Below are 55,301 nucleotides of genomic sequence, written 5' to 3'. Positions count from 1 at the left end.
ACATTGCGGCCCAGCGGTGTTTCAAATGATCCCGGCGCGCGGCGGTCCAGCTCCTGCGTTTGGGGCCAGTCCAGCCGGGCGTGCAGGGCGGGCAGCAGGTCGAATTTTTTCCAGTCGTCTGCACTGCGCTGACCTGACAGCATGGGTAGCAGCCAGTCGTCCAGAGCGGCCATCAGCCCGTCCAATGAAAAGTCCGGCAGGTCGATTCCTTCGGCGCGTACCAGTTCGACTCGCGCCGCCAATCGCGCCGCGGCCCCGTCCAGCCGCAATCCCAGATCACGCACTCCGTCCAGCATGGCGCGGGCGATGGCCTCGTCCGGCGCGTCCTTCCAGATACGGTCATCCAGAGTGATCGCGCCAAGGCGTTCCTGCGTGCGCGCAATGACCCGGCGTTCGCGTTTCGACCACGCGCAGCTGTCGACCCATTCGATCTGATCCGCAAACAGGTCCCGGATTTCACGTTCCGAGATTTGTGCGGCCATGCGCACCTTGGCCTCGCGCGGGTTTCCGTCCGTATCTGTCACAACAAGATACGGCGCGGCCGCCAATGTATCACCGCTGTCCAGCACGACGCCCTTGCCGCCGGACAGAACGTAACGCGGCACATCGCCTTTGCGGCGTTGTCCAATTCGGTCGGGATAGGCCAAGGCGGCCATCGCGGCAGGGCTCAGGTCTGTCTTGCTGCTTCGTGTCTTCAGCCGCTTGCTCTCGGCTTTGATCCGTTCCAACGCGCCCATGTTGATCTGCCAAACCCGGTTGCGTTGAAAGGCGCGGGCATCACGCAATGCTTTGAGCCGCAGCAACAGATCTACCGGGGCGCCCTTTAGCGGATCACGTTCCGCCATCAGCGCTGCCAGCGGAGCGGCGCTGGTCCCGGCAGTCACCAGCATATGCCCCAGCCGAGGATGCAGGGGCAGCGCAGCCAAGGCCCGTCCGTGGTCGGTGATCCGCCCTTTAGCATCCAATGCACCCAGCATGTTCAGCAATGTGCGGGCCTCGGCCATCGTTCCTTCGGGTGGTGGTGTCAAAAAGGCCAGGTCATCCGGTTCGGCCCCCCAAAGCGCCAGTTCCAGCGCAAGGCCCGTCAGGTCGGCGGCTTCGATTTCGGCAGGGGGGTAGGCGGCCAGCGCACCTTCTTCACCTTTGGACCAAAGCCGGTAACACACGCCCTCGGCCACGCGCCCCGCACGACCTGCGCGTTGGGTTGCTTCGGCCCGCGTCACCCGTTCCGTGACCAGCCGCGACATGCCAGAGCCCGGATCGAACCGCGCCCGGCGCGCTTGACCCATATCCACAACCACGCGGATGTCGGGAATGGTCAGCGAGGTCTCGGCGATTGACGTCGCGAGCACGACCTTGCGCCCTGTCTCGGCTGGCGAGATTGCTGCGCGCTGAGCGGCAAAGGGCATTGCGCCGAACAAAGGTTTAATTGCGCAATTGCCGGGCAACCGTTTGGATAGCGCGGCCTCGGCCCTGCGGATTTCGCCCTCGCCGGGCAGAAACATGAGCATGCCGCCCTCGGTTTCACGCTCGGCCTTGGCGACCAGATCTATTAGTGCATCCAGGCGTCGTGCCTGCGCACCCAATGGCCGGTCCAGCCAACGTGTTTCAACCGGGTAACTGCGCCCTTCGGATGTCACCACCGGCGCGTCCATCAGTTGGCCGACGGGTTCGGCGTCCAGGGTTGCGGACATTGCCAGCAGGATCAGGTCGTCGCGTAGTGCGCCCGTAACCTCAAGGCACAGGGCAAGCCCGAGGTCAGCGTTCAAAGATCGTTCGTGGAACTCGTCAAAAATCACCGCGCCGACGCCGGGCAGATCCGGTTCAGATTGCAGCATTCGGGTCAGAATGCCCTCGGTCACCACTTCGATGCGGGTCGTTTTTGAGGTTCTCGCATCGCCCCGCACGCGGTAACCGACGGTTTCACCCGCACGTTGTCCCAGTGTTTCAGCCATCCGCTCTGCCGCGGCACGCGCGGCAAGCCTACGGGGTTCGAGCATTATGATCTTGCCGTCGCACAACCCGGCCTCGAGCATCGCAAGAGGCACCCGCGTTGTCTTGCCTGCGCCCGGAGGGGCTTGCAAAACGGCCCGGCCATTGGCCTTCAGGGCGTCAAGCAATTCGGAGATGGCGTCATCGATGGGCAGGCGTGTTGTCATTGACGCTTTATCCGCCAACCAAGGCGCAACGTCCAGTTCTGCTGTTTCCCAATGACGATGATCGCGCCGCTGCAGTATAGAACCAGCGGCGGTCCGGTCAAAGAGGATCAACAGCAACACATAGGTGCGAAATGCAGGTATCGGGCAGGTTTCCCTCGCGGTCCGGTCTGGACAAATCACCCGTCGCAGCGGCAAGTAGTCATGCCGCAAAAGATCGGGGTCGGAATGGATATGGACAGCCTAGGTGATAAGATTTTGAACGGAGACCGGCGTGCGCTGGCCCGGGCAATCACTCTGGTCGAAAGTGGCCGCGCCGATCATCGGGCGCAGGCGTCAGAGTTGCTGGCGCATTTGGCCAAAGCTGGGCGGCAATCCTTGCGTGTTGGATTGTCCGGTACTCCGGGGGTGGGCAAATCCACCTTTATCGAAAGCTTTGGCATGATGCTGATCGAGCAGGGCCTCCGCGTTGCGGTCCTGGCCGTCGACCCCAGCTCAACCCGTTCCGGTGGTTCTATTCTGGGCGACAAAACCCGGATGGAGCGGCTAAGCCGCGAGAAAAACGCCTTTATCCGCCCATCGCCCAGCCAATCCCATCTGGGTGGCGTGGCCCGTCGCACACGCGAAGCAATTGCATTGTGTGAGGCAGCAGCATTCGACGTGGTGCTGATTGAAACTGTGGGGGTCGGGCAATCCGAGACCGTCGTTTCCGAAATGTCGGATCTGTTCCTTCTGTTGCTCGCTCCTGCGGGCGGGGATGAGTTGCAGGGGGTCAAACGCGGCATCATGGAAATGGCCGACATGATCCTCGTGAACAAGGCGGATGGAGATCTGAAAGCCACGGCCACCCGCACCTGTGCCGATTACGCGGGGGCTTTGCGCCTGCTGCGAAAGCGCCCGCAGGACCCAGAAGGTTTTCCCAAAGCGATGACCGTTTCCGCGGTCGAGGAACATGGACTTGACCAAGCCTGGGACGAAATGACCACCCTGTCAGGCTGGCGGCGTGAAAACGGCCATTGGGATGGCAACCGCGCGGCGCAAGCGCGGTTCTGGTTCGATCAGGAGGTGCGTTACGCGCTGCTATCGCGGTTGGATACGCCGACCGCCCGCGCAGAAATGGATCGCCTTGGGGCCGCCGTTGGCGCAGGCAATCTCAGCCCGACGGCAGCTGCGGATCGAATGCTTAGTATCCTGGCAACACACTAGACGCGTGTTGGCGTCAGTGGTGGAGGGTGCGCCGAAATCATGTATTATGGGCAAGGATGCAATTTCTGATTGTGCAATTTCGAGGGCAAGGCGGTAGTCTCGATGGTGCGCAAGTCAACAAATGAACGCGTCGGAGAAAGCCGTATATGCCCAATATCCGTGGGACAAATGGTGACGACGATATCGAAGTCACCCGCGACGAAGGTACGCTGAACGGTACGCCTCAGGGCACACCCATTGATGATATTCGCGCCCGTGGCGGCGACGATGAGATCACGATTGTAAGCAGTACTATTTCCGGAAGTGTACGCGGCAACGCCGGAAACGATGAAATCACAGTGTCCAACGCCCAGATCGATGGGCAGATCAATGCGGGCCGCGATGCGGATACCGTCTCGGTTTTCGACGTTGGCGTCGGCAATATCCGTTTGGGGCAGGGTAATGATACCCTGAACTTTATCCGAACCCAAGTCGCCGGGGATGTACGGGGCGGCGGCGGGCAGGACGCGCTGAACCTTCCGGTTGGCACCACTGTAACAGACGACAATTTCGGTACGTTCACCGTTGTTGTCGGACAATCCTATTCGCTGTCCAGCGGCAGTTTCGAATTACCCTCGGGGATCGTGGTCAACTATAGCGGGTTTGCATCCGGCACAGGTTTTTTGTGCTTTACCCGCGATACAGTAATTCAGGCACAACGTGGTCCGGTCCTTATTCAGGATCTTCGGCAGGGGGATATGATCCCAACGCAGGGCAACGGGATGCAACCGATCCGCTGGATCGGGCGTCGTAACTTTGACACGGTGGCATTGGCGGGCGATCCGAAACGTCGCCCCGTCCGCATATTGGCAGGCGCGCTGGGCAATGGGTTGCCCAAACGAGACCTGCTGGTGTCACGGCAGCACAGAATGCTGGTGCAGTCAAAAATCGCTGAACGGATGTTTGGCGAAACCGAAGTTCTGATTCCAGCGATAAAACTGACAACGCTGCCAGGCATATTCGTCGATGACACGGTGGACAGTGTCGAGTATTACCACCTGCTTTTTGACCGGCATGAGGTTATTTTTGCTGAAAACGCCCCAAGCGAAAGCCTGTTTACCGGGCCTGAGGCGCTCAAGGCCCTTAGCCTTGAAGCTCGGCGCGAGATATTCGATATCTTTCCGGAATTGGCGGATATGAACCACAATCCCAACCCAGCCCGGTACATCCCCAAAGGCCCCCAACAGGCGCGTCTCGTGGCGCGGCATCTGAAGAATGAAAAACCACTGCTGTAGGATACGACGCCTAGGGGACGCCCCTCGGATGTTTAAATCCCCAAAAAGCAGCCATGTTGAATCCGCCCTGAACACGTGACTGAATGAGATTACCCGATCAGGCAGGCGACTCCGGTCAAAAAGGGCAGTTGAAGAATGCAGCAATGTCGGATTTTTGATGGAAATCGACTGCGTGCCACGCTTTTCAATCCAGGTCAGCCTCGCTTGTATGTCACCTTTCGTCACCGGGTTTCTGATCCGGGGCGGTTTTCGGAACCCCGGCCGGCTGCAACTTTCATACAGGCGGGGTATCCGCATTTGCATCGTGCAGCACGACTGAAAAGCCCCCGCTACTGGGCGCGTCTGGCGGCCGCAGCGGCAAAAACAGGTCGTCCTGAATTGGAAAATCACGCCCTGAAACGGCTGGGAGAATTAAATGAAAACTTGGTGCTGTGAATCCTTGGCATATGGCTTGACCCCGTCTGTGATTCCCACTACATGCATCCAACCAGTTTTCGGGCGCGACTTCGGGTTGTGCCCCTTGTGATTTGGCCGAGGGTGTAATGCCTGGCCTCCAGAAACAAAGGAAGAAACCATGTCGCGCCGTTGCGAACTGACCGGAAAAGGCCCGATGACTGGCAACAATGTCAGTCATGCCAAAAACAGAACTCGTCGTCGTTTTCTGCCAAACCTGAACGATGTTACGTTGCAGTCGGAAACGCTGGGACGTGGCGTCAAGCTGCGCATCTCGGCGGCTGCCCTGCGTTCGGTGGACCACCGCGGTGGTCTGGACGCGTTCCTGGCGAAAGCCAAGGACGATGAGCTGTCCAACAACGCATTGAAAGTGAAAAAGGAAATCGCCAAGGCGCAAGCTTCGGCCTAAGACCTTTTTCCTACAAGAATTTTGGCCCTGTACCTTTTGGTGCAGGGCTTTTTTGTTTTGCGCAGAGCGCTGTTCTCAAAATGGAGATAAATTTCCGCATTGGGTGAAATTGTTCACATACAGTTTGCTCTACCCGTATTATGTTTAAGCATATTCATCTGGCGGAGTTTAACCTCATGTCGTTCAAATCATTACCTTCTTTCTCCCTCCTGGCCGGATTTTTCGGCAAAACGTTTGGGGCATGTCTGCGGATGCAGCGTCGGGTGAATCGGCTGCATACAAGCCTGACAAAAGGGCCCGTCAAGCGTCCGGAACTGGACCGCTGACATTGTCCTCCCGGCCCTGGGCTTCAGGCGTGTCTGATTGCGCTTGAAGCCCGTTTTGTCTCTGGCCTATATCGGGGACAGGATGAAACCCGTTCTGAACAAAATTCTGCCGTTTGTGCTGTCGCTGCTGGTCGTTTTGACCGGGCAGGGCATTGCTGCATCGCGCGGTGTGGACCGGGCGGTCGGACATATGGTGTTGTGCACCGGCTCGGGACCGGTTGTGGTCTATATGGATGCCGAAGGGCAGCCGACAAAGGCCCCGCATTTCTGTCCGGATTATGCGTTGAACCTGTTGGGCGCGGTGAGCATTGCGGAACCGTCCCTGCCAGTGGCCCCGGACATCGATCAACCCATGCCATCGCGTATCGCGGAGAATCTGATCGCTCTGCCTATACCGTCTCAGCCAGCCCGGGCACCTCCTGCAAGTGTTTGATTCATTATCAATTCTTATCAAACACCAAACTACAGGAGAGGCGCTATGTCACTCACATCCAGACTGCTGACCACCCTTGCCGCCGCAACTATTGCTACCGCTGCTTTTGCGCAGGACACGATCACCGTCGATGACGCTTATGCTCGGTCGTCGGGTAAATCGGCCAAAGCTGGCGCGGCCTTCATGATGATCCAGAACACCGGCGCGACCGATGACCGTTTGATCGGCGTGGAATCGGACGCCGCAGCTCGGGTCGAGCTGCACACCCATATTGTCGACGAAAATGGCGTTGCCAAAATGACCCATGTCGAAGAGGGCATTGCCATCCCGGCGGGTGAAACGCACATGCTGAAGCGCGGTGGCGACCACGTGATGTTCATGGGCCTGACAGCCCCGTTTGAGCAGGATGCAATGGTTCCCGTTACGCTGATCTTCGAGACAGCAGGCGAAGTCGAGATCGAAATTCCGGTGGATTTGGAGCGTAAGGACACCGGCGGTCCCGGTTCGCATTTGAACTAGAGCCGCGCCTGAATTCGGGCCGCGCTGCGACCGTCATCTATGCGTCAGGCCGGGATATTCCCGGCCTGTTGTCGTTGTGGAAAAGGTTCAGCGGTTGACCACCCGCATCGCCACGCGGTCATGGGCGCGTTTGAAGCGCATGGCCAGCCAGAGCATCACTGCAGCAACAGCCAGCGCCGAGAAGGCAATCGCCCAGCCAAGTGCCACCATGCCGCTGCCCGGCCAGAACAACAGAACGAGGCCGATCAACAGCGCGACAATGCCGGAGTTGCGCATTGTGGATGCATCAGGATGAGCATCGGGCAATTGTCGCCAGGCCATCAGCGAGCCTATCCCGACAATCAAAGCCCAGGCTCCCAGCAGGAAGAACGCGAGGCGCGCGACGCCTTCCGGCCAGATCAGCAGGATCAGTCCGATCAAAAGCGCCCCAATGCCGAAACCGCCGATCAGGCCACGCCGGCCAAACCCCAGCAGCGTCAGGCCGCCATCGAGGACCAACAGCAAGCCCACCAGACGGATCAGCAACGAGATACTGCCCGTCGGCCAGAATAGCGCTGCGATTCCGAGCGCACCGGCCAGGATTCCGCGCAGCAAGAATGTCCACCACAGGTCCGTTAGCTGATCACCAAGTGCACCACGCGTATCGAGCCTGTCATCGTCAAAGATTTCACCTTGTTGGTTTTTTGGGTCTGTCATGGGGACCTCTCGGGTTGTTAGGGCACTAGTATAGCAAGGAAATTCGCGGCTTGTCTGCGGGTATCGCCCTACTGCGAGCTCAGGATCTGATCAACCCAGCGCGGAACGGCTTCTGTTCCGGGGCCCAGTATGACTTCGTCGAAACTGGATGCGCCGGTCGACGGCTCGAGGTTCAGTTCGACAGTTCTTGCCCCGGACATCATGGCCTCGTGCACGAAAGCCGCGGCGGGATAGACCTGACCCGAAGTCCCAATGGCGGCGAAGATGCTTGCGCCTGCCAGATGATCATAGATGGCGTCCATGTGATAAGGCATCTCACCAAACCACACCACATCCGGACGCGCAGTGGGGGCTACGCAGGCGGGGCAGGGCTCGCCCACGGCCATCTCGGGCGGTGCCGTCCAGCGGTGGCCGCAGGCCGCGCAAAGCGCCCCGGCCAGCGTTCCGTGCATGTGGATCACGCCTTGCGCGCCACCGGCCTCGTGCAGGCTGTCGACGTTTTGTGTGATGATCACAACCTCGCCGGGCCAGTCCCGCTGTAGTCGGGCAAGTGCATCGTGTGCCGCGTTAGGTTGCGCTTCGGCGGCCTGTACGCGGCGGGCATTGTAAAACCCGTGCACCAGCGCGGGATCACGCGCGAACCCTTCGGGCGTGGCAACGTCTTCGATCCGGTGTTGGGCCCACAAACCGCCCTCGTCGCGGAACGTGCCCAGCCCGCTTTCGGCGGAAATCCCGGCCCCTGTCAGAATGACGATCTTTTCCATCTTGGCCCTTCGCGTTACACCGTGGTTCATGACCCACCGTATCTTGTTCGTCTGTCTGGGCAATATCTGCCGTTCTCCCGCCGCCGAGGGCGCCTTTCGCGCCCGTGCGCCGCATCACGCTACCGATAGTGCCGGGACTTCTGGCTGGCACATTGGTGCCCCACCTTATGGGCCGATGCAAATGGCAGCTCTGTCGCGCGGCATTCAACTGGAGGATTTACGAGCGCGCCAATTTGTGCCCGCGGATTTCGACAGGTTCGATTTGATTATCGGAATGGATGCCGACAACATCGCGGATATTGAGGCATTGAGGCCAGCCGGGAACGAAACCCCAGTGCGTCCGCTGACGGATTTTGCACCACATATCGGCGCAGACCACGTCCCGGACCCATACTATACCCGTGACTTCGATGGGGCATTGGATCTAATCGAGGCAGCGGTCGAAGGTCTCGACGCGCATCTACGCAACTAGCTCATCAGCTTTAGGCGGTTGTTCAGCCATGGCAGTTGCGCAAGGGCCGGATCGACGATCTGGCTGCCCATGAGGCGTCGCATCATGCCTGCGACTTTTTGCGGAACCTGACCAGACCAGTCGGTGCGAGTGAACAAGGATATCGTCCTCGAGACATCTCCGATTGGGGCAGGGTGCGCCTCAAGCCCGTCATGGAACCGCGCAGCCCGCATATAACCCAGTGGCGTGGTGATCGCCCAGCCGAGGCCGCGCGCGACCATTGCCATCAGCGCCAGATGCGAACCGATTTCGAACCGTTCTTCAAATTCCAGCTGCTGGCGCGCCAGATGGGCCTCAATCTGGCGGCTGATCAACTGCTCGCGGGCATAGCGTAGGAAGGGCAGATCCTGCATGGCGTTTTCGACCCCTTTGGGCGTCACCAGAATGAAGGGATCGCGCACCAGCGGGTATTCAACAACGCCTTCCAGCACCTCGCCGCTATGGGCTGACACCACAAGCTGAAGGCGCTGCGCCTCAAGTTCTTCGAACAGGTCAAGACTGGGCAGTGTGATCAGTTTGAACTTTGACCGCGTCAGACTTTCGGCCAACAGAGTGGCCAGCCGCGGGGTCAGGTCATTGTCGAAATCGTCAATCAGGCCGACAGACAGGGTTGCAAGGTGACCCAGGTCCATCACAGTCAGCTCGCTTTGGGCCAACTGCAGTTCGGCCAGAACCGCCTGTGCGCGGGCCAGAAAGCTGCGCCCAGCCTGGGTTAGGCGCATCGGGCGCCGTGCGTGATCCACCAAATCGGTGCCCACTGCCTTTTCCAGGTTGCGCAACTGCTGGGACACTGACGGCTGGCTAAGCCCCGTGATCTCGGCGGCCTGCGCCACCGATCCGGTCCGCGCCAATGCCTCGAACACTTCGAGGCCGCGCAGGGTCAGCCCTTTCTTAACCATCAGATATCCCTTTCGCTGCGCCTTTCTGGGGCGCAGTTCGGGTCAGGTCAAGGATTGATCAGCCTAGTTGCAGATCGCCTTCGCCATCTGACCAAAGTTCCGATACCGATCCCACAGCGCATCGTCGCGCTGGGTCTTCGACATCTTGAGTTCTTGCGCCTGATGCGGGTCGCGGAACCACTTGGCAACGGTCTTCTGATCGCTGCGGGTCAACGCCTGATTGGCCACTCGCTGAATGCAGCTGCACCGATCCCGCGTTGCCGCCGAGCGGTCAGAAGCCAGACACGCCCGTTTGATCTGCGCCGCGTCTGCGACCGGAGCTACCGCCACAATCGACGTGGCACAGAATGCGATTAAGAGGAACTTTTTCATGCTCATGCCTCGTATTTGCCTGCCCGGACGGGTCTGATGCCCCTCTCGGTCTGCGGCGGAGTATGAATCAAACTGGATTTGTGATCAATGGCCAAGATGTTTCGCAGCAACAGCGCCGCCTCGGTTCGGGTCAAAGCCGGTCGGGCAGTTTCCATTGGGCCTGCCGCGCACCCTGCGAGGTCACGAAAGAACAATCTGTCGGGGTCATCACATTGGGTCGTTGGCGTTGACAGAAGGCTCTCGGATGCGGCGCCATTGGCGCGGATAATACTGTGGTTGTCCAGCAGTACGTGGTGATAACAGGCAGTTTTCTCGTTGGACAGGGTCGCAACGCCTGCATCTACGAAACTGATCGCTGGCACAAACACCTCGGGTGCTGCGAACAAGAGTTCCGCTACTGGATGCGCGATTACCAGCCTATGCTGTTGCGAAATCTTTAGTGGCGAGAAGTTAAATATTATTCCGGTCGGAACCTCGACCAACCTGAAACGTCCTGCCGCTATGACATCCTGCGATCCGACCCATTTCACCGATTGATAGCCATTGTCCTGCGTCCAAACCTTGTCGCCCGGGCGCAATGTCTCGACACGGGCATAGCCATTTTGGGTTTCTATCAATGTGCCACTGCCATAACAGATCGGCGTGACGTAGTCTGCAACGGCAAAGCTTGGACCTTCCTGGGTGTCAACAACCGTCAGTGTAACGCCTGCTGGGGGAAACTCCCCCGGGCCACCGATGAAGGCGATCCCTTCCACCGTCGCATAGGATGGGGACGAGTTGTTCACGTTGAACGCGATGGCCTGCCACGTGTTTGTACCATCCGTCAGCGTGATACCGTATTCGGCCTCAACCCGAGTACCGTCGTTGAAGTTGACGCCGTCGATAGTTTGATCACCGTCAAGGAGCTGATTGGTGTCATTGTCGGCAAAATTCGTGTCGCTACCGCCATCGCTGATGAAGACCTCGGTAGCGGTTCGCGTGTCAATCGTGATGGTCTGTCCGATAAGGTGTATACCTGTGCCCTGGTCCAAACCATCCAACCCCTGCGAAACAGAGATGGAAAGCTGGCTTTCACCCAGCACGAATATCGAATAATTGGCCAAAGACTACTCTGCTTTCTTGTTGGTGCGCCGGCCATTCAGCGCCACTATCCTACCCACCGGCTGATTTTGGGTAAATGCGTCAGAGCAGAAAGACACCATAGCAGCCTTTTCTGCAACGCTTCACGGCTTGACGAGGCCCCAATCTCCGGACATATCCCAACCCATGACAGACCTCGCTCATATCCGCAATTTCTCCATCGTCGCGCATATCGACCATGGCAAATCCACCCTTGCTGACCGGCTCATCCAAGAGACCGGGACAGTCAAGGATCGTGACATGAAGGAACAGCTGCTCGACAGCATGGATATCGAGCGTGAGCGTGGCATCACCATCAAGGCCAACACGGTCCGCATCGACTATACCGCTGACAACGGCGAGCAGTACGTGCTGAACCTGATCGACACCCCGGGCCACGTGGACTTTGCCTATGAGGTCTCGCGGTCGATGCGCGCGGTCGAAGGATCGCTGCTGGTTGTGGACTCGACGCAGGGCGTCGAGGCGCAGACGCTGGCGAATGTCTACCAAGCCATCGACGCCGATCATGAGATCGTTCCGGTGCTCAACAAGATCGACCTGCCGGCGTCTGACTGTGACCGGGTCGCCGAACAGATCGAGGATGTGATCGGCATCGACGCGTCCGAGGCGATTCAGGTTTCGGCCAAAACCGGGCAGGGCATCCACGAGACACTGGAGTCCATCGTCACCCATCTGCCTGCGCCTAAAGGCACGCTCGACGCGCCGCTCAAGGCGATGCTGGTCGACAGTTGGTACGACGCCTATCTCGGCGTCATCGTGCTGGTCCGCATCATGGACGGCACGCTGAAAAAGGGCATGCGGGTCAAGTTCATGTCGAACAACACCCTGCACCATGTCGACCGCGTCGGCGTATTCCGGCCTGAGATGGAGATGGTCGACAGCCTCGGCCCCGGTGAGATCGGTTTTCTCACCGCGTCCATCAAACAAGTCCGCGACACCCGCGTCGGTGACACCATCACCAATGACCGCAACGGCACCGAAGAGGCTTTGACAGGCTTCAAACCCGCGCAGCCGGTGGTGTTTTGTGGCCTGTTCCCCGTCGACAGTTCCGAATTCGAAGACCTGCGCGATGCGATCGACAAGCTGGCCCTGAACGACGCCAGCTTTAGCTTTGAAATGGAAACCTCGGCCGCACTTGGCTTTGGCTTCCGCTGCGGCTTCCTCGGGCTTCTGCACCTTGAGGTCATCCGCGACCGCATCGAACGCGAATATGACATCGAGCTCATCACCACCGCGCCCTCGGTGATCTATCACGTCTACATGAAAGACGGCGAGATGATCGAGCTGCACAACCCCGCCGACATGCCCGACCCGTCCAAGGTCGACCATATCGAGGAGCCGCGCATCAAGGCGACCATTCTGGTGCCGGATGAATTCCTCGGCGACGTGCTGAAACTGTGTCAGGACCGCCGCGGCATCCAGCTGGACCTGACCTATGCGGGCAGCCGCGCCATGGTCGTCTATGACCTGCCGCTGAACGAGGTCGTCTTCGATTTCTACGACCGCCTGAAATCGGTGACCAAGGGCTATGCCTCATTCGACTACCAGATGACCGGCTATACCGAGGACAATCTCGTCAAGATGTCAGTGCTGGTGAACGACGAGCCGGTCGACGCGCTGTCGACCATGGTTCACCGCGACCGGGCCGAGATGCGGGGCCGGGCGATGTGCGAAAAGCTCAAGGACCTGATCCCGCGCCACATGTTCAAAATCCCGATCCAGGCCGCCATCGGAGGCAAGGTCATCGCCCGCGAAACCCTCTCGGCCCTGCGCAAGGACGTGACCGCGAAGTGCTACGGAGGCGACGCCACGCGGAAACGCAAACTGCTGGACAAGCAGAAGGCTGGTAAGAAAAAGATGCGCCAGTTCGGGAAGGTGGATATCCCGCAGGAGGCGTTTATTTCAGCATTGAAGATGGATAGTTGAGGCGATGCCTAGCCTCAGACTTTGGGGTACTTCAGTTTCATAGTCGTGCTGCGTTTGATTGAGTTTTTTTCCCAAGGCCTAACCAGTACAAGACTCACGCTATCAGGATGATCATCCACAATTTTTATTTTCATTATTCGCTTTGAAGAGCCGCCAAATGAGCGGGTGTTTCGTTTGACGCGTGATGATAAAATTTTGAACTTCGGTTGATTGTTAGCTAGTTTCCATTGATACCCTGAGGCACTGGGTTCTTTAACGGAAACCATGAACTCCCCTTTTGCATCTACTTCGACCAATGGTTCAATGCTCTGGTTACTCATGATATCGCGTCCATATCGTCGCTTTGGGTGATCGAGGGTGAAGCCTCATAAAATGGATACTCGGAATCGATACCACAAGTCCCAAATCCTATCTTCAAAAACCCTTCGTCGCCCCAGCTTATTCCCCAACTGTTTTTGACTAACCAATAACCCTCTGGATCATTGTAGCCAACAACGCAAACTGCATGAAGTCCGACGACTTCGCTCGTAGCAGGTCGATACACACCTTTTGCGTAGTATCCAAGGTCGGAAAAAACCTTCATACCGGCAATCACAGGGCCGCGAAAAGCTATTGCCCTTTTCCGTTCATCTGAATCCCATAAATCACTATAGGCGTCCACTTTAAACCTTCGGTGGACTCGCCTGCAGTGCATCTGGCGATCTTCGTAGGGGAAGTCAGCCTCATACCCAATACCTGTGTCTCTACATCGTTTTATTGCATCTCCGGGAGTCCATCCATCCTCACAACAAGTTGGGTTTTTTGTGCCGCAGAAAAACAGCTCTGCTTCCGAGAGGTCAATGCTCTTCGTCGCGTCGTTTTCGTAGATTCGTGCCCTGGCTTCCAAAGCTGCGCAAACAGCAAAAGCCACGCAAGCGCCACATTCGCCTTGATCTTTGATCTCAGTTAGCCAGTTTTTTCCTTGCTTTTGAGTCCAATCAACTTCTTTTGGGGTGCCCCCTCCTTTTTTGAAGCCGGTATCTCGAAGCCTATTGCGGGATTTTTAGGGTTGTTTTGTTCTTGGAGAAAAGCCAAAACCACCAAAGTTGCCATCCGAAATGAGTTCTCCCAACGAATGTTCCTTCGCGGTCCAATTTAGTTTTTGACTCTCAATTAGGTCCTCAACGTCTTCAAGCTTCATTGCGTCAACCTCTTATTCAATAGAAATAGAGTGCATTAATTTTTGGGCAGCACGCAACAAGTAGTTGCTGGGTAGCAATTGATGGGTGCGTGAGTAACACAGTCTTTAGTAACAACTGGTTGCGTGTGAATAGTTTTCGTGTCTCCCTTTTCAGTTGATCCAATCTACTTGAAGTACAGAGCGTTTGCGGCCGGAGTTTCGCCAGTTCGCACCATATTTTGCCAGTTTAACAGTTTGGAGGAAGCGAGCGTGGCGCGGAGTTCAGCACGCCATCCGTTCTGCCAAAACCCAATGCGCTTGCATCGGGCGCACCGAGAAAACCCACCCTACTTAGGATAGGTATTCAACCCATCCCCCCACTGTGACCCACCTCACTGTTCCAACCCCTCCCACCTGCTGCACTTGACCTAGCGGAATCCTCAGTAGGAGGCCCAGATGTCCACATCCATGATCCCCATCATCGCCCTCGGGTCGGCGGGTCTCTATTCCGTGGCCATGATCGCGATGAAGTTCTGGTGGAAACTCCCCGGTGTGGGTCTTGGCCTGCTGATCGTCGCAACCCTGCTGGCCAGGGCGACACTGGAACTCGCCGCGCTGCGCGAGGAACGGCTAGGGATCATCTATACCGGCATTCTGGGGGCCGAGGTTGTTCTGATCGCCATCGCCTCGTTCTTTCTGTTCGGTGAGAACTTCTCGTATCGCGAGGCGGCTGGCATCGGTCTGGTGATCCTTGGCACCGCGCTGGCCTGGGCATAAGGCAAACATTACCGGTTTGTGAAGTTTCCCTCAGGTAAGTTGCAACCCGCGCCCTCCCTTCCAATCTGTTCAACAGGCCAGCAACGGCCCTGAACTTTGGAGGAGAGCCCATGACCAGATATATGACTGCCGGAGCAGCCGCTCTGGCAACTAGCCTCAGCCTTGCCACGGCCTCGATGGCCGAGACCACGCCCGATCTGCGCGGTGCCTGGACTGGCACTTATACCAAGGTTTCGCCATCCCGGGTGACCACCGGCGATGCGCCGCGTTTTCATCAGGGAGAGTGGGTGTTGGATATCCAGCAGCAGCAGGACAACCTGTTCTGGGGGCCCAGCATGTGGCGACCGGATGCTGGCACAGATTGGCGTGTGTTTGACGCCACCGGCACCATCAGTCTGGATGGGTCAGGCACCATCGGCATCGTCGAAAGCTCGGCCGATCCGCAGGTGGGTGTGAATGCGCTGGTGGATGCGCGCTATCAGGACGGCAAAATTTACGCGGATTTCCGTAGCCTGCGCCGCGGGACAACGTACAGCGTTGTGCTCGAACGTCAGGTGAACTGAAGCGTTTCCGGCCCGATCGGCTTTAGGGGGTACAGGGAGCACTGAGGTGCCGCGCGTAATAGGTAAACTCGGTCGGGTCGGAACGCTTCTCATAAAAGGACACAGCGTCTCCTCAGGGGGGACGGGTCGGGCGGCATCTTGGCTGCAAGTGACAGGGTCCTGAACACACGGTGCCGGATTTCGGCGTTCCCTGGCACCTGTGGCTTAGGCTCTCGCGAACCTTCAGCGCGGCTTTGCTTGTGGTCTGAGGGCCGTTCGGCCCTGGATTCTCTGGTCATCTCTGGCTGGGCAATCACAAGATACGCCTGATTCGATGCTCTGAGGCTGTGAATATCCACAATTGGAAGCAAAATGGCTTTTGCAGGTGCAGAAAACGGGGAAAATCGGGTCATTTCGTCGAATTCAGCGTTTTCCATTGCCAAGACCGCACGGCGTTTCAATTTCCGGAGTTATCCACAATTTTCTCCCAGCGGATATCAACACTTTATCCCCTGCTAATTTTCATGCTGCAGTGCTATTTCCTTGTCGGAACATGGCCCGAATGTAACAGTTCTATTACCGCAACGGTTCTTAGGAACCAGGGTGGGACGCAAAGGCCAAAGGGGGTCGAGGCAATAAAGGCAAGTCTTAGGATTGGCTTTTATATGCAAAGGCTTACCGGTGGATGGTCAGCTGAATTGGGTGTCAGACCCGGGTCAGATGATCAGACTCTCAGAAGGTCGATGCGTGCTGTAAAGCATCTTAGGGTGCCGAGCAGCGGCCGTGGCCTGTAACAGGGTCGGGGCAACTGGATCGGGGCGTCCCTCGGGCGCATCGACCCGGCAAGGCGTCAGGAGTATCCGTGAGGGTACATGCATGGACCGCGTCTGCGCACCTGACGCCTTTTCCTTTTCTCAGGTCTATCCAGGCTACCACTCTGTCACCCCCCCGCAAAACGGGAACGGGGTTCTTGTGGATGCACAAGAACCCCAAAGTGTCAGATATGCAATGCCGCGTCTATGCACCTGTGCCAAGGATTGTACCTTGGTTGGCTGCATTCTTCAACCATATCTTGTATGCGGAAGTTGCACCTTCACAACATCCTGAATTGCGTCAGATATTTTGCTGAACGTCAGTCGCGGCTTCTTGGATGGCATCGCCTGCTTTTTCGATATCTTTGCCTGCACCCTTGGTCGTCTCGCACGCTGCAAGGGTAAACACCGCCAGCCCTACTAGAATTGCTCGGATCATCAGTACCTCCATTTGATTTTCTATACATGGCGTAGCAGCTTTTATTTGCTGGAACCAGTATTTTACCGTGCTTGCAACGGGCGTAGAAACACGAAGCTGCCGAGCCAATTGACCGCATGGATTGTGAAGGTGGGGGGTGGCCGCACCGACGACGGATCGTTCCGATCGAAAAGATTGGACTTACGCGTCGGGTGCGGTGGAAAGATGAACGAAATCAGTCCTTATCGCCCGCGCAGAACAGCTCGTACACCACTTCAAGCATACGGCGCGGTCTGTCATCAGCAAGACGGTAGTAAATTGCTTTGCCTTCGCGTCGGGGAATCACAAGGCCTTCCAGACGAAGGCGGGACAGCTGCTGCGAAACAGCAGCCTGTCGTGCGGACAGTAGATCCTCAAGCTCGGTCACGGATTTTTCGCCAGAGACTAGATGGCACAAGATCATCAATCGGCCTTCGTGACTGATCGCCTTGAGGAAATTCGATGCGCGGGTCGCATTTCCCGCCATCCGGTCGAAATCGTCAGACGTCATATTCTGTGAAATCTGAGGCAATGCCATTGGTGTTTTCCTTTTGGGCCCTGGTGTGGGGGCACTTTTGTGAGTGGTTCGCTAAAGCGGTTCGCATTGCTACACGTTCTGTGCATGAATTTCCATATGCATGGATCAAAATGCCGTGATGGGAAAAGGGGAACTTATTGTTTAGAGCATCAAACCGCGCATTGACATCGGCGGCCTCGGTGCGTTCGACATCAGACTATCCACCTATTTTGGACGGTTGGAGTGCGATCTGTTGAGCCCCCCTTGCAGCCCCCCCGTGGCGACACTAAGACTCGGGTAACGTTTCTTCGGGTAATGTCCCGATCCATAGCAAAACAGGCAGGTTCTCATGTTCGATCCCGTTGACACCTATATGAATACGCTCGTTCCCATGGTCGTCGAGCAGACCAGCCGGGGTGAACGCGCGTATGATATTTTCTCGCGCCTTCTGAAAGAGCGGATCATTTTCATCAACGGTCCGATCCACGACGGGATGAGCCACCTGATCGTCGCGCAATTGCTGCACCTCGAGGCCGAAAATCCAAACAAAGAAATCTCGATCTACATCAATTCGCCTGGCGGCGTGGTTACCAGCGGTTTGTCGATTTACGATACAATGCAGTATATCAAGCCCAAATGTTCGACATTGGTAATCGGTCAGGCAGCCTCGATGGGGTCGGTTTTGCTGGCCGGTGGCGAGAAGGGAATGCGTTTCTCGCTGCCCAACAGCCGGATCATGGTGCACCAGCCCAGCGGTGGCTATCAGGGCCAGGCCAGCGACATCATGATTCACGCGGCCGAGACGCAAAAGCTGAAGGATCGCCTTTATGACATATACGTGCGTCATACAGGTCAGACCAAAAAGGCGGTTGAAAAAGCGCTGGACCGTGACAATTTCATGAGCCCGGAAGAGGCGAAAGACTGGGGTCACATCGACGAAATCGTCGAAAATCGCGCCAAAATGGACGGTGACGAGGCCTAAGAATATCTCCCCACGTCCCAGGCGTGGGGGCCATTTTTGAGATTGTAGCCGCCCCGGTGGTGGCCTAAGCTGCACCAACATGTGGCATGCGCGGTCCGACACGGACTGCAGGGACGAAGCCCGAAAGGTAGAACATGGCGACGAATTCAGGCGGTGACGGCAAAAACACGCTCTACTGCAGCTTCTGCGGCAAGAGCCAGCATGAGGTGCGCAAGTTGATTGCCGGCCCGACCGTTTTCATCTGCGATGAATGCGTCGAACTGTGTATGGACATCATCCGCGAAGAGACGAAGGCCAGCGGCCTGAAGTCCAGCGATGGCGTTCCGACGCCCAAAGACATTTGTGAGGTGCTGGACGATTACGTTATCGGTCAGGCCACCGCCAAGCGGGTTCTGTCGGTTGCTGTGCACAACCACTACAAGCGTCTGAACCACGCCCAAAAGGCCGGCAGCGATATTGAGCTGGCCAAGTCGAACATTCTGCTGATCGGCCCAACCGGCTGCGGTAAGACGCTGCTGGCGCAGACGCTGGCGCGTATTCTGGACGTGCCGTTCACCATGGCAGACGCAACTACACTGACCGAAGCCGGGTATGTGGGTGAGGATGTTGAAAACATCATTCTCAAGCTGCTGCAGTCCAGCGAATACAATGTTGAACGCGCGCAGCGCGGCATCGTCTATATCGACGAGGTCGATAAAATCACGCGCAAATCCGAAAACCCATCCATCACGCGCGATGTATCGGGTGAAGGTGTGCAGCAGGCGCTGCTTAAGCTGATGGAAGGCACCGTGGCCAGTGTGCCGCCGCAGGGCGGGCGCAAGCATCCGCAGCAGGAATTCCTGCAAGTGGACACCACGAACATTCTGTTCATCTGCGGTGGTGCTTTTGCAGGTCTGGATAAGATCATCGCGCAACGCGGCAAAGGCTCGGCCATGGGCTTTGGTGCGGATGTGCGAGACAATGATGAACGCGGCGTAGGTGAGATTTTCAAGGATCTCGAGCCCGAGGATCTGCTGCGGTTTGGCCTGATTCCGGAATTCGTTGGACGTCTGCCGGTTTTGGCGACGCTGGAAGATCTGGACGAAGATGCACTGGTGACCATCCTGACCAAACCCAAGAATGCTCTGGTCAAGCAGTATCAGCGTCTGTTCGAACTGGAAGACGCCGAGCTGGCTTTTACTGATGATGCGCTCAAGTCGATCGCCAAGAAGGCCATTGAACGCAAAACCGGCGCACGCGGGTTGCGCTCGATTTTGGAAGATATCCTTCTGGACACCATGTTCGAACTTCCGGGCATGAAGAACGTAACCGAAGTGGTGGTGAACGAAGAGGCGGTGTCGTCTGACAAGCAGCCCCTGATCATTTACGCGGATGCCGCGGAATCAGCTTCGGCAGGGTAAGGCACAAAAAGAATTACCAAGACGGCGCGGCATTGACCGCGCCGTTTTCTATTGGAGGGAAGCATGAAAATCAGACGCATTTCATCTGGCGGCGAATTCGAAGCCAAAGTTGGCTATTGTCGCGCCGTGGTTGCAAATGGCTTCGTCTTCGTGGCCGGAACCTGCGCCCAGGGTGATAACGTGCCCGATGATATCGTATCACAGTGCAAATCGTCCCTGGAGGCTATTGAAAAAGCGTTGGCCGAGGCAGGAGCCGGTTTTGCAGACGTGGTTCGGGTGAACTACTATTTGCCGGACATGAATGAGTTCGAACTTTGCTGGCCGTTGTTGGTGGACGCATTTGGTGACAACCCGCCTGCAGCGACAGTTGTCGAATGCAATCTCATAACGCCAAAAGACCGTATCGAGATTGAAGTGACCGCGGTTCTGCCGAAATAAAGTCTGCGGTCCTTGTGACACTGGACCTTGGGACGCCTTTAGTCCATATCTGCGGGTACAGAAATGCCGGAGGCAACTGATGGGAATCCTGAACAGTCTTTTGCGGGCCGTGACCTGGTGGAACGGATCCACATTGAACACGCAGATTTACACATCGCGTAAGGGTATCAAGGTCGGTGAAGACGACGAAGGCAACGTGTTTTACCACAATGCTGACGACAGCAGACGCTGGGTGATTTTCAATGGTGAGGCCGAGGCAAGCCGGGTTGATCCGGATTGGCATGGCTGGCTGCACCGCACCTGGGATGAGCCGCCGACGGACAAACCGCTGAAACACAAATCCTGGGAAAAACCGCATCAGGAAAACCTGACAGGCTCTGCTTTGGCTTATGCGCCAGCAGGTTCTTTGCGCCGCCCGGACCCGGTCGAGCGTAAGGACTATGAGGCCTGGAGCCCGGAATAAAACGAGGCGAGCAATGTCGAGCTATAATGCAACCGAAGTTCTGGTCGGTGGAGCCGTTCTGGCCTGTGCCATCGCCTTTGGCGTTTACGCCAGTCAGTCCACGGGGCTGTCCCAAAGCAGTGGCGGATACGAACTGGGGGCTTCTTTTCGGTCCTTGGAAGGGGTGGGCGTCGGCACTGACGTGCGCCTTGCAGGTGTCAAGATTGGCACTGTAACCGGTGTTGACCTGAATCCCGAAACCTATCGCGCCGACACCACCTTTTCGATCTCTGACGGAATTCTGGTGCCGGACGACAGCGCGATTGTCATCTCATCCGAAGGGCTGCTGGGCGGCAACTTTGTCGAGGTTATGCCGGGTGGTTCGCCGTTCTACTTTGAAGCGGGCGATCAGGTCGAAGATACGCAAGGTGCCGTCAGTCTGATTTCCCTGCTGGTCAAGTTTGTCGCCGGGAACGGAAGCGAATGAAGCGATTTGCCCTGATTGCAGCGTTGCTGGTCGCGACGGGGGCCACGGCCCAGCAAAAAGCCCAATCCGGTCCTGGCGCAATGCTGCGTGGTCTGGACAAGGTCAGCGGTCAGACCGTCGATGTCGAAATGCGGAATGGTCAGACACTGCCGGTTTTTGGGTTGGATGTGGCCTTGGGCGATTGTCGCTATCCAGCGGACAACCCGACCGGTGATGCGTTTGCCTATCTGACGATCTGGGAAAAAGGCAGGACAGATCAACTGTTTGACGGCTGGATGATTGCCACGTCGCCAGCATTGAACGCGCTGGACCATGCGCGTTATGACGTCTGGGTGATGCGCTGTATCACTGCATCGGGCGACTGAGGCACTGCTGCCACGAAATCTGCACTGGCATTGATCGCCTCTTCAAGCGTGTTCCGATATTGCGTGCGCGGAATCTCGATCGCTCCCAGAGACGCCAGATGAGCGGTCAGAAACTGGGTGTCAAACAAGCGAAACCCGGTTTGGCGCAAGCGATCCACGAGATAGGCCAGCGCTATTTTCGAGGCATCCTTTCGGCGGGAAAACATGCTTTCGCCGAAAAACGCCGCACCCAGTGTAACGCCATAAACGCCGCCGACCAGTGCGTCCTCATCCCAGACCTCCAGCGAATGGGCTCGGCCCGCGAGGTGGAGTTGTTGATAAAGGTGGCGCAATTCTGCATTGATCCAGGTGTCTGCCCGATCAGCGCAGCCATCGACCACTCCGGCAAAATCGCGGTTGATGCTGATGGAAAAGCCGGACTTTCGAATGCGGCGTGCGAGGCTGCGCGAGATATGAAAGCCATCTAACGGAAAAACGCCACGAAACTTGGGATCGACCCAGAACAGTTCCGGGTCATCGCGGTGTTCGGCCATCGGGAAAATTCCAATGGAATAGCCGTGTAGCAAAAGTTCAGGGGTCAGGCTCATGCGCGATACCCGGGGACCAGAGCGCAAGCGCCCTGTGGTCCTGTGGTTTTATTGGGCCATATTCGCCGCAAGCCAGTGTTCCAGCCAGTGAATGTTGTAATCACCGTTGTGGATTTCCGGCTCTTGCAGCAACGCATGGAACAGCGGCACGGTTGTATCGATACCGTCCACGATCAGTTCGCCCAATGCGCGATCTAGTCGTGCCAACGCCTCGGCCCGGTCGCGGCCATGTACGATCAACTTGGCAATCAGCGAGTCGTAATATGGTGGAATCGAATACCCATCATACAGCGCCGAATCCATCCGCACACCCAGACCGCCGGGGGCATGAAAGGCCGAGATCCTACCCGGGCAGGGTGAGAAGTTCGGCAGCTTTTCTGCATTGATCCGGACCTCGATGGCGTGGCCGTTGATCACAAGATCGTCCTGACCAAACGACATCGGTTCGCCAGCTGCGACGAGAATTTGTTCGCGCACCAGATCGACGCCAAAGATGCCTTCGGTCACCGGGTGTTCTACCTGCAGGCGGGTGTTCATCTCGATGAAGTAGAACTCGCCGTTCTCATACAAGAACTCGATGGTTCCGGCGCCAATATAGTTGATCTTGGCCACGGCGTCCGCGCAGACTTTACCGATCTTGGCGCGCTCTTCCGGGCTGATGCTGGGGCCGGGTGCCTCTTCAAACACCTTCTGGTGGCGGCGCTGCAGCGAGCAGTCGCGTTCGCCCAGATGCACAGCCTTGCCCTTGCCGTCTCCAAAGACCTGGATCTCGATATGGCGGGGCGTGGTCAAGTATTTCTCGATATAGACCTCGTCATTGCCAAAGGCGGCTTTGCCCTCGGCACGTGCGGTCATAAATGCGCTTTCCATCTCATCCGCGTTCATCGCGACTTTCATACCGCGACCGCCGCCGCCAGCGGTGGCTTTGATGATGACGGGATAACCAAATTCCTCGCCGATTTTCTTAGCGGTTTCCAGATCTGGCACGCCGCCGTCCGAACCCGGAACGCAAGGCACACCCAGCGCTTTCATCGTGTCCTTGGCGGTGATCTTGTCGCCCATGACGCGGATGTGCTCGGCGGTGGGGCCGATAAAGGTGATGTCGTGATCTTCGACGATCTGCACGAATTCGGCATTCTCGGACAGGAAACCATAGCCGGGGTGGATCGCCTGCGCGCCAGTGATTTCACAGGCCGAGATGATCGCGGGCACCGACAAGTAGCTTTGCGGGCTGGGCGGAGGGCCGATGCAGACGGATTCGTCCGCCATGCGCACATGCATCGCGTCGCTATCGGCGGTGGAGTGGACGGCGACCGTCTTAATCCCCATCTCGCGGGCAGCGCGGATGACCCGCAGGGCGATCTCGCCTCGGTTGGCAATCAGGATCTTGTCGAACATGGGACCGCCTTACTCAACGATGACCAGAGGGGTGCCGAATTCCACCGCATCACCGTCACCGACCAGAATGCGTTTGATGGTTCCGGATTTGGGCGCGTGAATGTGGTTCATGGTTTTCATCGCTTCGACGATCAGCAGAGTATCGCCTTCGGACACCGATGCGCCGACACTGATGAAGGAAGGTGCGCCCGGTTCGGGCTGCATATAAACGGTCCCTACCATGGGCGAGGTGACAGCGCCCGGGTGGCTGGCCGGATCTTCCTGTGCCGCGGGGGCTTCGACAGATGCAGCGGCTGCTGCTACGGGTGCTGGTGCCGCTGCCGGTACGGCCATCTGAACAGGGGCGGGCGCGACCTGCGACATACGGCTGACGCGGACATTCAAACTGTCGTCATCACCATATTCGCGCATGACTTCCAGTTCGGTCAGGTCATTTTCGCGCAGCAGTTCGGCCAGTGCCTTGATGAATGCCACGTCCGCTTCGTGTTTGGTATCTGTCATGAGTGTCCTCGACGGTTCCCCTTTGGCCCGTCTGTTCTCGCGGGCTTTGGTCTGATTACGCAGCGTTATAAGCTATGCGGACGGTCATGAAAAGCGCAGTCTCGGCATGTCAGATGGGGGTTTTGCCCAATATTTCGAGGGGAAACGGATTAAAGTGGCATGCCAGAGAGTTTTGCCACAAGTTCCGGTAGTTTGCGCGCGCCGAACTTCTCTAGCAAACGGGCGCGGTAAGCCTCGATTGTGCGATAGCTCAGCCCCAACTCGACGCCGATTTCCTTGGCGGACAGACCACGGCAGGACATGATTGCAACTTCGCGTTCGCGGGTTGTCAGTTCGACCAGCGGGCGGTCTTCGGAGATATCAGAAAAGCTCCAGATGCCATGGCGAAACGGGTCGTCCGGCGTCAGGGATCGTCCGCGTGCACGGCACCAAAATAGGTCACCGTCGCGACGGCGCATAACCCGTTCGTCGGTATAATATCCTGTGTCCTGCATCGCTTTCAGGCCGCGCAGTCCGATCCTCTCCCAGTCCGCGACCGACGGGTAGAGGTGCAGCAGAGGCATATTACGATACTCTGCCTCCTCGCCGCCAAAGGTGCGGGCAAATTGCAGATTGCAACGTCGGATGATGCGGTTTTCCAACTCGACCAATCCGATGGGGGCATATTCGAAAGCTGGATCGCTCATCCGGCTATCGTGCAAGGAATTCGGGGAAATTAGAAGAGGGTGGATGCAGATTTGGCAGATTGGGCACCGATTGCTGGGGTGGAATGTAAGGGCCATCCGCAATCGCAGTTGTGAATGCTGTAAATGGGCTATGAAAATCGGCCTTTAAGCTTTAGAAATTTAATGGGAGTTTTGAAAAGAATGGATCGAATTGGGTGATGTAACATGCGCGACACGCTGACGGGTAGCCGCATTCGCGAGCGACGCCAAATCTCAGGTCTGCGGCAGGCCGAGCTTGCGCGTCAAGTTGGGATCTCGGCGTCTTACTTGAATTTGATCGAACACAATCGCCGCCGGATCGGGGGCAAGCTGCTGGTGGATATCGCCAACGCGCTGTCTGTTGAGCCTTCGCTGCTCACCCAAGGGATTGAGGCTACGCTGATTTCGGCGCTGCGCGAGGCTGCTGCAGATGCGGTTGGACAGCAGGCCGAAGTGGACGCGCTTGAAGAGTTCGCAGGCCGGTTTCCCGGGTGGGCCGGAGTTCTGGCGCAGATGCATCGCCGGGTCGTCTCGCTTGAGCGCACGGTTGAAACCCTGTCCGATCGGCTGACGCATGATCCACATCTTGCCGCGTCGATGCACGAGGTGCTGTCCACGGCCGCTGCCATTCGTTCAACGGCAGGGATTCTGGCCGACACGCAGGAAATCGAACCCGAGTGGCGCGATCGGTTCCACCGCAACCTGCACCAGGATGCTGAACGGCTGGCCGACAGTTCCAAGTCTCTGGTGGCATATTTGGATGATTCTGACGCGGCCGACGACCGTCGCGGTGTGCCCTCGGAGGATGCTGAGGCTTTTTTTCAAGCCAACAGCCACCATTTCCCGCAAATCGAAGCAGGCGGAAGCGGCGCGGACATTGACCTGAGCGCGATTGAATCGGCGGCAGCGCGGACTGTGACCAAGGGATATCTGGAGACCTACGCCGCAGATGTCAGAGCCATGCCCCTGGACGACGTGCAGAAGGCTCTGACCGAGGCCGAGCCTGATCCGCTGGCTCTGGCGGCACGGTTTTCAGTAGATATCCCGACAGTCCTGCGGCGGCTGGCTACATTGCCCGAAGGATATCTGGGGCGGCCCACCGGGCTGGTGGTCTGTGACGCGTCCGGCAGTATCCTGTTCAGTAAATCCGTGCCGGGTTTCGCCATGCCACGCTTTGGCGAAGCCTGTCCGTTCTGGCCCATCTTTCAGGCGCTGAACAGACCATTGGTTCCGATCCGCAAACGTGTTGTGCAATTGGGGCGAACGGCGGCCGAGTTCGACTGCTATGCCTACGCGTGGCCGCAGGCGGTTTCAGGATATGACGATGCGCCGGCCTATCATTCAGTCATGCTTGTCCGAGCGGTGGAAGAGGGGGCTCCGAGCGCGCAATCCGTGACCCGGGTCGGCCCAAGCTGCCGGGTTTGCCCGAATGACGCCTGTGCATCGCGCCGCGAGCCGTCGATTTTGAGCGAAGGTTTTTGACAGTTTCCTGACAGAAGGCTTAAGCTGACGCCGACAGGTTCACGGACAGAACCTGTCATGGGGAGGAATGGAACATATGAGCCGTAAGGTTCTGTTAATTGAGGATGAGCCCAACATCGCTGAGGCCATTCGATTTTTGCTGACCCGCGAGGGATGGCAGGTTGAAACGCACGCAGAAGGGTCGGATGCGATAGAAGTCATTCAGGGCGCAAACCCTGATCTGGTCATTCTGGACGTTATGCTGCCCGGCAAAAGCGGGATGGAGATTTTGCGCAACCTGCGCGAGCTTGAGGGCATGCAGCATTTGCCCGTTTTGATGCTGACCGCGCGCGGGCAATCGCGCGACCGGGAAATGGCTGAAAATGCCGGGGTCAGCCGCTTTATGACCAAACCGTTTTCCAACGCCGAAGTGCTGACAGCGGTGCGAGACCTGCACGCGCAGGCAACACGGTCATGAACTCGGGCGAAGATCGTAAATCCCAAGGGGTCCGGCCTTCGCTATTTCTCGAGCGTCAGAGTTATCGCCGCCGCAGGTTGATGGATGCCGCGCGTCTTTTGCCCATTCTGGGGGCGGCTCTTGTTGCCATTCCGCTGCTCTGGCCCAGCAAGGGCGCATCGGAAGATGGTGTGCCGCTATCTTCGGCAATTCTGTATATCTTCACGTGCTGGGCTTTGCTGATCCTAATCAGTCTGATCTTTGGATTTGCAGCTAGACGAATGGTTGTAAGTGATGATGCCGAGGCAGAGTCGGATTGATGGCCACACTAAACGTTCTGATCCTGGTTTGCCTCGGCTATGTCGTTCTGTTGTTCGGGGTGGCTTTTGCCGCTGACCGGATGGCGGCCGCTGGCCGAGGGGCGTGGTTGCGGTCTCCGCTAGTCTATACCTTGTCGCTGTCGATCTATTGCACGGCCTGGACCTTTTATGGCGCGGTCGGAAATGCTGCGCGGTCCGGGTTGGAGTTTGTCACGATCTACATTGGGCCGACGCTGGTGATGCTCAGCTGGTGGTGGGGGTTGCGCAAGCTCGTGCGGGTCGGACGCACTCAGCGGGTAACATCCATCGCAGACCTGATTTCGTCGCGATACGGTAAATCCAACACGCTGGCTATTTGCGTGACCATTCTGGCCGTTTTGGGTGGAACGCCTTACATCGCGTTGCAGCTGCAATCCATTACACTGTCTTTTTCCATATTTGCCGAGGCTGATCCCTCGGGCCTCTACCGAGAAGGTTCCAGTGTGTTTTGGGTAGCTGCGGGCCTGGCGGTGTTTGCAATCCTGTTCGGCACCCGAAATCTGGACGCGAATGAGCGTCATCACGGCGTGGTCACCGCCATTGCGTTGGAATCGGTCGTCAAACTGTTCGCTTTGCTTGCGGTTGGTGTCTTCGTTGTTTGGGGCGTTGCGGGTGGGATTGGCCCGATGATGGATCGCATCGACGCCTCGGAGATCGGGCAATGGAATGTGGATGCCGGGCGCTGGACGACCTTCATTTTCCTCTCGGCCGCCGCTTTCATCTGCTTGCCACGGATGTTTCAGGTGATGGTGGTAGAGAACGCGGACGAGGGGCACCTAAGAACCGCTGCCTGGGCTTTCCCGTTATATCTGCTGTTGATGAGCCTATTTGTCGTGCCCATCGCCGTCGTGGGTCTGGATTTGATGCCCGAAGGCTCGAACCCCGACCTGTTCGTGCTGACAGTGCCCTTGTCGCAGGGCAACGACTGGCTGGCGATGCTGTCGTTTATTGGCGGCTTTTCCTCGGCCACGTCCATGGTCATCGTGACGGCAATGGCGCTGTCGACCATGGTGTCGAACCATCTGGTCATGCCGATCTGGCTGAGCACGCAAGGGGGCGCGGGTTCGGTCTCAGGCGACGTGCGTAACGTGGTGCTGATGGCGCGGCGCGTGTCCATCGCGGTCATCATGGCGCTGGGTTACTATTACTACCGCTTGTCGGGCGGTGGGGCTGCACTGGCGTCGATCGGGCTGGTGGCCTTCGCGGGCATTTCCCAGATCCTGCCAGCGCTGGTTGGAGGGTTGTTCTGGCGCGGGGCCACGCGAACCGGGGCGTTGGTTGGTCTGACGGTTGGGTTCGTGTTGTGGATTTATACTTTGTTATTGCCGGGGATGGGGGGGGCAATAATGCCCGACTCGGTGTTGCAGAACGGCCCCTTCGGATGGGGCTGGCTGCGTCCACGGGCCCTGTTCGGGATCGAAGGAATGGACCCCATGGTCCACTCGGTCATGTGGTCTTTGGCATTGAATACGGTAGCGTTCTGCGCTGCGTCCTTGCTGAGTTTCCCAAGCCCGTTGGAGCGTCTGCAGGGCGCGCAGTTCGTCAATGTTTTTGACCACTCGGTCTCACCGGCTGGCTGGACTGGCTCGGTGGCGCAAAGCGAAGACCTGATGATCATGACACAGCGCATTTTGGGCTCTGGCCCGGCGCAGGAGTTCTTTCAGCACGAGGCCGAAGCACAGGGTGGACGGACAAGCCTGCCGGAACCCACGCCGGGATTTTTGGAAAGACTGGAACGTGAACTGAGCGGCTCGGTCGGCGCGGCCACCGCCCATGCGATGATCGGGCAGATTGTCGGTGGATCGTCCGTTTCGGTTGAGGACTTGCTTGCGGTGGCTGACGAGTCGGCGGAACTGTTGGAGTATTCCAGCCAGCTTGAGGCCAAATCCGCCGAGCTCAGCCGAACCGCGCGCCAACTGCGTGAGGCGAATACCAAGCTGACGCAGATCTCCGAACAAAAAGACGGTTTCCTCAGTCAGGTCAGCCATGAACTTCGGACGCCGATGACCTCAATCCGGGCCTTTTCCGAGATCATGCGCGATACGGATGGTCTGAGTGCCGAAGAGCAAACGCGCTATGCCGCGATCATCCATGATGAGGCCTTGCGGCTGACGCGCCTGCTGGACGATTTGCTGGACCTGAGCGTTCTGGAAAGCGGTCGTGTGAGCCTGAATATGGGTGGGGATACCCTTGGTTCGATCCTGGATCGGGCGGTCTCAAGCGCATTGGCGGGGTCGCATCCAAAACTAAGGATTCGCCGCGCGCGACCGTCCGAGCGTATTCCGCTGAACACTGATCTTGATCGGTTGGGGCAGGTTTTTATCAATCTGATTTCGAACGCGCAGAAATACTGCGACGCGGATGAACCCGTTCTGACCATTTCGGCCCATGATGTCGGGGGCCAGCTCGTCATTGATTTCACCGATAACGGCAGTGGCATCCCACCCGAAGCGCAGTCGATGGTGTTCGAAAAGTTTGCCCGTGTCGGTGGGGACAAGGCGGGTGGCGCTGGGCTGGGGCTGGCGATCTGTCGCGAGATCATGCAGCGTCTGGGCGGCGAGATCAGTTATCTTCCCGGCCAGGGCGGTGCGGCCTTTCGCGTCCGCCTTCCGCTGGCGCACCGGCAAGCTGCGCAATGATACGAGCATAAAGACATTGGTAACCCGCCTCGGGTTAGACCGGATACCAGGTTCAGAAACTCAAATCGGTATCGGGCATGACGCAGTCTGTCAGCACAGCTTTGGCGCGCAAACTTTCAGCAGGACAAGAGGAGCAAGGTGAAAAGCCGCGTTCCATTCTTCGTGCCCTGCGATTGGCCTTTGCGCGAACGGCAGGGGATCGGTTCCAGCTGCCGTTATCGGTGATCGGGGCAAAGCAGTCTCTCAAAGCTCAGGACACGCTGGCCGAGGTGGTTGACGCGGACTGGATGCTGCTGCGCCTGGGCAACGCGGACGGGATGTCCGCTGCGATTTGCGCGGATATGGGGGTCGTGTCAGCGATCGTGCAAGTGCAGACAATTGGTGAAGTTATGCCGAACCCGCCAACCGCACGAGAATACACAGATACGGATGCAGCAATGGTGGCTCTGCTGGTCGAAGACGCTTTGACCAGGGCCGTCGCGCTGGTCGATACAGCCGCCGATCAATCCAGTCTTACCGGTTATGAATTCCGGGCGCGGATGGCGGATCTGCGTTCATTGTCGCTGGCTATGGTCGAAGACGCATATCGCGTGTTTGACCTGACGGTAGAACTTGGCGGTGGGCTGCGACAGGGCCAGATCACAGTTCTGTTGCCCGATACACCGTCAGAGCAGGGGGCCGATGATGAAATTCAAGTTGCTGCCGGCCCGAAGCTTGAGCAAGCGTCGGGGGTTGTCCGGGCCGAATTGAATACGGTGATCGGCAGGATGTCAGTGCCATTGGCAACCCTGTCCGGGCTGTCAGTTGGGGACGTTCTACCGTTGACCGGATCACGGCTAGATCGTGCGGAAATCCTGACAATTGGTCGAACGCGGGCTGCAATTGGACGTTTGGGACAATGCGGAGGGATGCGCGCAGTACGGTTGAACGAATGTGCTTCGGCTGCGGCGTTGGAGCAAGCTGAAATGCCCGAGTTTCTGGAAGCGCAAAGCAACGCGCCAGGGCCGGAGGCTCTGAAGGATCCGATGCCAATCGATCCCACACATGAGATCGTGCCTATAGATGCTGTGGCATTGAACGAATTGGAGGGCGATCTAGGCTTTGGCAGCCCGGATCAGATGGCGGCCGAAATTTCGCAACTGGCAGGTCTGACGGGATTGGACGACATTGCTGACCCAACCTAACCTAATTGCCAAAGGTCCTTAGCCGTCAGAACCGCGCATATGCTCAAGCGCGGGGCGCAGGTTGTCCAGCATATAACCGGCTTTGGTTGTGGCCTCGAGGATCTCATCCGCGCTCATGTGGTCGCACTGACCCAAAGCCCAAACCACCGAGCAGCGGGTACCCGATGCGCAATAGGCCAAAACGGGGCCAGAGCAGCTTTCAGCCAATTCTCGTTGCAGGGCAACATTGCCGGGCGTCATGGTCTGGTGGGTCAGTTCCAGAACCTCATATTCCATCCCGGCTGCCCGGACGGCCTGTCCGATTGCATCTGACTGCATGGTTGGTGGAACTTCCGTATTGGGACGGTTGCAGATGACCTTAACGAAACCTGCTGCGGCGATGGCTGGGACGTCCTCGACCGTGATTTGGGGCGAGACGGCATAGCGGGGGGTTATTGGTCGAATCTCCATGGCAATTGCTTAGGCCGCGTTTGCGGATCTGTCCAGTTGTGCACCAAACCCGGGCGCCGCAAACATTCCTGTGATCATCGCAGCCAGAAACACGAGGCCGCCAAGGCCGCCAAAGGTTATGGACGCGATGGCAGGTCCAGGACAAAGCCCGGACAAGCCCCAGCCAATGCCAAACATCACGGAACCGATAATCAGGCGGCGGTCCAACTCGGGCGGGCTCATCTTAGGAAATTGACCACCGGTCAGCGGCCTGCGGTGGGCCGTCATTCTCCACGCGATGAGCATCGGCAGGATCGCGCCGCCCATCACAAATGCCAGGGTGGGATCCCAGTTTCCGAACACATCCAACCACCCCTGAACCTTGGTGGTATCGGTCATGCCCGAGATCAAAAGGCCGGCACCAAACAGAGATCCAGCCAGCATTGATACGAGAACCCGCATCAAATCAGCCCCCATACATGGCGCATCAGGGCAATTGTTGCCCCACCTGCGCCGATATAGATCAACGTCGCGATGATGCCCCTGACGGAGAATCGAGAAATACCGCATACCCCGTGCCCCGAGGTGCATCCATTGGCGATGCGCGTTCCTGCGCCAACCAAAACGCCGGCGATGACGATCACTGCGAAATTGTCGGTCAGATGGGTCATGGGCGCAGAAGAGAGTAGGGGGCTCAAAATAAACGGCGTCGCTACGACGCCTGCGATGAAGCTTAAGCGTTCCAAGGCGCGGTCACTGCCATCAACCAGCCCGCCCAGAATCCCGCTGGCACCCATGATGCGCCCGTTGCCCAAAAGGTAGACTGCAGCGCCCAGCCCGATCAGCAAGCCACCGGCAAGCCCCCAAATCCATTCAATGTACATTTGTTATCCTCAGTTCGCCCGACGGGTCTGCGTCACAACTTGTTGATCGGAACCTTCAGGAATACGTCACCCTGTTCATCCGCAGGCGGCATCTGTCCGGCCCGCATATTGACCTGCAGGGACGGCAGGATCAGGCGCGGCATGGGCAGGGTCGCATCGCGGGCATCACGCATCTCGACAAATTCCTCGATTGATTTGCCTTGTCCGATATGGACGTTCAGGGCTTTTTGCTCTCCGACAGTGGTCTCCCAGGCAAATTCATCACGCCCCGGAGCTTTGTAGTCATGGCCAACAAAGATGCGCGTCTCATCCGGCAGGGCCAGGATCTTCTGGATCGACTCGAACAGCATTTCCGAAGACCCACCGGGAAAATCGCATCGCGCGGTGCCGAAATCCGGCATGAACAGCGTGTCACCGACAAATGCCGCGTCTCCGATCACATATGTCATGCAGGCGGGCGTATGGCCGGGCGTGTGGAAAACATCGCCACGCATCTGCCCAACATGGAAACTGTCGCCATCGCGGAACAAAGCATCGAACTGACTGCCGTCGCGCTGAAACTCAGTCCCTTCATTGAAGATTTTCCCGAAGGTTTCCTGGATCGTTACGATCTGTTCACCGATACCGATCTTTCCGCCCAGTTCCTGTTGCAGATAGGGTGCCGCCGAAAGGTGGTCGGCATGCACATGGCTTTCCAGAATCCACTCGACCCTTAGCTCATTGTCGCGAACATAAGCGACGATCTGATCCGCCGAGTCGGTCTTCGTTCGGCCCGAGGCGTGATCGAAGTCCAGAACGCTGTCGACGATTGCGCAGGCCGTCCCTTCGGGTTCCTGCACAAGGTATGAGACCGTATTGGTTTCAGGGTCGAAAAACGCTTTCACAATTGGTGTCATCTGGCTCTCCGTCAGCGCGCAGTTTATCATATATGTTTTTCAGAATATGATGCAACCGGCATTCTTTGATTTGATGCGTGTCAAGGCAAGTTAATCCAAATCCGATTAGAATTTAATCATTCTGCCTTAGGTTGCCGATACCGGGTGGGCGACAGGCAGTTTTCCGCGCGTTTGTTCGCCAGGATAACCAGGTCTTAAAACCGTTACCTATATCGGCGACAGTGATAGAAATTGGGAGGAATAAAATGTCTGCAAAAAGTTTGTATTCCGAAGCCGAACATCTGGAGCAAAAGCTGCAGAATGCCTGTTTTGAGACCCGGCTTGCGCTTCAGCCCAGTGTAACCAAAGTGATTGATCGGATGCGTCAGGAAGGCATGCACGTGCCATCGCGCCTGCGTCACCTGGATGCGGCTTTGTGCGAAGATGCCATAGAGGCGCAGTTCGACAATATGCCGGTCTGAGGCGAAGTATCAGCCGAACGAGATTCCCAAGATCACCAGCATCAGGCCAATCACAGAAAGAAAAAGCGAAGCCAGATTCCACGGCAGAACGCTTTGAACAGCGGCGCGCAATTCATCGTCCGACAGGCCGGATTTGCGCGCTTTCATCACACGCAAGATACACCAAACCAGACCCAGCAGGCCAGCTAGTGACAGGGCGGCACCGCCCCAGGTGATGAATTCGAACATGGTTCCCCACATTTTTCCGCAAATCCTGTTTGCGCTTAGCGGATCGACCGACCGCGCACAAGCCCATCGAGGATTGGATGCTTGCAGCCCACGCGGCGGCAATGTATCCGGCTAACTGCCGTTGCTAATGCATCAGATCGCAGCCTTTTGGAGAGATGAATATGGAAGACGTGACCGAAGATCAGGCCGCCGCCAACTACCGTGTGACAGCGGGCGAGCTGCGTCAGTTCGTGGAACGGATCGAACGCCTGGATGCCGAAAAAAAAGATCTGGCGGAGCAGCAGAAAGAGGTCATGGCCGAAGCCAAAGCCCGCGGTTACGACACAAAAGTGATGCGCAAGGTCATCGCGCTGCGCAAACGCGACAAGGACGATATCGCCGAAGAAGAGGCGGTACTTGAAATGTATAAGGAAGCGTTGGGCATGTGAGCCGGGCCTGGGGTTAGGGTTTCAGGACCTTCACCCCGGCCATCGTTTCCAACTTGGTCAGATCCTGCTCGTACAGTTCGGAAAATGCGTCGATGATCTCATCGCTCCAGCCGGGCAGGTCCAGTTCTTCCTCCATTTTGTCCGGCTGAGCATAGTTTGCCAGAATGTCTGCAAGAACGTCTCGGGTCTCAGCCTGTGAAAGCGTCGAAACCTGGTCCAAAATCGCCTGCGCTTGTGACTGACCTTCTTCGGTCAGCAGCGAGATCAGCAGGTCATACTCATCTTTGATCGTAGCGTCCGCAGCAAGCCCGCCGACGCTGCGCACAACGTCCCCCCACAGCAGCGGGATGTCCTCATTGCACCACAGGGTGATCTGTACTGCAGGGGCAAAGTCGCGAACATTTTCGATCATCTCAACCCAGCTGAGGTGACTTAGATCATTGTTGCGGATTACGTCTTCGCGCGCCTGTTCCGGTAATGACATCAGGTGTTTTGGGATAAAACTACCGGGGTTCCTGAGCGCCAGATACAATTCCAACTGACAATCGCTAAAGGACTCTTCCAGAACAGATAAGCGTTTGCCCGCGGAAGGATAGAATTGCCCACCGGCAAGAACCAAGTCTTTCTCGCCAATGAATTCGGCACTGGTGAAAATGGCGCGCCTTGCCTCTGGGTGGATTGGAAGATTGCCCCGCATACTTTCAATCTCATCCGGCAATGGAGGGCGCGTATTCAAGGCCTGAAATGCGGGTTTGAACACTTGCCGGTAACGACGAGGACCAAAGAAAGTCGCACCATTTCGGGCCAGTACGTCTCCATTAGCTTGCAACGACCTGAGCAGTCGCCCTTCATCGGTAAAAGCCGCGCCTGCGTGGATTGCAACCTGCATGTTTGGTTCTTGTCCTTGCATTCCTGACCCTGCCTGTCGAATTACAGGCTGTGCTATGGACAGTCAAATCCACACACCCCCTTGAAGGTGATCGGTCGCATCACAAGGAAAATCCAAAATCCCTAAGTTTGGATGAAAATTGAGGCTTGCAGTCCGTTAAAAGAGAAAGTAATCGACACCCAGCGCCCCTATAGCTCAGCTGGTAGAGCAACTGATTTGTAATCAGTAGGTCCGCGGTTCGAGTCCGTGTGGGGGCACCACTATCATCACCTCAGAGCCTTTATTCCCTTATTTCATTGGGTTATCAGCCCGAAAATTAGGACACAAATGAGGGCGCCTTTAATACGCAGAGGTGAGAACATGGTGAATCACAAGCTGAAGCATCTGGACAGTTTGCGTGGCGGGAAGACCCTGCGGTATCGTCGCCGTTGGCCCAAGGACATCGCTGATCAAATGGACAGCGCTAAAAGCAGCCGTTCGATGCGAAGTGCTTCAAAGATCGGTTTGCGGAAGAAGCCGTTGGATTGGATCGCCTGCTTGATTTTGCTTTCTCAGATTGGAAGGCCAGCTTTTAGCCATCCATCCCGCCATTGCTCCGAGCATTCGGGAACGCTGAATATGGGGAGTTTCGTTTGTTCTTTAATGTCGAGATCTGGACGAAGTTCCTGCAGTTCAGATACCGCAGCCGTTGCTGACTCAAGGTCTCCGTTTTGAGCCAAGGATGCGATGAGCATGAGATGCGTAATCACGAATTTCGCCCTAATGGCCAAGGCGTTTCGATTGGCCTCTACAGCTTCGGCGTAGCGCCCAAGTTGGAAAAATGCGGAGGCTTGCCCGACATAGGCTGCGTGCCGCATCGGATCTTTTGGGCTGAGATTGATCGAGTGTGTCGCGTGTTCCAGGGCTTCTTCGGGTCTGTCGAGAAAATTCAGGTTTATGCCAGCGAGCATGTGAACGGTCGCAGCATTTGGATTTTCGGCTAGTGCTTGTTTGAAAACTGCGCGAGCTCGCGGCAAGTCTTGTGCAAGCATAGAGATCGAGTGTGCGGCGTAAGCCAACGCAATTCCATCCGCTCGATCACTTAACAATACACGTTCTGCTGCGGCTACGGCGGCCTTCGGCCCTTCGTCAATCGGTTTCAGCCCTTGCACCATCCTTTGAATATGCAGCCACGCAAGCAATCCAGCTGCCGACGAATAGTCAGGATCGCGCTCTAACGCCAGACGTGTAAGGCGAATGGCCTCACGGTTGTCTTGGTCGGTCAGCAGGTGAAAATGTGACTGAGCCTGGAGGTAAAGTTCATACGCGTCGAGGTTTTCTGTCGGTTTCGCCCGAGCGCGAACCGTCTCGGCATGGCGAACGGACGGTTCGATTGCCGTGACAACGTCCTGTGTGACCTGATCTTGAAGGTCAAAAACATCGTCCAGCATCCCATCGAAACGATCGGCCCAAATATGGCTGCCATTCTCTGCATCAATTAACTGTCCTGTTATCCGCAGACGCTGGCCTGCGCGCCTCACAGACCCTTCAAGCACATATCTCACGCCGAGCGCCTGCCCAACTTCGCGAATGTCAGTGCTCTTTCCTTTGAATGTAAAAGACGAGTTTCGCGCCACGACCATCAACCAACGAAACCGAGACAACTCTGTTATGATGTCCTCGGTAATTCCATCGGCGAAAAACTCTTGTTCAGTGTCGCCCGACATATTGTCAAACGGCAGCACAGCAATACCGGGTTTCTCCGATTTGACAGTTGGACTTGTAGCCGCCGAACCGACGGGCCACTGCCACACGCCAACGGGGCGGGCAATGTTCTTCAGTTCGGCGTGCTGGCCGCCAGAGAACGAGGCGGCAGCATTCCTGTCTAGGCTGTTATGTGCGGTGTCTGAAATCAATATTTGCCCGGGTTCCGCTAATGCCTCGAGACGGGCAGCTATGTTGATACCGTCACCGAATATGTCATCGCCTTCCGAAACGACTTCCCCGGTATGTATGCCGATGCGGATTTGGATTTCCTGCGGTCGCTCAGCAACCTGAACAGCAATCGCGCATTCTGTCGCGGCTGATGCGGAGCGAAACTCAACAATCCATCCGTCGCCCATGCTTTTGATCAGTCGCCCATCATGTGCCGCCAAAGCGGGTATTAGATGATCCTCACGGAAAGCCTTGAGCGCTTTGAGTGTGCCGTCCCTATCCTGATCCATCAACGCCGAGTATCCGGCGACATCAGCCGCCAGCACCGCAGCAAGCCTCTTTTCCATGTTTTTCTCTCCCCGCTTGTTGGAAACTAGCTTGTAGAGAGAGCAATGTCAGCCCGGTAGTCAGAGCAAAGGGGTACCATCAAGAAAACGCGACCGCTTTAGGCTCGGAGCAGCCGTTCGCTGCAGTCTGCCTGAACGTCTGCTTTGCTGCCAGTGAGCAGATTTCGTATTAATAGGTCCAGAGCCTAAGGCACGGATTGCACAACCCGCAGGTCATTTTTGTCGGTTAAGGGGGACTTTTGGCTATGACGTGAGTGACGTTAGACACCCATTCCCCCCACGCTGTAGCAGTAAGCAAGCGCTCGCCGGTATTTAGATGCCCCTGAAGGGTCGCTTAGAAAGATACTTGATATCAAATACTTATAAAATTCCTCCCGCGCGAGATAGGCGTCTGTCAGTACACGCGGCAGCTCTGTCCGCGGGGGGACGCTCATGCCGAGCGCAGCGAATGACCGCAACAAGCCCAAAGCGGTAACTTATCCCCGGCGAAAGACCTTACTCGGCGGCTGAGACGTCAGGAATGGTGGCTGTGACTATTTCCGAAGCTTCAATCCTATAGATTGAAGGCGCGAGTACGCTCTGACTTTGACGAATGAAAATTTGACCTGTAACCCAAACAGGGTCCGTCGTTATGTCGACGCCTGCTGGATACTCAACAGAAATAACTTGATCGGGAGGGGGAGGAGTTGGATGACGGCACTTTTGAGACAACAGGGGAGTTAACAAAAAGCTTGTCACATCGTTGAATTCGAACTCAAAGGGATGAGCATAACCTGCAATGAGAACTTGATTGCCTTCCAATTCAGAGTTACCGGGAACACACTCGGCAATCTGCATCGATAGCATGTGATCACTCAAGTCTCTCGGCAAACAATTTGGATTTGACAGGTAGCCTTCCAAGAATTCAGAGCACTCAGCAAGGCGACCTTCTCGAAGATCAGACCACGAAATCTCCCGTGGTTCAGAGACTGCCTCCAAACCGGTTAGAGAAACCAAAAAGACCGGGCAGACCAGTAGTCTAATTGTCATTCTGACCGTGAGAAACAGTAAGTGGGCTTTTGTAATCCGGTTCGGTCAGTCCCAGTTTTCGCATCGCAATGCCTGTCAGGCATTCCCTGATAGTTCGGTTGGCATTCAAGGCTGAAACGTAGGTTGGGTCCATTAACGGAGCAAGTTCAACAATTTCGAACCCAATCACATTTGACTCAGCACAAAGACGACGAATTATCGGAAAAATCTCACGAGGCATTAATCCGCCAGGCTCGGGCGTTCCCGTTCCAGGAACGAAAGCTGGGTCGAACGTGTCGATGTCAAAAGAGATATAAATATACTCCGGCCCATCATTCGCCTCGGCAATGACGTCTTCCATAACCGCGTCCCAGCCGCGATGCTCGATCTCAGCCATGGTGTGATAGCGGAACCCGTTCATACGCATCCATTCAAATGCTTTTTCGTCTGGGTAGTATCCGCGCAACGCCACTTGAATGAAGTTTTTGCCCTCAACCATATCCTCTTCGATCAATCGGAAAACTGGCATGCCATGGTTGATTAGGTGCCCAAGGCCATATTTTCCTGCATCATAATGGGCGTCGAAGTGAACAACACCCACGTTACCCTTTCCGTAAACGTCGGTCATCGCGGCAACATTTGGGTACATCAGTGAATGATCACCACCCACTATAAAGGGTATCACATGGCTGCCGTTTGCGTGTTGCACTGCCGCTGCCTCACCAACAAAAGATCGAACTGCATGAATTGTACGCTCTGTGCTCATCATATCGTTCGGGGCATTTCCGTAGTCGACAACGGTCATGTCCTGCAGCGGGTCCACCATGACATGCATATGTGGTTGCCGCGCCCCATAGCCAAGATAAATTGATGAGTTGCGCACAGCGTTCGGCCCGCGTGAGGCACCGCGTGCGCCACCGCCCATATCCGTAAATGCACCCAAAATAGCGACGTCCACTTCAGCAGCAGCGAGATCGCCCGGCGTGAAAGCCAAAGGTTGGTGTAAAAACGTCGGAAGCTGCATGTAGCCTTGACCATAGAAGCGCTGAGGGTCAACAATTCCCGGCTCTCTTCCTTCGCGCAAACCTTCAAAACTTGGCAAGGGTGTTCGCCACGCATTGAAAGTTGGATCCGCGGTGTCCAAGGGAATGACGGGTTGTTCCCCCTCACGGATCGGTGACTGAGTGCCTTCGAATTCATGGCCGTAAAGCTGAGCGTTCGCGGCACCGGTAAGAGCAAGGCACAATACAGCGAGCATTTTGGGAACACATTGAAACACCGAAAGTCCGTCCTCAAATTTTGGCTATCCCACAATTATCCCAGAAACTGCCGTTTTAAGCAAATTTCGCCTCAGTAGTATAATAAGGCCGGATAGTAGCGTGTCTTCTTAGACTATTTGTCTGCCTGCATTTCCATAATTCATTTCCTACATTGCCTGTTTTGTCCGCGTTGCAGACATTCGCTGCAACTAGCTTGAACGTCCACTTCGCGAACAAAGCCGCCGTATGAAAATACTAGAAATCATGAGAGAAGTAGCTGGCGACACTGGCTACACTTTGTCCTGTCGGCAGATAAAAACCATGTCCATGGCGCGTGAATACACTCCCTTACGCGCGGATTTCGAGGCTTCCTCATGCTTTAACATTAGTTCGATTGCGGCGTCAGACTACGCACGAACAAGAAGCGACATGACGACAAAATACTCGTGATCTCGCTCATCATCCGTATCTTCAACCCTACCGTTACCGGGCCGACGATCCTACAAATGAAACAATTGCATTAGCCCTTCGCGACATATCATTATCGCCGGATGGGGAAGTAACGAGCATCATTTTTTTTCTGCTAGATACATCTCGGAACGTTTGACAAGCTGTTCCCTTAACTGTCCGGTAGAATTGAGGGTGCCTATGAAAAAAACACGCACATGTTGATCTTCATTGCGCTTTTGTTGACGTTTGCCTTTGCAGGGATCAGCGAGGCAAAAGAAGAAGACCAGACCATCACCAAAGGAAATTGGTTGATGCCTGAAAACAATGTTTGGTCGTTCCAGAACACCAGCGCCATACTTCCTTCCGTTGTAATCTCCCGGCGCGCGGCCACAGTTGCTGAGCGGAGTCACAAACCAGTTAACTTCGACACGTTTTCCTTCGAAGGAGTCGAGGATGGTAAACCTGCCCGAATTTCCTTTCCTGAATTTTTCGCGCGAACTGACACAGACGGGATTCTCGTCATGCACAAAGGTAAAATCGTGTTCGAAGGATACTTCAACGGCATGCAGCCGCAAAGCCGCCTTTCTGATTGCCCTTAAATAGCGTTCGTCTAACTTTGCGGAGGGACTGTTCCTGCTATGGACAATTCGAGAACTGTTTTCGCCATGACGCGCTTTAAAGGTTTCGTACTCGCTACGGCAGTTATTTGTGGCGTGGTGGCCGCTGCGACAACCGCGAAGGCAGAAGAGTTTGTCCAATCGAACGCAAATACCACTGATTGAATATCCTTTAACCGGACCATCGATGCCACTCCCCACTTACTCTAAATAGAGCCCAGCAATACCCGATAGGTATTTTGCCTAAACTGAGACTCATTGAACTCACGGCACTTGGGTTTTCGCGTGAAGCACTTGACCTAGATTTTCTTTTATTAAGATTTGGTTAAGCTTAAGTCACGCAGACGCTGATATCTTGTACAATTGACGCCCAAGAGCCACCTACTCAGATAGCTATTTTGGTAATTTGAGAGGCAATAGAGATGAACAGAGAACCGTTAACCTGTGCGCTTGGGATCTCACTGTTCCTGGCTGCATGCGGGGCACCGCCGACGACAACTCAGGCCCAAATACAGCATGACGCTCGATGTGCTGCAGGTATCCTAGGGGGTGCTGCCCTTGGGGGTATGGTTGGAAATCGGTTCGGTGGCGGAGCCGGTAAGACTTTAGCAACCGCAGCAGGTGCAGGCGTTGGGATGTATGCAGGGCAATCAGTCTGCAACTAGCAACCTTGCATCAATCGCTTGCTCAAATTTTGGAGGCACAAGAAAACCCGCTTTAAAGAGCGGTTATCTTACGGGTCCGAACGCACACCTTCGCCAACCCGCATTTGCTCGGCGGCAAAGGGGTGAAGTAGGTTAAATGCCTCTTCAGGACTTCCATTCGTCCACTCATCAGGGGTGTCTGGCTGAAGGATTGCGGGCATTCTTTGTGGGTGTAATGCTATCGCCATTTTCTTGGTTCGTGGTGACAAAAATTCTATTTTGTCCGCAGTGCGCCTTAAATTTTTAGGTAAATAGAGAACTTTCATGGCGGTCAAAAATATTGACGAAACTTTGGAGACACTTTTGGTTTGGTTGTCTGTGCATTGAGGTCCGGTGAGATTTAAGAACTACCGCCAATCTCTTGCGGTTACGCTATTCTTCTCGTTTGACGCTGGCGGACTTCAACGCAAGATGCTTGTCGAACAACTGGTCAGCGATGGGCTGTGCGTCTGCAAACAAAGGCATTGCGTGCGCCTTTTTTGGATCTTCTCCATCAAGCTCTCTATTTCCCTTTCCTCCAAGTCCAGAATCCCTTGTGCATCAGGCCCACTATCAGGAAGGGTAGTGATTGCTTGCTCTTCCCCGGCACAATCCAAAATTTTTTGACACACGATCAGTCGCGAGCGTCTTTGAACTGCCAGAGGGCGCGAGTGCAAATGCCCACAATATTGTGCGATGCGAGTCGAGATGAGGGATTTCAGGGACTGCACCGCTTTGAACAAGCCACGAGGATACTGACATAATCAGCTGAAAAGCGGAAGCGCATAATTCGAATCGGAGTCCTTGAAGTGATGTGTCATTCGTTGGATGAATGATCCGCGTGGGATCGGGGTTTGTCATACCCTAGAGCTGCGGCCATTTCGCCGCGGCCCTGTTCGCGTAACCGGCATTCCCGATCAGAATTTGAACCGGGGTTCAATTTTCGAGGTCGAACCGGGCGATGGCCCAACCCAAGGCAATGATGATCTTCTGATACGCAGCACGCCTAATCATCAGATGGATGGCCGTGGCGAAGGTGAAAATTACTGTGGCTGTATTCATTGCACTGTTGTCCTGTTCTGGTTGGGGGTTGGCCGGCTATAACTGCGATTTCTTTTGAGGATGGCGCTGATGGCGTCATTCCCCCACGTGCTGGGGTCTGCAAAGAGGTTTCCGTGATGGTGACTAAGCCCAAACGTGATTGTGGAACGTGAAAGTTGTCAGCAAGTCCCCAATTGTGTTGCGCTTTCAAACTCTGTTTGTTTGTCCCTGAGAAACATCGAAATGACCATTCCCGACAGGCTGGCCATCGCGATGCCGATGAAATCTTGCGTGTTCACTTTGCCGACTTCCGGCACACCTACCATTTGAAACTGAATGAAACGGGTCAGCAAAACTACCATGGAACCAAGCATGAATTCGCAGACAAACGCCCCTGGATGAGCTAGGAGTCTCCAGAAGTTATCGGGTTTGGGTTTGGGTTTCTTGCCTGCTGTTTCTTCCGTGCGTTTTTTGATTTAGGCAATACGATCCTCAAAGGACTTTTGCTCGTTGCTAACGACTTAACTCAATTGTTTTTCTGCCTTGCAGCATGGCTTATCCCCAAGCGGACGCTAAGCAAGCGTCATGCAACCCAAAAGAAGGTGATTGACGTATCGCGGCGACGGGAAGTCAGGGGTAATGCCGGAGGGATTCTCGACGTTTGAAAGTCGAAGTTTCCCAGGCAAAACGCATTGAATTCATGATCTGATGGCCTTACTGAGTTTATGAGGTCCAACAGAGGCCCGGCACGCTGAGCGGGCGTGATGGAATGGTAGACATATCAGACTTAAAATCTGAAGGGCGTATGCCCGTGTGGGTTCGAGTCCCACCGCCCGCACCAGCGCATTGTTAAGCTGGAAACCCAAGATCGTTGATCAGTTTCCACATTTCCCGGTTCGCCACTGAAAGCTGTTCGACCACCTTTTCGATTTCCTTCATCGCACCCTCGTCAACCGTATCCTGGCGGCCCAGTTTGATGTCCGTCTTCCGGTCTGCAATGCGCATCAGGATTGTCTTCGGATTGCCGCTGTCGGGGTCGAAGGAATAGATGCAATGGTTGTATCTGTTCCGAATTCCCGAAAGCTTGCTGAGACGCTGCGTGTGCTTAAGGATAGGGTCACGTATGTCTGGCGGGCGGCCTTCCATCTTGGCCAGCCGCTCGACCAGGTCAATTCTGGCGCGGGTCGTGTTCAGCGTCAGAAAGATGATGACCGAGATATCCTTGTTGGTGCGGGTCAATCCGGCGATCAGATGAATCAACAGGCTTTCCGTGTTGGTCCACATGTAGTTCAACTTGCCGACCAGCAGGATCAGGCGGTCAAATCGGGCTTCGAAATCGTCAGTCAACGGGCAGTTCTCGCGCTTCGTCCGGCGCAACCTCGAAATAGAATTGCGCGGCTGCAGTCCGGTTGCTGACACCGATCTTACCCGCCACGTTGTGCATATGCAGTTTGACGGTGTGTTCGGTGATGCCCAGGTTCGATGCGATGATCTTGTTGCTTTGACCTTTCGACACCAGTTGCAGCACCTGCTTTTCCCGGCGTGTCAGCTTGGAGTATGTCGGGTGGAGGTCGCTGGGTTTTGATGTCGCTACCGGCGCACCATTCGACGGCGTGGGTGAATGCGCTACGCAATCCGCAAGGAAACACGGCAGGTGTAGCTCTTCATGCAACAGCAGGCGCAAAATAGATCGCCACACATCCGGCGCGATGTTCATCGGCAGGTAGCCGATGTCGCCGAATTTGCTGCGATCCCACTTTTCGAATGCAAGCCGGGCAGATTCTTCCTTGCGATAAGCAAAGGCCAAGCTGCCTGATCCCGCGATTTCCACATAGGCCTGCGGTCGGTTCAACAGGTCGTCCAGCATCATCTGGTCGACGACGACCACCTTTCCGGCCCTAACGTCCGAGCCGCTTGACGCAGACAGGGCGTCAATAGTTTCGATCCGGCGTGTGATTACGCCAAATTCGGATTGGACACCATGGATTGTTTGATCTGAATAGAAGAGTTCTTTGCCGACGAAATTGATCGAGAATTCTTCGGGATTGTAATCGTTTTGAACAGGATCTTCCTGAATTGGAATGCCCATTGCCACGCCCCCTTTTAATAAACCAACGCCGGGAAAATAACGGCGAAATTGTAACCAGTACTCGTAGAGCAGAATTAAAGTAACTTACGTTAAAGAGGCACGATTATAGCTGAAAGTACAAGTTTTATCAATGATGTGCGCCGTTCCGAAAACTCAGTTCTAATGCTTTCGTTTAGGTCGGCAGTACTTCCTCTCCCGTAAGTGGAGGAAAACAATGGGTTTCCCAAACTGCGAGTTTTGATCCGGGCGAATGGCCGATGCTGCGACTGCTATTCGATCACACAAGCATTACGACAATGAAATCAAAGCTTTGGGCGTTCTAGTCCTTTAAGGTAGCTATTCACGACGCGTTCCGCCTGTAACCATGACCCTGCTTCTATTTTGAAGCCTTAATTCCTGATGTGTCCGCGAATCGCGCATTACCGCGAGCTACTTCCGCAGACAAGGTGTCGGCTAAGCCGAGAAAGGAGGGTGGGTAAAATTCACTGAACGAAACCGCACACGCGCGTTTTGCGCATTGGTGCGGCTCTTATTATTCAACTGCGCCAGTAACCGTTTTAGAGATGAATGACGGTCAGTGCGCTTCTTAAGTGGAGAACTATTATGAGTAGACGCAACCAACCGTACAACGACATTACTGCAATCGGTGAAGTTGAGGTCGAAGAGGCCCATGTTGATATCGATGCCGATATTACAGTCGAAGAAGCTCAGATTGACGCAAATCTAAATGAGCAAGAGCAAACCAACGACAACAGCGTAGATAACGATCAGGATCAGGATCAGAAGCAAAAGCAGGATCAGGACCAAGATCAGGATCAGGACCAGGATCAAGACCAGGATCAGGACCAAGATCAGAACCAGCAGAACTATAATGGTGGTGATGACAGCAACGACAATTCCAACGCAGTTCACATCGACTTTGGTGGCGGCGAGTGGATTCCGCGCGATGACGATCAGGTCGATCTGGATCTGGGCGACGATGCGAGCGTAGGTGACGTGATCACTGCTGGTGGCGACATTGATTATGATCCCGGCGATGACATGAACCTGGATGTTGACATGAGCGGTACAACGACCGCTATGGCAGCAATCAACAATCAAGTTGCGACACTGGAAGACAACGACATTCTGGAAAGTGCCGAAGTTTCCAATGACGGCACCTTCGAGCAGAAGGGCGACGCCTATGGCGGAACCGCAAATGCTGCTGAAGGTATTGGTTCGCGTGCAGATGGCGGCGATTCCGGAAAAGGTGGCAATACAACTGGCGGCGATGCCAGTGGTGACACAGAAGGTGGCTGGGCTGATGCCGCTGGAGGAACATCCGGTGACGCCAACGGTGACGGCGAAGGCGGAGACGGCGGAGATTCCGGCGAGGCAACCAACTTCGGTCTGGGCGTTGGGCATTCAAACGCTGAATCGAATGGCAGCAGCAGTGCTGGTGACGGCGGTGACGCCGACAGCGACTCGGATGCTGACAATGACGGTAGTGCCGACTCGGATGGCGATAGTGACGGTGGTGATGGCGGAAATGCCGGTTCCATCGGCCTAGGTCTGGGCTTTGGCTCGTCGGATGCCAGCAATGACGGTGAATCGGCCGGCGGCGACAACGACTCGGACGCCGACAACGACGTAGACGTTGATACCGACAACGATTCCGAATCCGACGATGCAAACGGCGGCGGCGGTCTGGCTGGTAACCTTGGTCTCGCTGCAAACGAGAGTGACAGCGACACCGAAGCCAATGACGCGACATCTGGTGGCAACATCGGACTAGGTCTAGCAGCAGGTCTGGCTGGCGCGGATGCAGACGGCACCGGTGGTGACGGCGATGGCGGCGACGGCGACAGCGGCAACGCAGATGGCGGTAACGGCCCTGGTGGTGACGGTGACGGCGGTAACGGCGGCGACGGCGATGGCGGTAACGGCGACAGCGGCAACGCAGATGCTGGCAACGGCCCTGGCGGTGACGGCGGCGACGGTACTGGTGGCGACGGTACTGGTGGCGACGGCGGCAACCGGAACGGCGGTGACGGCGGTGACGGCAACGGTGCTCGTGGCGAAGGTGCTGGTGGCGGTGACGGTGACGGCGGCAACGCTGACAGCGGCAACGGCCCTGGCGGTGACGGCATGGGTGCTGCAGGTGCCGGCGGTGACGGTGGCGACGGTGACGGTGGCAACGCCGACAGCGGCAACGGCCCTGGCGGTGACGGAAGCGGTGCATCCGGCAACGGTGGTACGGCTGACGCGGCTGCCGATGCTCAGGGTGTAGGTGATCAGGACGCTACGGGTCCAGCGGTCACTCAAGCTCCGGGTGACGTGACCGGCGAAGCCGACAATAACCAGGATGCCCAAGTCAATGGCGGTGCTGGTGGGACCAATGACGTTGATGGTTCAGCGACGGGTACCGGAACCGGGACCGCGATGGCTGACGGCGTCGGCGGTGGCGGCGGAGCCGTTCAGCAAGATGCTGCATCCACAGGGACCGGTGAGGGTTCTGCTGACGCGACGAATACCGCGGGTGACGGCGGATTGTCCGAAGTCTTCTCGACGGCGGAAACCGACGGGTCGGCAGACAGCATGGCAGAGGCCATCGCTGGATATGGCGGCGACGCTATGTCGGACAACGACGCAACCTCGACCGCAGCGGGCAGTGCCACTGGCACAGCAACGTCGGGCGTTGGCGGCGGCGGCGGTGCCGGTGCCGGATACGGCGGAACCTCTGGTGACGCTTCTGGTATGGCGACGCTTGGTGACACCAACGGTGCAAACGTCGACGGTGGCGATGCGTCGGGCGCCTATTCCGGTGCTGGCGGAGCCGGCGGCAATGCTGGATCGTGGGGTTCAGGCAACGGCGGTGATGGAATCGTTAACGGCGAGTCCTATGCTTCGGCAGCTGCCGTGGTCGATACATCGGCGTTCAACCAGTCGATCGTCATGGGTGCCAACGTTCTTGGCAACTCGGTCGATACGACAATGGTTGGCGGTTCGATGACCGCGACCCACAACAGCGACGACACCGACGTATAAGTCGCAGTCAGGGCCCGAATTATCGGGCCCCGACCTTTCTGACGAAACCGCCGAGGCCGCGACAAGTGGCCTCGGCACAACAAACCCAAAGCGGAAATTTTAGGCCGGGGCGGGGAAAAGGAAACCGATATGTCTCTCGACAGTATTACAGAAACGATAGCGCATTTTATTGGGACCTTTGAGCTTACGATTGAACAGGCCCGGCTGAGAGATCAGTACGAAGAATTTACGGCGCTTCGGCGCAAAGTCGAACTGGATGAACTCGACGATCCGATATCCATACAGATCGCTGCCGAATTAGATCTCCCACCAGGCGAATATGATCCACTCCCTTATAAACTTCTGCCTCCTCCAGCCGATCTTCCGTTGCCGCCCGTGCCCGATGGGCCGCTTGCGTTGTCCGAGATATTTGTCGGTCCCAGCTTCGGACCCGATCCCTATATTCCGGATGTTCAGTTGGGGACGGCGCAGACGGCAGTATTAATTCTAGATCCACAAGTCCCACCACTCATCATCGGCTCGGCCGTGACCTACACGTTCCAGGCGATTGTCCTGAACGACAACGATGTCATCGGTCATGGCGATTTTCGCGATATCGAAATCCAGATTGCGCAAGGTGAGCAGATGCTGGATGTCGCGTTGTCGATGCACGCCATTGCAACGCCATCTCTGAACATTGAAGACTATAAGTCGCTGGAATACTTCGAAAGTTTGGCTGAGCAGATGCAGTCGCCGATGATATCGCAAATCGAAGGCGTGACCATTCACCAGTTCCACGGCGAGGACGCGCTGGGCGTGATTGTGAATGGCGAAGTAGTCGAAGAAATTCCGGATTGGGACGATCTTCTGCCCGCGCATCATCAGACGGAAGACGAGGAAGAAGAAGACGATACGCCAGACATGACCCCGGACGAATGGGATCGCTCGGATGATGATGAGTTCGGCGAGGGCCATACCGTTATCGCGGGCGGAAACCTTGCGATTAACGAGGTTAACATCACTGTGGCCTGGGTTGACGCGCCGGTCATCGCGGTGGGCGGAAAATCAGTTAGCTTGACTGTGGTCAGCCAGGTGGCGGTGGTGTCTGACATCGACCAGGGTGAACCCGGAGTGCAAAGCGACACCAATGTGGTTCAGGCGTCATTTATCGGGACCGAAGCCAGCGAAGAATGGTGGCAGGACGACAATGAAGCCGAGCCAGGTGCGGAGCCGATTGTCTCGGTCACTTGGATACAAGGCGATTTGTGGGTCACGAACTTTATAAAGCAGGTGATCGACGCCACAGATATCGACAAGATCAACACGGAAATCACAGCTTCGACCAGCCTGTTCACATTGGGTGACAACGTTTTGAGCAACGTCACCAATATCGTTCAGTTGGGTAACTTCTATGATCTGATAATGATCGGCGGAAACATGGTTTCGGTCGATATGCTGCACCAGACCATCGCGCTGCTGGACGATGACGTCTATGGCGCCGGCAAGCCGGAAGAGGGTGATGACAATCTGGTCATGAACCAGGCCTCTCTGACGACCACCGGGGAGGACTCGGTGGAAGAATTGGACATGGCCCATGCCGAGGCTATGCCGTTGCAGCAAATTGATCGCGAGGCCTTTGAAGACGCTTTGACATCCAATCCGGACTACGCCGGCATGGAGTTGCTTCGCGTACTGAAGATCGACGGCGATCTTTTGCAGGTCAATTCGGTCGAACAGGTCACATTGTTGCAGGATCAAGACGATATTTCGCTTGAAGCAGTAGCTGCTGTTGATGCCGCGGTCAACGGTGCTGGAAACGCCCTGTTGAATGCAGCCAACATCACCAAGACTGGTGTCGACTCAACCATTATGGCAGCGGGCGGCGAATATTCGGACCTGCTGTTGCATCAGGCAGCACTGATTGACATCCCCGAAGTGCCAGACGCTTCGGAGTTGGCCAATGAAGCCATTGCTATAATAATGGAAGAGACTGCCGCGATTGGCGATAACGCTATCGCAAAGGCACAGTCGAACTTTATGCCTTCTGAAAATGCCAGCACCGATGATGCGATGCAAACGATGCTTGCGTGAAATTTCTACCTGATTTGGTCAATCCGTGATAGCGTAAAGACCATATTTGTTACGAGTGTTCCGAAAGTTTTAAAATGTCGTTTGTTTTTTCGTCGCGTCGTTCATCTGAGGCCAGCCCCCTTGATTTTGAGGGCGTTGCTACACCCACGCAGCCGCATGGCAGCGATGAATCCCTACTTAAAGCAGCTAAGACGCCAAGTTTGCGTTTGAACAAAGAAATGCGTGTGCCAGATCCAAAGGACAGTCCAAAGATGACTGCGAAAAAGGATGATGCGGTCGCCGCAAAAGCTGTAACGCCCAAAAAGCAGGCGACCAAACCCAAATCGGAACCACCAATTCGTGCCGCAGCTTCACCCCGGCGCGAACAGTCGCAGCCCGATCAAGATCAGAATGCCCAGGGCCGCGACGCTGGGGTGGCCGAAGAAGCCCAAAGCCCCGATCCTAACACCGCCACAGAAACGACTGCGCGGGTGCCCCCCCAAACGCGCTCGAAGGGCGGTGAACACGTAGGTGCCACTATCGAGGCTAAGGCAAACGAGCCGATGCAACTCCGACAAACGGGCGGAGGTGACGGCAACGGGCCACCCCAGACATTCCACAAACGCACGCCGCCAGAGGATTTCCAAAATACTCTGCGCACCTCTCTAAAGGCGATCTGGCGCAATCTGGCATTTGTCCTGGTTCTGACCTGCGCAACCAACATCCTGATCCTTGCGATCCCGATCTACCTGTTTCAAATCAGTGACCGGGTGCTGACCAGCCGATCTTTGGATACACTGATCATGCTGACCGCCATTGTTGCGGGGGCTGTGATCTTTCAGGCGGCATTTGACGCGGTGCGCCGTTTTATTCTGATGCGCACAGCGGTCGAGGTTGCCGCGCGATTGGGCGCGCCAGTACTGAGTGCGGCAGCCCATGCTTCGCTGCACGGTAACGGCCGGGAATATCAGACGTTGGGCGACCTTCAGCAAGTGCGCGGATTTCTGGTGTCAGGAACATTGATCTCATTTCTCGACGTCCCCTTTGCGCCGCTGTTCATCTTGATGATCTTCCTGGTGCATCCGCAGTTGGGATCAATTGTTATCGTCACCGCGCTGTTACTGATGATTATCGCGCTAATTAACCAGAAAATGACCGCAAAGCCATTTGCCGAGGCGAACAGGTCCCAATCATTGGCAAACCTGCATCTGGACTCGATGGCGCGCAACAGCCAGATCATCAATGCTTTGGCGATGATCCCCGAGGCGGTCCGCATCTGGGGGCGCGACACGGCTCAATCCCTGACATGGCAAGTGCGGGCGCAGGACAGGAACGTGATCTTCGCGGCCATCTCGCGTGCGATACGCCTGCTGACACAAATTGCCATTCTGGGCTGGGGCGCTTATCTGGCGCTGCAGGGCGAGATCACTGGCGGTATGGTCATCGCCGCTTCGATTATCGCCGGGCGCGCGTTCGCACCTATCGAAGGATCAATCGAAGGCTGGAATGCTTTCCTGCTGACGCGCGCCGCTTTTGGGCGCATCAAGAACCTTTTGTCCAATTCGGCCCTGCAATTTGAAAAGTTGCGCCTGCCGCGTCCCGAGGGGCGCATGGATGTGGAGCGCCTTCTTTATGTTCCGGGTGGCACCAAACGTGTTGTCCTGAACGGCATCAGTTTTTCGCTTAATCCCGGTGAAACACTTGCCGTTATCGGCAATTCCGGGGCGGGAAAAACCACGTTGGGCAAAACGCTGGTTGGGTCGATCTTGCCGACATCCGGCAGTGTTCGTCTGGATCTGATGGATATCCGCAACTGGGACCCACGTCAGTTTGGTGAGAGCATCGGTTATTTGCCGCAGGATGTTCAGCTGTTCCCCGGTACGATCAAGGACAATATCGGTCGGATGCGTGTCGATGCGACAGATGAACAAATCCACGACGCCGCTGTTCTGGCTGATGTCCACAACATGATCGCCACTTTGCCGCAAGGATATGAAACTGTAGTTTCCGCTGATGGATCTCCGCTGTCGGGCGGGCAAAAACAGCGGATAGCACTGGCGCGCGCTTTCTTTGGCAATCCGCGCATGGTGGTTCTGGACGAGCCGAACTCGAACCTGGACGTTGCCGGTGATCAGGCGCTGTCGCGGGCGATTGAACAGGCCAAGGAAAGCAAGATTACCGTCGTGGTGATCACTCAGAAACCGACGCTGTTGAGCGTTGTCGACAAAATCATGCTGCTGACAGATGGTCGTGTGGCGCTGTTTGGTCACCGTGAACAGGTGCTGCAACAGTTGAATGCCTCACGTGGAAACAAACCAGGCATTCATTCGCAGCAGGGGGGGCCAACATGAACGAAATTGTACCCGTAAACAATGACCCGAAGGATCCAGCAGTTTGGTATGCCGAGGTGCCGCGGTCGATCCACCGCTTTGTTACTGTCGGCTTGATCTTGCTGGTTGTCTGCTTTGGCGGGTTTGGCGTTTGGTCCTTTAGTGCGCCATTGGCCGCGGCGGTAATCGCGCAGGGCAGCTTTGTTGCCACAGGCCGAAATAAGATTGTTCAGCACCTCGAAGGTGGGATCATTGAAGATATCAAAGTTATCGAGGGTCAATCCGTTATCAAGGGACAGGTTCTTATGACCCTCGACCAGACCTCGGCCGAGTCAAATGAACGCGAACTGTTCATCCGCAAAATTCGTCTGCAAGCCATGTCCCAACGCTTGTCGGCTGAAAACAATGAGCGTGATCGGCTTGAGTTCTCGCCGGAACTGATTGAAGCGTCGAACGATGTCGAGGTGATGGCGATCCTTGACGGACAAAAGATCAGCTTTGATGTATCCAGAAAGACGCTGCTAAACGACATCGCTTTGCTGGAACGCAACATGGAAGCGTTAAAAATTCGCTCAAGCGGGTTCGAGGCGCAGTTGGAAAGTATGGTTCGACGTTCGGAAATTTTGCAGGAAGAGTTCGAAACCAAACAAGCACTGTTCAAAAAAGGGTTGGTGCGTAAGGGCGACATCAACACGATCCGCCGCGTGCAGGCCGAGGCCGAGGGCCAACTGGCGCGGTTGACGGCTGAAACGGCTGAAATCAACCAGATGCTTCTGAAATACGAAGAACAGATTTCCCGCACGCGATCGGCCTATCGCGAGGCTGCGTTGGATGAATTGAGCGTGATTGCGGCTGATCTGGAAAGTGTGCGCGAAAAATCCCGGCAGGCCCGAAGCGTTCTGGACCGTGCGGTTGTGCGCGCTCCGGTCACGGGAACCGTAGTGCGATTGCACTATCATACGGCTGGCGGTGTTATCGAAACTGGTGAACCAATCGCGGAAATCCTGCCTTCCGATGCGCCCCTGATTATCGAGGCGCAGATTCCCCGAACGGAAATCGACAGCGTCGTGATGGGGCAGCAAGCAACGGTTCGACTGGTCGGGCTTAACCAGCGTACCACTCCTGTGCTGAGCGGCGAGGTCTACTATGTCTCGGCGGACGCGCTAGTGGAAGATTCTGGAGGAATTCCGCAAGAGGTTTATCTGGCGCGCATCTCGCTGGAACCCGATGAGATGGACCGCGTGCGTGGGTTTGTTCCCACACCCGGAATGCCCGCCGAGATCATGATCCAGACCGAGGAACGCACCTTTGCGGCCTATATTGCAAAGCCTGTGACAGACAGTATGTCGCGCGCCTTCCGCGAGCACTGATCACTCTATAGACCTGCTCTTTCCCGGTTTACCGTGTTAGCCTCCGGTGAGATTCACCAGGGGGGACGCTTTATGCCATTAACCGTAGGCCAGATGATGGAGGCAGCAAACGCTGCCGTCGAACGGATTGATACAAACACAGCAAAGGAATTGATGGGGCAGGGTGCCTTGCTGCTGGACGTGCGCGACGCGGTCGAGCTGCAGCAAACCGGCCGTGCGCAAGGCGCGCATCATATCCCGCGCGGTATGCTGGAATTCCGCGCTGACGATGCACTGAAATCTCATGACTCCGAGCTGCGCAAGGACCGCGCAATCGTGCTGTATTGCGCGGCTGGTGGTCGTGCGGCACTGGCGGGCAAGCTGTTGAAAGATATGGGGTATGAAAAGGTCTACAACATCGGTGGCTTGCCGGACTGGGTCAACGGTGGCGGCGAAGTGACCTGATTTCTGACCTCTGTCCGTAGAAATCTGACGCAGATCAAGGCGTATAGCATATCAGTTGTCTAAAGCCATAATCGGGCTTCTGACAAAAGGACAACTGACGATGCTACGCCTTGCCTCTATCCTGTATACTTTGATTGCAACCGCTCTGGCCGGGTCGGGCGTTATTGCCGTCCTGTCCGCTGGATTGGTGTCTACGGTTGCAATCGTTTCAGTTGCTGCGGCTGGCTGTGTGGCTGCCTTGCCGGTGTCCTGGTTGGTGGCGAAGAAACTGTACCAGAACGCAGCTTGATCAGGCGTTCAGGTAGGTCCTGACCGCGGCTTCAAACTCATGAGGTTTCTCGGCGTGCAGCCAATGGCCTGCGCCGGGGATCTTCGCAAATCGTGCGGCGGGAAAATGCGCGCGGATGGTGCTGCGATGTTCGGGCAGGACGTAATCGGAATCGCCACCGGACAAAAACAGGGCCGGGCCGTCCCAGGATGCATCAGTTGCCGGAAAGCCCATGATTTTGGGCATCTCGGCCGCCAGCGTGTCAAGGTTCAGAAGCCAGCGCTTCCCTTTGACGTCCAGCGATTGCGTGAAAAAGCTCTGCAGTGCTTTTTCGACGCCTTGCGCCGCCAACTGTCCCTCGGCGTCCGAGCGTCTTTCGATCGTTGAAAAATCCACGGCGCGCATGGCTTCGATGAATTGGATCTGGCTGTGCGTATAAGTAACGGGCGCAATGTCGGCCACAACCAACTTGCGCACCAAATCTCCGTGGCTCAGCGCCAGCATCATCGCAGCCTTACCGCCCATCGAATGCCCGACAACATCCGCTTTGCCGCCAAGTTGCAGGATCACCTCGGCCAGATCTTCGGCCAGATCGGGATAACCATGCTGGTCGGTCCATTCGCTGTAGGCATGGTTGCGCATATCGACTGAAACGACTTGCCTTTCGTCACATAGTCGGCGCGCAATAACCCCCCAGTTTCGGGCTGATCCATACAGCCCATGCGCAATCAACAGAGGAGGGTTCGAGGTCGGTTCACCGTGAATGATCGTGTTCAGCATTCTGGTTTGATACCTGCGTGCGTTTGAAACGACCAGCCCCCATTGTCGCCCCTGCGGGCTGAGGTTAGATTGCGCTGGCAGGAGGCCACGTCATGTCGCAAACCACAGATATCCAAAGCCAGATCTCGCAGACGGTGCAATTGCTGCGTGAAAAGCTGGGTGTAAAGGACCAGACGCTGACGGCTTCTGTCCGCAAGGCCAAGCGCCGATTGCCGCGCCGCATATACAAGCAGGCCATGATGCTGGCCGGTGCGGAGCAGATGGCCTCGCACCCCAAGTTACGGTTAGTTTTGGATACTCCGAAACTGGCCAAGGCATCGGAAGAGGTTCAGACCCATCTGAGCGGTATAAACCTGGCCGATCGCCGCTGGGGCTGGTTTCTGAACTTTCTGGGGGCTCTTGCTCTGGGGTTTCTGGCGCTGGCGGCTTTGGCAGTTTTTGTCCTGCGCTGGCGCGGTTACATCTGACTGCATTCGCAACAAATAAACGGCGCCCATTGGACGCCGTTCTGATTTGTGATCCCTGTGTGGATTACAGGTTTGGATAGATCGGGAATTTAGCGCAAAGCTCTGCAACCTCGGCTTTGACCTTGGCTTCAACCGCGCCATTGCCGTCTTCGCCATTGGCGGCCAGACCATCGACCACTTCGATGATCCAG

59 protein-coding genes, 2 tRNA genes and 1 pseudogene (1 of these 62 running past the window's edge) are annotated in these 55,301 nt (G+C 56.2%); 34 read left to right on the top strand and 28 right to left on the bottom strand.

Features of this window, described 5'->3' with window-relative positions; genetic code table 11:
* Nucleotides 1–2,159 carry the 5' portion of an ATP-dependent helicase HrpB gene (gene hrpB / locus DK510_RS18810; protein WP_109313470.1) on the bottom strand. Its footprint begins 277 nt before the window's first position, so 2,159 of the gene's 2,436 nt are visible here — the first part of the coding sequence; its start codon is at nt 2,157–2,159; its stop codon lies beyond the left edge, outside the window.
* A 201-nt stretch (nt 2,160–2,360) separates the two neighbouring features.
* On the opposite strand from hrpB, the gene meaB reads away from it, so the two are divergent.
* The 6 genes from meaB (at nt 2,361) to DK510_RS18775 (ending at nt 6,776) form a co-directional block, all read left to right on the top strand.
* A complete protein-coding gene (gene meaB / locus DK510_RS18805; protein ID WP_370246649.1) occupies nt 2,361–3,362 on the top strand; it encodes a methylmalonyl Co-A mutase-associated GTPase MeaB in 1,002 nt (333 codons plus the stop codon).
* A gap of 146 nt (nt 3,363–3,508) precedes the next feature.
* A complete protein-coding gene (locus DK510_RS18800; RefSeq protein WP_109313398.1) occupies nt 3,509–4,636 on the top strand; it encodes a Hint domain-containing protein in 1,128 nt (375 codons plus the stop codon).
* 135 nt (nt 4,637–4,771) lie between these two features.
* A complete protein-coding gene (locus tag DK510_RS18795) occupies nt 4,772–5,071 on the top strand; it encodes a hypothetical protein (protein ID WP_109313397.1) in 300 nt (99 codons plus the stop codon).
* 139 nt (nt 5,072–5,210) lie between these two features.
* Entirely contained in the window at nt 5,211–5,498 is a 288-nt protein-coding gene (gene rpmB, locus DK510_RS18790) for a 50S ribosomal protein L28 (RefSeq protein ID WP_058272217.1), read from the top strand.
* 363 nt (nt 5,499–5,861) lie between these two features.
* Complete coding sequence (locus DK510_RS18780; protein WP_234999151.1) at nt 5,862–6,257, top strand: hypothetical protein; 396 nt, start codon at nt 5,862–5,864, stop codon at nt 6,255–6,257.
* Nucleotides 6,258–6,302: 45 nt separating this feature from the next.
* Complete coding sequence (locus DK510_RS18775; protein WP_109313394.1) at nt 6,303–6,776, top strand: copper chaperone PCu(A)C; 474 nt, start codon at nt 6,303–6,305, stop codon at nt 6,774–6,776.
* An 87-nt stretch (nt 6,777–6,863) separates the two neighbouring features.
* On the opposite strand, the gene DK510_RS18770 is transcribed toward DK510_RS18775, so the two are convergent.
* Together DK510_RS18770 and DK510_RS18765 are read right to left on the bottom strand one after the other, a co-directional pair.
* Nucleotides 6,864–7,472, bottom strand: a complete 609-nt coding sequence (locus tag DK510_RS18770) for an HdeD family acid-resistance protein (protein ID WP_109313393.1) — start codon at nt 7,470–7,472, stop codon at nt 6,864–6,866.
* A gap of 68 nt (nt 7,473–7,540) precedes the next feature.
* Complete coding sequence (locus tag DK510_RS18765) at nt 7,541–8,236, bottom strand: NAD-dependent deacylase (RefSeq protein WP_109313392.1); 696 nt, start codon at nt 8,234–8,236, stop codon at nt 7,541–7,543.
* Nucleotides 8,237–8,264: 28 nt separating this feature from the next.
* On the opposite strand from DK510_RS18765, the gene DK510_RS18760 reads away from it, so the two are divergent.
* Nucleotides 8,265–8,708 (top strand): low molecular weight protein-tyrosine-phosphatase, encoded by a 444-nt coding sequence (locus tag DK510_RS18760; RefSeq protein ID WP_109313468.1) that lies wholly within the window; start codon nt 8,265–8,267, stop codon nt 8,706–8,708.
* On the opposite strand, the gene DK510_RS18755 is transcribed toward DK510_RS18760, so the two are convergent.
* From DK510_RS18755 to DK510_RS18745, 3 genes are all read right to left on the bottom strand, one after another.
* On the bottom strand, nt 8,705–9,646 hold the full coding sequence (locus DK510_RS18755) for a LysR family transcriptional regulator (RefSeq protein ID WP_109313391.1): 942 nt from the start codon (nt 9,644–9,646) through the stop codon (nt 8,705–8,707). The genes DK510_RS18760 and DK510_RS18755 overlap by 4 nt on opposite strands.
* A gap of 63 nt (nt 9,647–9,709) precedes the next feature.
* Nucleotides 9,710–10,018: a hypothetical protein gene (locus DK510_RS18750; protein WP_109313467.1), complete on the bottom strand. Its 309-nt coding sequence runs from the start codon at nt 10,016–10,018 to the stop codon at nt 9,710–9,712.
* A 2-nt stretch (nt 10,019–10,020) separates the two neighbouring features.
* The gene (locus tag DK510_RS18745) at nt 10,021–11,121 is read right to left on the bottom strand and encodes a Hint domain-containing protein (protein WP_109313390.1); all 1,101 of its coding nucleotides are present in this window, start codon (nt 11,119–11,121) and stop codon (nt 10,021–10,023) included.
* Between the two features lie 163 nt (nt 11,122–11,284).
* On the opposite strand from DK510_RS18745, the gene lepA reads away from it, so the two are divergent.
* A complete protein-coding gene (gene lepA, locus DK510_RS18740) occupies nt 11,285–13,084 on the top strand; it encodes a translation elongation factor 4 (protein ID WP_058272209.1) in 1,800 nt (599 codons plus the stop codon).
* A 14-nt stretch (nt 13,085–13,098) separates the two neighbouring features.
* Here the strand turns inward: lepA and DK510_RS18735 are convergent, their stop codons facing one another.
* Nucleotides 13,099–13,404 carry a protease inhibitor I42 family protein gene (locus tag DK510_RS18735; RefSeq protein ID WP_109313389.1) on the bottom strand — a complete coding sequence of 102 codons (306 nt, stop codon included), beginning with the start codon at nt 13,402–13,404 and terminating at the stop codon, nt 13,099–13,101.
* Nucleotides 13,401–14,063: pseudogene (locus DK510_RS18730) on the bottom strand (C1 family peptidase); the annotation flags it as partial. The gene DK510_RS18735 and the pseudogene DK510_RS18730, both read right to left, overlap by 4 nt.
* Before the next feature lie 636 nt (nt 14,064–14,699).
* Between DK510_RS18730 and DK510_RS18725 the strand changes: the two are divergent.
* Both DK510_RS18725 and DK510_RS18720 read left to right on the top strand, forming a co-directional pair.
* Nucleotides 14,700–15,020 (top strand): hypothetical protein, encoded by a 321-nt coding sequence (locus tag DK510_RS18725; RefSeq protein WP_109313387.1) that lies wholly within the window; start codon nt 14,700–14,702, stop codon nt 15,018–15,020.
* Between the two features lie 110 nt (nt 15,021–15,130).
* Complete coding sequence (locus tag DK510_RS18720; protein ID WP_234999150.1) at nt 15,131–15,583, top strand: hypothetical protein; 453 nt, start codon at nt 15,131–15,133, stop codon at nt 15,581–15,583.
* 1,092 nt (nt 15,584–16,675) lie between these two features.
* Here DK510_RS18720 and DK510_RS18715 read toward each other — a convergent pair.
* Both DK510_RS18715 and DK510_RS18710 read right to left on the bottom strand, forming a co-directional pair.
* Complete coding sequence (locus DK510_RS18715) at nt 16,676–16,813, bottom strand: entericidin A/B family lipoprotein (RefSeq protein WP_186437378.1); 138 nt, start codon at nt 16,811–16,813, stop codon at nt 16,676–16,678.
* 214 nt (nt 16,814–17,027) lie between these two features.
* Entirely contained in the window at nt 17,028–17,369 is a 342-nt protein-coding gene (locus tag DK510_RS18710; RefSeq protein ID WP_109313386.1) for a helix-turn-helix transcriptional regulator, read from the bottom strand.
* A gap of 328 nt (nt 17,370–17,697) precedes the next feature.
* On the opposite strand from DK510_RS18710, the gene DK510_RS18705 reads away from it, so the two are divergent.
* The 6 genes from DK510_RS18705 (at nt 17,698) to DK510_RS18680 (ending at nt 21,462) form a co-directional block, all read left to right on the top strand.
* Nucleotides 17,698–18,330: an ATP-dependent Clp protease proteolytic subunit gene (locus tag DK510_RS18705; RefSeq protein ID WP_108861785.1), complete on the top strand. Its 633-nt coding sequence runs from the start codon at nt 17,698–17,700 to the stop codon at nt 18,328–18,330.
* A gap of 134 nt (nt 18,331–18,464) precedes the next feature.
* Nucleotides 18,465–19,730 carry an ATP-dependent Clp protease ATP-binding subunit ClpX gene (gene clpX / locus DK510_RS18700; RefSeq protein WP_058272201.1) on the top strand — a complete coding sequence of 422 codons (1,266 nt, stop codon included), beginning with the start codon at nt 18,465–18,467 and terminating at the stop codon, nt 19,728–19,730.
* 63 nt (nt 19,731–19,793) lie between these two features.
* Nucleotides 19,794–20,168 (top strand): RidA family protein, encoded by a 375-nt coding sequence (locus DK510_RS18695; protein WP_109313385.1) that lies wholly within the window; start codon nt 19,794–19,796, stop codon nt 20,166–20,168.
* 79 nt (nt 20,169–20,247) lie between these two features.
* Complete coding sequence (locus DK510_RS18690) at nt 20,248–20,631, top strand: NADH:ubiquinone oxidoreductase subunit NDUFA12 (RefSeq protein ID WP_058272199.1); 384 nt, start codon at nt 20,248–20,250, stop codon at nt 20,629–20,631.
* Nucleotides 20,632–20,644: 13 nt separating this feature from the next.
* Nucleotides 20,645–21,097, top strand: coding sequence for an outer membrane lipid asymmetry maintenance protein MlaD (gene mlaD, locus DK510_RS18685; protein ID WP_109313384.1), 453 nt, complete (start codon nt 20,645–20,647; stop codon nt 21,095–21,097).
* Nucleotides 21,094–21,462, top strand: coding sequence for a DUF2155 domain-containing protein (locus DK510_RS18680; RefSeq protein ID WP_108861789.1), 369 nt, complete (start codon nt 21,094–21,096; stop codon nt 21,460–21,462). The genes mlaD and DK510_RS18680 overlap by 4 nt, the downstream gene beginning before the upstream one ends.
* Here the strand turns inward: DK510_RS18680 and aat are convergent.
* The 4 genes from aat to DK510_RS18660 form a co-directional block, all read right to left on the bottom strand.
* Nucleotides 21,417–22,049: a leucyl/phenylalanyl-tRNA--protein transferase gene (aat, locus tag DK510_RS18675; RefSeq protein ID WP_058277012.1), complete on the bottom strand. Its 633-nt coding sequence runs from the start codon at nt 22,047–22,049 to the stop codon at nt 21,417–21,419. The genes DK510_RS18680 and aat overlap by 46 nt on opposite strands.
* 48 nt (nt 22,050–22,097) lie before the next feature.
* Entirely contained in the window at nt 22,098–23,447 is a 1,350-nt protein-coding gene (accC, locus tag DK510_RS18670; protein ID WP_109313383.1) for an acetyl-CoA carboxylase biotin carboxylase subunit, read from the bottom strand.
* A gap of 9 nt (nt 23,448–23,456) precedes the next feature.
* Nucleotides 23,457–23,948, bottom strand: coding sequence for an acetyl-CoA carboxylase biotin carboxyl carrier protein (accB, locus tag DK510_RS18665; protein WP_109313382.1), 492 nt, complete (start codon nt 23,946–23,948; stop codon nt 23,457–23,459).
* A 149-nt stretch (nt 23,949–24,097) separates the two neighbouring features.
* Nucleotides 24,098–24,634, bottom strand: coding sequence for a LuxR C-terminal-related transcriptional regulator (locus DK510_RS18660; protein ID WP_109313381.1), 537 nt, complete (start codon nt 24,632–24,634; stop codon nt 24,098–24,100).
* Nucleotides 24,635–24,838: 204 nt separating this feature from the next.
* On the opposite strand from DK510_RS18660, the gene DK510_RS18655 reads away from it, so the two are divergent.
* From DK510_RS18655 to DK510_RS18635, 5 genes are all read left to right on the top strand, one after another.
* Nucleotides 24,839–26,134 (top strand): helix-turn-helix domain-containing protein, encoded by a 1,296-nt coding sequence (locus tag DK510_RS18655; protein WP_109313380.1) that lies wholly within the window; start codon nt 24,839–24,841, stop codon nt 26,132–26,134.
* Nucleotides 26,135–26,210: 76 nt separating this feature from the next.
* A complete protein-coding gene (locus DK510_RS18650; protein ID WP_058272302.1) occupies nt 26,211–26,591 on the top strand; it encodes a response regulator transcription factor in 381 nt (126 codons plus the stop codon).
* The gene (locus tag DK510_RS18645; protein WP_109313379.1) at nt 26,588–26,890 is read left to right on the top strand and encodes a hypothetical protein; all 303 of its coding nucleotides are present in this window, start codon (nt 26,588–26,590) and stop codon (nt 26,888–26,890) included. The genes DK510_RS18650 and DK510_RS18645 overlap by 4 nt, the downstream gene beginning before the upstream one ends.
* Entirely contained in the window at nt 26,890–29,568 is a 2,679-nt protein-coding gene (locus DK510_RS18640; protein ID WP_109313378.1) for a sensor histidine kinase, read from the top strand. The genes DK510_RS18645 and DK510_RS18640 overlap by 1 nt, the downstream gene beginning before the upstream one ends.
* A 77-nt stretch (nt 29,569–29,645) precedes the next feature.
* Nucleotides 29,646–30,752 (top strand): FliM/FliN family flagellar motor C-terminal domain-containing protein, encoded by a 1,107-nt coding sequence (locus DK510_RS18635; protein ID WP_109313377.1) that lies wholly within the window; start codon nt 29,646–29,648, stop codon nt 30,750–30,752.
* 18 nt (nt 30,753–30,770) lie between these two features.
* Here the strand turns inward: DK510_RS18635 and DK510_RS18630 are convergent, their stop codons facing one another.
* From DK510_RS18630 to DK510_RS18615, 4 genes are read right to left on the bottom strand one after another with little or no spacing between them, the layout of a single operon-like run.
* Nucleotides 30,771–31,202 carry a TIGR01244 family sulfur transferase gene (locus DK510_RS18630; protein WP_108861797.1) on the bottom strand — a complete coding sequence of 144 codons (432 nt, stop codon included), beginning with the start codon at nt 31,200–31,202 and terminating at the stop codon, nt 30,771–30,773.
* A 9-nt stretch (nt 31,203–31,211) separates the two neighbouring features.
* Complete coding sequence (locus DK510_RS18625) at nt 31,212–31,643, bottom strand: DUF6691 family protein (RefSeq protein ID WP_109313465.1); 432 nt, start codon at nt 31,641–31,643, stop codon at nt 31,212–31,214.
* On the bottom strand, nt 31,643–32,065 hold the full coding sequence (locus DK510_RS18620; RefSeq protein WP_109313376.1) for a YeeE/YedE family protein: 423 nt from the start codon (nt 32,063–32,065) through the stop codon (nt 31,643–31,645). Before DK510_RS18620 ends, DK510_RS18625 begins: the two co-directional genes overlap by 1 nt.
* Before the next feature lie 32 nt (nt 32,066–32,097).
* Complete coding sequence (locus DK510_RS18615) at nt 32,098–32,961, bottom strand: MBL fold metallo-hydrolase (RefSeq protein WP_108861820.1); 864 nt, start codon at nt 32,959–32,961, stop codon at nt 32,098–32,100.
* Between the two features lie 245 nt (nt 32,962–33,206).
* On the opposite strand from DK510_RS18615, the gene DK510_RS18610 reads away from it, so the two are divergent.
* Nucleotides 33,207–33,422 (top strand): hypothetical protein, encoded by a 216-nt coding sequence (locus DK510_RS18610; protein WP_058277021.1) that lies wholly within the window; start codon nt 33,207–33,209, stop codon nt 33,420–33,422.
* Between the two features lie 9 nt (nt 33,423–33,431).
* Here DK510_RS18610 and DK510_RS18605 read toward each other — a convergent pair whose 3' ends face one another.
* Nucleotides 33,432–33,650, bottom strand: a complete 219-nt coding sequence (locus DK510_RS18605; RefSeq protein WP_109313464.1) for a hypothetical protein — start codon at nt 33,648–33,650, stop codon at nt 33,432–33,434.
* A gap of 161 nt (nt 33,651–33,811) precedes the next feature.
* On the opposite strand from DK510_RS18605, the gene DK510_RS18600 reads away from it, so the two are divergent.
* Nucleotides 33,812–34,078 (top strand): DUF2312 domain-containing protein, encoded by a 267-nt coding sequence (locus tag DK510_RS18600; protein ID WP_058272185.1) that lies wholly within the window; start codon nt 33,812–33,814, stop codon nt 34,076–34,078.
* A gap of 13 nt (nt 34,079–34,091) precedes the next feature.
* Here DK510_RS18600 and DK510_RS18595 read toward each other — a convergent pair whose 3' ends face one another.
* The gene (locus DK510_RS18595; RefSeq protein ID WP_109313463.1) at nt 34,092–34,967 is read right to left on the bottom strand and encodes a hypothetical protein; all 876 of its coding nucleotides are present in this window, start codon (nt 34,965–34,967) and stop codon (nt 34,092–34,094) included.
* Between the two features lie 184 nt (nt 34,968–35,151).
* On the opposite strand from DK510_RS18595, the gene DK510_RS18590 reads away from it, so the two are divergent.
* Nucleotides 35,152–35,227 (top strand) — tRNA-Thr (locus DK510_RS18590).
* 291 nt (nt 35,228–35,518) lie between these two features.
* Here the strand turns inward: DK510_RS18590 and DK510_RS18585 are convergent.
* The 3 genes from DK510_RS18585 to DK510_RS18575 form a co-directional block, all read right to left on the bottom strand.
* Nucleotides 35,519–37,207: an adenylate/guanylate cyclase domain-containing protein gene (locus DK510_RS18585; protein WP_234999148.1), complete on the bottom strand. Its 1,689-nt coding sequence runs from the start codon at nt 37,205–37,207 to the stop codon at nt 35,519–35,521.
* A 516-nt stretch (nt 37,208–37,723) separates the two neighbouring features.
* Nucleotides 37,724–38,074 carry a DUF3299 domain-containing protein gene (locus DK510_RS18580; RefSeq protein ID WP_160116571.1) on the bottom strand — a complete coding sequence of 117 codons (351 nt, stop codon included), beginning with the start codon at nt 38,072–38,074 and terminating at the stop codon, nt 37,724–37,726.
* 172 nt (nt 38,075–38,246) lie between these two features.
* Nucleotides 38,247–39,494 carry an agmatinase family protein gene (locus DK510_RS18575; protein ID WP_109313373.1) on the bottom strand — a complete coding sequence of 416 codons (1,248 nt, stop codon included), beginning with the start codon at nt 39,492–39,494 and terminating at the stop codon, nt 38,247–38,249.
* A gap of 666 nt (nt 39,495–40,160) precedes the next feature.
* Here DK510_RS18575 and DK510_RS18570 point away from each other — a divergent pair.
* Nucleotides 40,161–40,544: a hypothetical protein gene (locus tag DK510_RS18570; RefSeq protein WP_109313372.1), complete on the top strand. Its 384-nt coding sequence runs from the start codon at nt 40,161–40,163 to the stop codon at nt 40,542–40,544.
* A gap of 440 nt (nt 40,545–40,984) precedes the next feature.
* Nucleotides 40,985–41,227: a glycine zipper 2TM domain-containing protein gene (locus DK510_RS23650; RefSeq protein WP_109313371.1), complete on the top strand. Its 243-nt coding sequence runs from the start codon at nt 40,985–40,987 to the stop codon at nt 41,225–41,227.
* 954 nt (nt 41,228–42,181) lie between these two features.
* On the opposite strand, the gene DK510_RS23535 is transcribed toward DK510_RS23650, so the two are convergent.
* Entirely contained in the window at nt 42,182–42,307 is a 126-nt protein-coding gene (locus tag DK510_RS23535; protein ID WP_255414907.1) for a hypothetical protein, read from the bottom strand.
* A 158-nt stretch (nt 42,308–42,465) separates the two neighbouring features.
* A complete protein-coding gene (locus DK510_RS18555) occupies nt 42,466–42,648 on the bottom strand; it encodes a hypothetical protein (protein WP_160116570.1) in 183 nt (60 codons plus the stop codon).
* 393 nt (nt 42,649–43,041) lie between these two features.
* Here DK510_RS18555 and DK510_RS18550 point away from each other — a divergent pair.
* A tRNA-Leu gene (locus DK510_RS18550) sits at nt 43,042–43,127 on the top strand.
* Between the two features lie 8 nt (nt 43,128–43,135).
* On the opposite strand, the gene DK510_RS18545 is transcribed toward DK510_RS18550, so the two are convergent.
* Together DK510_RS18545 and DK510_RS18540 are read right to left on the bottom strand one after the other, a co-directional pair.
* On the bottom strand, nt 43,136–43,633 hold the full coding sequence (locus tag DK510_RS18545) for a hypothetical protein (protein WP_109313368.1): 498 nt from the start codon (nt 43,631–43,633) through the stop codon (nt 43,136–43,138).
* On the bottom strand, nt 43,626–44,375 hold the full coding sequence (locus DK510_RS18540) for a LuxR C-terminal-related transcriptional regulator (protein ID WP_109313367.1): 750 nt from the start codon (nt 44,373–44,375) through the stop codon (nt 43,626–43,628). The genes DK510_RS18545 and DK510_RS18540 overlap by 8 nt, the downstream gene beginning before the upstream one ends.
* Nucleotides 44,376–44,978: 603 nt before the next feature.
* Here DK510_RS18540 and DK510_RS18535 point away from each other — a divergent pair.
* From DK510_RS18535 to DK510_RS18510, 6 genes are all read left to right on the top strand, one after another.
* Nucleotides 44,979–47,402, top strand: coding sequence for a hypothetical protein (locus DK510_RS18535; protein ID WP_109313366.1), 2,424 nt, complete (start codon nt 44,979–44,981; stop codon nt 47,400–47,402).
* Between the two features lie 129 nt (nt 47,403–47,531).
* Entirely contained in the window at nt 47,532–49,472 is a 1,941-nt protein-coding gene (locus DK510_RS18530; protein WP_109313365.1) for a type I secretion protein, read from the top strand.
* Between the two features lie 251 nt (nt 49,473–49,723).
* Complete coding sequence (locus tag DK510_RS18525; RefSeq protein ID WP_370246535.1) at nt 49,724–51,802, top strand: type I secretion system permease/ATPase; 2,079 nt, start codon at nt 49,724–49,726, stop codon at nt 51,800–51,802.
* Nucleotides 51,799–53,151 (top strand): HlyD family type I secretion periplasmic adaptor subunit, encoded by a 1,353-nt coding sequence (locus DK510_RS18520; protein WP_109313363.1) that lies wholly within the window; start codon nt 51,799–51,801, stop codon nt 53,149–53,151. The genes DK510_RS18525 and DK510_RS18520 overlap by 4 nt, the downstream gene beginning before the upstream one ends.
* A 72-nt stretch (nt 53,152–53,223) precedes the next feature.
* Nucleotides 53,224–53,595 carry a rhodanese-like domain-containing protein gene (locus DK510_RS18515; protein ID WP_109313362.1) on the top strand — a complete coding sequence of 124 codons (372 nt, stop codon included), beginning with the start codon at nt 53,224–53,226 and terminating at the stop codon, nt 53,593–53,595.
* Nucleotides 53,596–53,695: 100 nt separating this feature from the next.
* On the top strand, nt 53,696–53,884 hold the full coding sequence (locus DK510_RS18510) for a hypothetical protein (RefSeq protein WP_109313361.1): 189 nt from the start codon (nt 53,696–53,698) through the stop codon (nt 53,882–53,884).
* Here the strand turns inward: DK510_RS18510 and DK510_RS18505 are convergent, their stop codons facing one another.
* Nucleotides 53,885–54,643: an alpha/beta fold hydrolase gene (locus tag DK510_RS18505; protein ID WP_109313360.1), complete on the bottom strand. Its 759-nt coding sequence runs from the start codon at nt 54,641–54,643 to the stop codon at nt 53,885–53,887. It lies immediately after the preceding gene.
* Nucleotides 54,644–54,735: 92 nt separating this feature from the next.
* Here DK510_RS18505 and DK510_RS18500 point away from each other — a divergent pair, with 92 nt between their 5' ends.
* Complete coding sequence (locus DK510_RS18500; protein WP_109313359.1) at nt 54,736–55,110, top strand: hypothetical protein; 375 nt, start codon at nt 54,736–54,738, stop codon at nt 55,108–55,110.
* Nucleotides 55,111–55,301: the final 191 nt, after the last annotated feature.

It is taken from the genome of Ruegeria sp. AU67, from assembly GCF_900312795.1.
Taxonomy (GTDB): domain Bacteria; phylum Pseudomonadota; class Alphaproteobacteria; order Rhodobacterales; family Rhodobacteraceae; genus Ruegeria; species Ruegeria atlantica.
The sequence above is the reverse complement of the archived record's forward strand: the minus strand, read 5'-3'. Positions and strand labels throughout refer to the sequence as shown.

What these genes read in the sequence shown, in the direction of transcription:
- meaB (WP_370246649.1), top strand. Translation starts at nt 2,361, where the DNA reads ATGCCGCAAAAGATCGGGGTCGGAATGGATATGGACAGCCTAGGTGAT.
- DK510_RS18800 (WP_109313398.1), top strand. Translation starts at nt 3,509, where the DNA reads ATGCCCAATATCCGTGGGACAAATGGTGACGACGATATCGAAGTCACC.
- DK510_RS18795 (WP_109313397.1), top strand. Translation starts at nt 4,772, where the DNA reads ATGCAGCAATGTCGGATTTTTGATGGAAATCGACTGCGTGCCACGCTT.
- rpmB (WP_058272217.1), top strand. Translation starts at nt 5,211, where the DNA reads ATGTCGCGCCGTTGCGAACTGACCGGAAAAGGCCCGATGACTGGCAAC.
- DK510_RS18775 (WP_109313394.1), top strand. Translation starts at nt 6,303, where the DNA reads ATGTCACTCACATCCAGACTGCTGACCACCCTTGCCGCCGCAACTATT.
- DK510_RS18770 (WP_109313393.1), bottom strand. Translation starts at nt 7,472, where the DNA reads ATGACAGACCCAAAAAACCAACAAGGTGAAATCTTTGACGATGACAGG.
- DK510_RS18765 (WP_109313392.1), bottom strand. Translation starts at nt 8,236, where the DNA reads ATGGAAAAGATCGTCATTCTGACAGGGGCCGGGATTTCCGCCGAAAGC.
- DK510_RS18760 (WP_109313468.1), top strand. Translation starts at nt 8,265, where the DNA reads ATGACCCACCGTATCTTGTTCGTCTGTCTGGGCAATATCTGCCGTTCT.
- DK510_RS18755 (WP_109313391.1), bottom strand. Translation starts at nt 9,646, where the DNA reads ATGGTTAAGAAAGGGCTGACCCTGCGCGGCCTCGAAGTGTTCGAGGCA.
- DK510_RS18750 (WP_109313467.1), bottom strand. Translation starts at nt 10,018, where the DNA reads ATGAAAAAGTTCCTCTTAATCGCATTCTGTGCCACGTCGATTGTGGCG.
- lepA (WP_058272209.1), top strand. Translation starts at nt 11,285, where the DNA reads ATGACAGACCTCGCTCATATCCGCAATTTCTCCATCGTCGCGCATATC.
- DK510_RS18735 (WP_109313389.1), bottom strand. Translation starts at nt 13,404, where the DNA reads ATGAGTAACCAGAGCATTGAACCATTGGTCGAAGTAGATGCAAAAGGG.
- DK510_RS18725 (WP_109313387.1), top strand. Translation starts at nt 14,700, where the DNA reads ATGTCCACATCCATGATCCCCATCATCGCCCTCGGGTCGGCGGGTCTC.
- DK510_RS18720 (WP_234999150.1), top strand. Translation starts at nt 15,131, where the DNA reads ATGACCAGATATATGACTGCCGGAGCAGCCGCTCTGGCAACTAGCCTC.
- DK510_RS18715 (WP_186437378.1), bottom strand. Translation starts at nt 16,813, where the DNA reads ATGATCCGAGCAATTCTAGTAGGGCTGGCGGTGTTTACCCTTGCAGCG.
- DK510_RS18710 (WP_109313386.1), bottom strand. Translation starts at nt 17,369, where the DNA reads ATGGCATTGCCTCAGATTTCACAGAATATGACGTCTGACGATTTCGAC.
- DK510_RS18705 (WP_108861785.1), top strand. Translation starts at nt 17,698, where the DNA reads ATGTTCGATCCCGTTGACACCTATATGAATACGCTCGTTCCCATGGTC.
- clpX (WP_058272201.1), top strand. Translation starts at nt 18,465, where the DNA reads ATGGCGACGAATTCAGGCGGTGACGGCAAAAACACGCTCTACTGCAGC.
- DK510_RS18695 (WP_109313385.1), top strand. Translation starts at nt 19,794, where the DNA reads ATGAAAATCAGACGCATTTCATCTGGCGGCGAATTCGAAGCCAAAGTT.
- DK510_RS18690 (WP_058272199.1), top strand. Translation starts at nt 20,248, where the DNA reads ATGGGAATCCTGAACAGTCTTTTGCGGGCCGTGACCTGGTGGAACGGA.
- mlaD (WP_109313384.1), top strand. Translation starts at nt 20,645, where the DNA reads ATGTCGAGCTATAATGCAACCGAAGTTCTGGTCGGTGGAGCCGTTCTG.
- DK510_RS18680 (WP_108861789.1), top strand. Translation starts at nt 21,094, where the DNA reads ATGAAGCGATTTGCCCTGATTGCAGCGTTGCTGGTCGCGACGGGGGCC.
- aat (WP_058277012.1), bottom strand. Translation starts at nt 22,049, where the DNA reads ATGAGCCTGACCCCTGAACTTTTGCTACACGGCTATTCCATTGGAATT.
- accC (WP_109313383.1), bottom strand. Translation starts at nt 23,447, where the DNA reads ATGTTCGACAAGATCCTGATTGCCAACCGAGGCGAGATCGCCCTGCGG.
- accB (WP_109313382.1), bottom strand. Translation starts at nt 23,948, where the DNA reads ATGACAGATACCAAACACGAAGCGGACGTGGCATTCATCAAGGCACTG.
- DK510_RS18660 (WP_109313381.1), bottom strand. Translation starts at nt 24,634, where the DNA reads ATGAGCGATCCAGCTTTCGAATATGCCCCCATCGGATTGGTCGAGTTG.
- DK510_RS18655 (WP_109313380.1), top strand. Translation starts at nt 24,839, where the DNA reads ATGCGCGACACGCTGACGGGTAGCCGCATTCGCGAGCGACGCCAAATC.
- DK510_RS18650 (WP_058272302.1), top strand. Translation starts at nt 26,211, where the DNA reads ATGAGCCGTAAGGTTCTGTTAATTGAGGATGAGCCCAACATCGCTGAG.
- DK510_RS18645 (WP_109313379.1), top strand. Translation starts at nt 26,588, where the DNA reads ATGAACTCGGGCGAAGATCGTAAATCCCAAGGGGTCCGGCCTTCGCTA.
- DK510_RS18640 (WP_109313378.1), top strand. Translation starts at nt 26,890, where the DNA reads ATGGCCACACTAAACGTTCTGATCCTGGTTTGCCTCGGCTATGTCGTT.
- DK510_RS18635 (WP_109313377.1), top strand. Translation starts at nt 29,646, where the DNA reads ATGACGCAGTCTGTCAGCACAGCTTTGGCGCGCAAACTTTCAGCAGGA.
- DK510_RS18630 (WP_108861797.1), bottom strand. Translation starts at nt 31,202, where the DNA reads ATGGAGATTCGACCAATAACCCCCCGCTATGCCGTCTCGCCCCAAATC.
- DK510_RS18625 (WP_109313465.1), bottom strand. Translation starts at nt 31,643, where the DNA reads ATGCGGGTTCTCGTATCAATGCTGGCTGGATCTCTGTTTGGTGCCGGC.
- DK510_RS18620 (WP_109313376.1), bottom strand. Translation starts at nt 32,065, where the DNA reads ATGTACATTGAATGGATTTGGGGGCTTGCCGGTGGCTTGCTGATCGGG.
- DK510_RS18615 (WP_108861820.1), bottom strand. Translation starts at nt 32,961, where the DNA reads ATGACACCAATTGTGAAAGCGTTTTTCGACCCTGAAACCAATACGGTC.
- DK510_RS18610 (WP_058277021.1), top strand. Translation starts at nt 33,207, where the DNA reads ATGTCTGCAAAAAGTTTGTATTCCGAAGCCGAACATCTGGAGCAAAAG.
- DK510_RS18605 (WP_109313464.1), bottom strand. Translation starts at nt 33,650, where the DNA reads ATGTTCGAATTCATCACCTGGGGCGGTGCCGCCCTGTCACTAGCTGGC.
- DK510_RS18600 (WP_058272185.1), top strand. Translation starts at nt 33,812, where the DNA reads ATGGAAGACGTGACCGAAGATCAGGCCGCCGCCAACTACCGTGTGACA.
- DK510_RS18595 (WP_109313463.1), bottom strand. Translation starts at nt 34,967, where the DNA reads ATGCAGGTTGCAATCCACGCAGGCGCGGCTTTTACCGATGAAGGGCGA.
- DK510_RS18580 (WP_160116571.1), bottom strand. Translation starts at nt 38,074, where the DNA reads ATGCTATCGATGCAGATTGCCGAGTGTGTTCCCGGTAACTCTGAATTG.
- DK510_RS18575 (WP_109313373.1), bottom strand. Translation starts at nt 39,494, where the DNA reads ATGCTCGCTGTATTGTGCCTTGCTCTTACCGGTGCCGCGAACGCTCAG.
- DK510_RS18570 (WP_109313372.1), top strand. Translation starts at nt 40,161, where the DNA reads ATGTTGATCTTCATTGCGCTTTTGTTGACGTTTGCCTTTGCAGGGATC.
- DK510_RS23650 (WP_109313371.1), top strand. Translation starts at nt 40,985, where the DNA reads ATGAACAGAGAACCGTTAACCTGTGCGCTTGGGATCTCACTGTTCCTG.
- DK510_RS23535 (WP_255414907.1), bottom strand. Translation starts at nt 42,307, where the DNA reads ATGAATACAGCCACAGTAATTTTCACCTTCGCCACGGCCATCCATCTG.
- DK510_RS18555 (WP_160116570.1), bottom strand. Translation starts at nt 42,648, where the DNA reads ATGGTAGTTTTGCTGACCCGTTTCATTCAGTTTCAAATGGTAGGTGTG.
- DK510_RS18540 (WP_109313367.1), bottom strand. Translation starts at nt 44,375, where the DNA reads ATGGGCATTCCAATTCAGGAAGATCCTGTTCAAAACGATTACAATCCC.
- DK510_RS18535 (WP_109313366.1), top strand. Translation starts at nt 44,979, where the DNA reads ATGAGTAGACGCAACCAACCGTACAACGACATTACTGCAATCGGTGAA.
- DK510_RS18530 (WP_109313365.1), top strand. Translation starts at nt 47,532, where the DNA reads ATGTCTCTCGACAGTATTACAGAAACGATAGCGCATTTTATTGGGACC.
- DK510_RS18525 (WP_370246535.1), top strand. Translation starts at nt 49,724, where the DNA reads ATGACTGCGAAAAAGGATGATGCGGTCGCCGCAAAAGCTGTAACGCCC.
- DK510_RS18520 (WP_109313363.1), top strand. Translation starts at nt 51,799, where the DNA reads ATGAACGAAATTGTACCCGTAAACAATGACCCGAAGGATCCAGCAGTT.
- DK510_RS18515 (WP_109313362.1), top strand. Translation starts at nt 53,224, where the DNA reads ATGCCATTAACCGTAGGCCAGATGATGGAGGCAGCAAACGCTGCCGTC.
- DK510_RS18510 (WP_109313361.1), top strand. Translation starts at nt 53,696, where the DNA reads ATGCTACGCCTTGCCTCTATCCTGTATACTTTGATTGCAACCGCTCTG.
- DK510_RS18505 (WP_109313360.1), bottom strand. Translation starts at nt 54,643, where the DNA reads ATGCTGAACACGATCATTCACGGTGAACCGACCTCGAACCCTCCTCTG.
- DK510_RS18500 (WP_109313359.1), top strand. Translation starts at nt 54,736, where the DNA reads ATGTCGCAAACCACAGATATCCAAAGCCAGATCTCGCAGACGGTGCAA.